We start from the raw sequence: 57,671 nt of genomic DNA on the forward strand, positions 1-57,671 counted from the left end.
TTTATCGCCATTGGTTAAGAAGAAAAAAGTATAGGTATTATCGGCTACGCAACGCACAATATCACTAACCGAAACATAGCGGATTTCGTGTTGCTGGGGCAAGGCAATTTTCGGACTGCCGGATTCACTCTTTTTAATCTGGCTCAATAGAAAATTGAGCTGTTCACCATTTATCTTATTCCTGAACCTGATTTCAGCTTTTTCTACCGCAGCTTTCAACTCTTCGGGATCAACCGGCTTGAGCAGATAATCCAATGCCGCAAATTTTACTGCCTGGATGCCATAATTATCATAGGCGGTTACAAACACCACCTCAAAAGTTTTTTCAGTAAGCAGGTTCAACAAATCAAAACCTGTTGTTTTTCCCATTTGGATGTCGAGGAAAAGCAGATCAGGATGATGCAGGTTAACCTGTGTAAAAGCCTCTTCAATATTGCTGGCATTGGCTACCACTTTAATGTTAGGGCAGTGCTTGTTCAGTAAAATCTTCAGATTTTCTAAATTGGCTGCTTCATCATCTACTAAAATTGCCCGCATTTTACAACCATTGATTAATTGTGATCTGAATTAAAGTTCCTTGCGCATCCGCTTTCATATCTAATAAAAACGGAGTTTCTTTATAAATCGAATTGAGTAAAGATATTCTGTTTTTCGTCAATGCCAGGCCTAAACCTGTATAATCTTTTGCAGTATCGAAACCATTGCCGTTATCTTTTACGCTTAATACCAGGTCTGTCTCCCCTTTTGTAAAACTGATTTCAATTTTTCCATCATTTCCTTTTTCGGCAATACCATGTTTTACCGCATTTTCTACAAAAGGCTGCAGAAGCATGGCCGGGATTTCGATATTCTCTACATCCAGATCAGGTGAAGCACAAATATGATACTGAAACCCGAAACGTAATTGCTCCATTTGCAGGTAATCATCCAGTAGGGTCTTCTCTGATATTAAACTGATGAGTTCTTTATGATCTAATACATTTCTGGTTAGACGGGCAAACTTGGTGAGGTAACGATTGGCATTATCGGTTTCGTTTTTGTTCATCAGGTTTTGAATTCCCGCCAGGGCGTTGAACAAAAAGTGCGGGTTTAACTGCGAGCGAACAGAATTTAACTGGAGTTTGGCGATTTCTTTATCTCTATATTGTAAAGCCAGTTTTTTAGCTTCTTTCTTTTTGATATAAGTTACAATAGCTCCAAAAATTGCTCCTGCTATGGCGCACAATATGAGTCCATAAATGATGAGCTGTTTTTCAGAAAAATATTTTCTTCTAACATTGTTTACATGAAAAGAATAACGGGTGGTACTTTTTTCAATGGATTTTGAATTAAAACCTTGAGAAAGTTTAGGAATAATCAATACTTCATAATCTCCGGAATTATTAAAATATTCTGCACCAATTAATAAATAAGGTACTCTAGGCGTGATGTAACCATAAATCCAATCATTTGAACGAAATACAATTTTTCTTGTCAATTTATTTCTAAGGTAAACACTATAGATAAAATCCAAGTCCGTACTTTTAATTGCTATCATTAAATTTTTGGTGGTCTCGTCAACATCTATATTTGGAGAATTTCTCTTGTTCTGCATTTCCACTACTGCTCCTTTCTTAGTGCTAACATTTAATGTAACAAATGAAATAAATGCAGGCTTAATCGCTTTATTATAGATAATTATAGTTGCTATTTCACTCCTATTGGTAATTTTATAAAGATTAATCGTCAGTTTTTTGTTTTCTACATTAAATTTTCCCAAATCTATCCGAGCCCGGTTTTTATCCAGACTTTTAATGTCCGATTGATTTGGTGTCGCATCTGAAATAATCTGTTTATTATCGTTTTCAACAATATTATATCGATAAAACGATAAGCTATCTTTATTTATAAATCCGAAAAGATTAATTTCCTTTGATCCTTCTAAATAAACAAGGTTGTTTAAAGGCTGATTGGCTATAGAATTAAAATAATCAACAGTTTGTGTAAACTCATCAACAGTAAAAAGTATGTTAAACCCAAAGTTGCCAAGGCTTCCAGGATAAAAATTTTTATAGCCAGTTTTCTGTGCATTTACTACGAAAGCGAGAACCAGAAAAAAAAGGGAAAGGATTATCTTTTTCATGCGTTTAATTTTTCATAAACATCTCGCAAAAAATCTGCTTAAGAAACATTAAAACAGGATATGATCTGGTTAATCTAGTAAAAGAAACGATTGAAGCAGTATTTGTATCTGGAGGGGTGGAATTTAAAGAAGGATGACTAAAACGATAACTTTCGAATCAGATTTCTCCATTCCGTTACACTTCAGTCGAAATGACGGGGCGCAGGAACTACTTTTCAGTTATCCCCCGGCCTTTTTTACTTTATAGCCATCTTTTTGCAGAATGCCCATTACTTTATCGCGCACATCACCCTGGATCATGATTTCGCCATCTTTAACCGAGCCGCCTACACCGCATTTAGTCTTTAGCATTTTACCCAATACCTCTAAATCTTCTGACCGGCCCCTGAAACCTGTAATTAGCGTTACGGCTTTACCGCCACGGTTCTTTTTATCGAGCATTACCCTTAAATCCTGCTGGTTGTTCGGCGAAGTAACGGTATCATCAACTTCTTCTTCGTATTCGAATTCGGGATTGGTAGAATACATAATTCCGCCAAGATCGCTTAAACTATTTTTCTTTGGTTTCATGCTAATAATGTAATATGGGAGATGGATGATGGTTTGTTGGTTAACTGGTTAATTGTGCAAATCGGTTAATTGACGCTCAACGCTAAATTGGTTAATGGTTGATAATTCATAGTTTAATAGCCGATCGTATCCGCCAACCACTTTACGCTTAGCGCTCAACGCTAAATTGTCGATGATTGATAGTTTGATGGTCAATAGCTAGATTATTTCCAAACTCAATTAAGGAACGATCACTTTTAACGATAATGGGTTCACCACCGCTGTGATCTCCGTTCCCATTTGTAAAGGTTCGCCATCAACATGCACTGCCCCCGCTTTTTCCCTTATAATTTTTATGTTTTTTCCTTTAATAATTTCAATCATATCAGAGCTTTCTGCCATGCCCCTTAACATTACATAACCCAAAACAGGCAATTTTATTATTGGGAAGGGCTTGATAATGCAAACATCCAGCAATCCATCTTTTACCGAGGCATTTGGCGAGATATAAACATCGTTTCCATACTGAGATGAATTGGCAATACTAATGGCAAAAGCTTTTTTGGTGTATTCAATCCCGTCGATATTCAATTGATAGGTTTGCGGCTTATAATTAAAAACTTCCTGAAAACCCAGTTTAACATAACCTGATAATCCGCGTTTTTTATCTTTCGAAAAAACGGAACTTAAATGGGCATCAAATCCCATCCCCGCCAGGTTAAAAAAACATTTGTTGTTAAACTCGGCGGTATCAATCTCATCAATTTTAAAATTATTGATAATTGATAGGGCATACCTTAAATTTTTAGAAATATTTAAGAACCTCGCTAAGCCGTTTCCCGATCCGAGCGGTAAAATACCTAAAACTTTATTGTGTTTAAGTACCTTGCTTGCCACTTCGTTAATGGTACCATCGCCGCCAGCAGCAATAATTACATCGAAATTTTTGGTAGCAGCTTCGTCGGCCAGTTCACCGGCATGGCCCACATATTCGCTGAAAACGAAGTTGGGACTAAACTTTTCCTTATCCAGGTATTTGTCGATAAAATCGGGAATACGCAGTTTCCCTCTCCCACCAGAAATAGGATTTATGATAAAGAGGATATTGATCTTTGTGTGCAAAGTGTAAGATTGAGTGCACAAAATAATCTATAATTTTTGAAATAAAGAAAATATGCTAATTTTGCGACAGTAAAAAGTGGATTGATTTGCTATCCCGACACCTCGGGACCGGATTGCAACCACTTAAAAAAATTGCTAATGCCTCCTTTCAATCATTTTACCACCTGTTTCCAAGGGGTTTGGCAATTATAAATTTGTTTATTTATCATTAATTATTTAATAAATGTCATATTTATTTACATCAGAATCTGTTTCTGAGGGTCACCCAGATAAAATCGCCGATCAAATTTCGGATGCGTTAATTGATAACTTTTTGGCTTTCGATCCAGAATCAAAGGTAGCTTGCGAAACTTTGGTTACCACTGGTCAGGTTATTTTGGCGGGTGAGGTAAAATCTAAAACATATTTAGATGTACAACAAATTGCACGCGATGTAATCAAGAAAATTGGTTACACTAAAAGCGAATACATGTTCGAGGCCAATTCTTGCGGTATTTTATCGGCCATACACGAGCAATCGCAGGATATAAACCAGGGTGTAGATAGAAGCAGCAAAGAAGAACAAGGTGCGGGCGATCAGGGTATGATGTTTGGCTATGCCACCAACGAAACCGAAGATTATATGCCTTTGGCATTAAATCTTTCTCATAAATTATTACAGGAACTTGCTGTTTTACGCCGCGAAAATAACGAAATCACTTATTTACGCCCTGATGCAAAAAGCCAGGTTACTTTAGAATACGATGATAACAATAAACCGGTTCGCATCGATGCCATTGTAATTTCTACACAGCACGATGATTTTGATGAAGAAGCTGCAATGTTAGCCAAAATCAAAACTGACCTGGTAAATATTCTGATTCCAAGAATCATCAAAAACAATCCGGCTTACGCACATTTATTTAACGATAAAATTGAGTACCACATTAACCCAACCGGTAAATTTGTAATCGGCGGTCCGCATGGCGATACAGGTTTAACCGGTAGAAAAATTATCGTTGATACTTACGGTGGCAAAGGCGCTCACGGTGGTGGTGCTTTCTCGGGTAAAGATCCAAGTAAAGTAGACAGAAGTGCCGCTTATGCTACACGCCACATCGCTAAAAACCTGGTAGCTGCAGGTATTGCCGACGAAATTCTGGTTCAGGTATCTTATGCAATCGGTGTTGCAAAACCAATGGGTATTTACATCAACACTTACGGAACTGGTAAAGTGGGTAAAACGGATGGCGAGATTGCAAAAATTGTTGAGTCGATTTTCGATATGCGTCCTTACTTTATTGAGCAACGTTTAAAATTAAGAAACCCGATTTATAGCGAAACTGCTGCTTACGGACACATGGGCCGTACGCCGGAAACGGTTACCAAAACTTTCAGAACACCAAACGGTGAAGAAAAAACGGTTTCAGTTGATCTGTTTACCTGGGAGAAATTAGATTACGTAGATCAGGTTAAAGCTGCTTTCGGTATTTAATTTACATAAATTTATAGAAAAGGCGTTTTGCAATGTTGCAGAACGCCTTTTTTTGGTTCAAAACCGATGATGTCGGCATGGAACTCTGCCAGACAGACTTCGAAAGTTAGTTAGTTGTTTTTGAAAAGCAGGGTTCTGTGTACATCGGTTTCGAAAGCCCCGCCATTCGCTTTACCTCACTGCGTTCGGTGCACGCTACTGTCGGGTTTATTTAACTCAGGTCAGAGGTTCTTGGGAGGCAGAAATCTCCTTAGTATCGTCATTTCGACCGCAGTGGAGAAATCTTTTAAATTAAATCCTACTGTAACTGCTTTACAAAAAATAATATAAATATTTTTCCCTACGCGAAACTTATGAAATCGGCATGGGCACATGTTTAAAAACACGAAACGTTCCTACGGAACGAAAACGCCAATCTACAATTGGCTATCCGTGAAGCGTTCCTACGGAACGCCTTATTAGGCCAAAAGATACTTCAGCTCGCGGTGGCTACCCTCTTCTATTACAACACCTTTATCAAGCACAATAATTTTATCGGCATTGTTCAGCGTGCTCGATCGGTGCGTAATTACAATTACGGTTTTCTCATCGGCTTTTAACAGTTCGATCATCCGCTGTACATGCTGCTCAGAAACCGAATCGAGCGATGAAGTGGCTTCGTCTAATATTAAAATTTCCGGATCACGGTATAAAGCCCTGGCAATGGCAATGCGCTGCCTTTGTCCCCCAGATAAAGAAGTGCCATTTTCCCCCAGATAAGTTTGAAAACCTTTTGGTAAGGCTTCAATAAAACCAATCAGCCCCAGTTTAGTAGCAATATCAATAATGCGTTGCATATCAGGTTCTTCTTCGCCAATGGCAATATTCTCGATTACATTACCGGCAAATAAATCAATTTGCTGGGGTACTACCGATATCATCTTACGGAGCGAAGAATTAGTGATGTATTTCAGGTCGTATTTACCAATGCGCACATTGCCGGATTGGATAGGATAAATGTTCTGGAGGATCGACATTAAAGTCGATTTTCCCGACCCGCTTTCGCCTACAATAGCCGTAAATTTGCCCTGCGGAATGCTTAGGTTCAGGTTTTCGAAAACAGGCAACCTTGCACCGTAGCGAAAAGAAACATTTTCGAAATAAATATCGCCAATTTTATCCGTACTCAATTCGATCTGATTTTCGTCACTTTCGCGCTCCAGGTCCATAATTTCGAACAAACGATCAGCAGCAATTACCGCATCCTGTACGGTTTTATTCATGCCAATCAGCGATGAAACCGGCCCTGTAAAATAACCAATCAAGGTATAAAACGACAATAATTCTCCTGGTGTAATCGAATTGCTCAACACATAACCTGCACCTACCCAAAGCAGAATAATGGTAATCATCCGCGAAATAAATTCGGTAGATGTTCCCGATACCACGGCATTAATATTCGATTTAAAACCAGCCTGAAGCAATTTGATAAAACGGGTTTCGGTTTTTTCGTTGGCATGATCTTCCAGGCCAAAACGTTTAATGGTTCCTACTGCATTTAAACTTTCTACCAGTTGCGATTCGAGCTCGGCAGCATCTTCCATCAGCCTGCGCTGCGTGCGTTTGTTAAACCGATCGGTAATCACATAAATTACAAAATACAGGGGAATAACAGTAAGCGTAATGAGTGCGAGTTTCCAGTAATAGGTAAACATCATGATGAACGAAAAGAAAACAATAAAAACGTTCACCACAAAATTTACACAAACATCGTTTAAGAAAGTTCTGATTTTTACCGCATCGTTAATTCTTGAAATAATTTCGCCCACCCGCATGGTATCAAAAAACTGTTGTGGCAGGCGCAGCAAGTGTTTATAATAGCCTAAAATAAGCTGTGAATCGATCAATTGACCGGTTTTTAAGGTGAAAATAGTTTTTGCTGAGCCAATAAACATTTGCACCAATAAGATCACCATCATAGCGATGCTCATCAGGTTAAGCAGGTTATGATTACCATCTACCAGCACAAAATCGACCAGCTTTTGTACAAAAACAGAAGTTGATAAACCCAATACGGTATAAACAACCGCACCAAATAAAACCTGTGTTAAAATACCTTTATGCGGTTTAATCAAACTCCAGAACCTTGCCTGAATCGATTTTTTTTCATTGCCGATCTGGAAATTCTCTGAGGGTAGCAACAATATTAAAGCACCAGTCCATTCCCTTTTAAATTCGTCATGTGTTTTACGGTGCACTTTCCCATCCATAGGATCCAGCACCTCTATAAACTTGCTGCCTACCTTATAAATCACTACATAATGCTGCAGGATCTCGTTAACAATAATGTGGGCAATGGCTGGCGTGGGAATTTTAAATAAACTATCAAAAGGTGCTTTAACGCCTTTGGCCTCAAACCCTAATTTCTGAGCGGCTTCTACAAGTCCTAAAACGGTGGTGCCTTTTTTATCGGTACCTGCCAGCTGCCTGATGCGGGCAACCGCCAAATCTAATTTATAATGGGAGGCAATTGAAGCCAGACAAGCCGCCCCACAATCTGTAATATCACGTTGCTTTACTTTTGTACTCATGGCCTGTTATGTTTTTTGAATCAGGTTTGGGTTAACCCAATCATCCACTTTATCGTAAAGTAACTGGTATAAACTGCGGTCGGTAACTTTAAAACGGGCTGTAAAGTTCATTCCTTTTTTAAGGTATCCTTTGTAACCGTTTTTTAATTTCAGGAAATTTTTATCCATTAAACATTTTACCTTAAAAGCGGGCTGATTTCCATTTAAAATGACAATATCGTCTGAAATATCAATTACTTTACCCACCGCAAGGCCCCATTGGTTGTAGTTGTAGGCATTAATCTGAAAATGAACCTCTTGCCCTTTTCTGATCAGGCCTATATCTGCCGGATTGATGTAGCAATAGGCTGCCAAACCTGCATCAGGCGAAACTTCCCCAACTTTTTGATTGGCAAACACATAAGCACCTTGTTGTAAACCAATCAGGTTCTGTACCGAACCATCAATGGGCGCCCGTAAAACATATTGTTTTTTCTGTTCGTTCAGCTCGGCCTGTTGACCGGAAAGCTGACGCAGTTCGTTTCTGAAGCCGTTTGCTTCGGTTTGCCACTGGGTTTTATATTTGGTACGCACCATTAAATAAGCAGATTCGGCCTGCTCCAGTTCGTATTTGTATTTTTCGTATTCAGATTGCGTAAGCACTTTATTCTGATAAAGTTTATTGTAACGCGCAAAGGTGCTGGTGGCCTGCCTTTTGGCAATACCGGCGTTCTTTAATTCCTGCACATATTGTTGCCATGAAGCCGCGTACTGACCGGTTTGTAAATTAGAACCGCCATTAAATGCCAGTAACGCATTAATATCTTTTAAAAATTGGGTAACCTGGTTTTTGCGGGTTTCTACCAAAGCGTCCTGCTGTTTGGGCAAACCTGCATCTATGGCCAAAAGGGTATCACCCTGTTTTAATCTTTTATTATCCGCAAGCCGGTATGCTATCAGGCGGCCATTAACAGGCACAATAAGTTCTGTTTTTTCGATAGTAGATTGTAAAATGCCGGTACCATTAATGCTGATGGGGATTTTAATAAAGGGAAGCGCCATCAAAACCGTTAATATTGCTACCACGGTAACGATGTAGATTAACTGGCTCGATTTACTGATTTGAGAGCGGTAAACAAGAGCGGTATTCGAAATTCTTTCTGTAGAGTAGCTGGTTAGCGCCATAGGGTATGTATTTTAAGGTATCCGCCATCCCGGAAAACCGGAACAGCGGATACGATAAATTGCTTATAGACTCCAAACAAGTTTCAAAACATTGGTTACTGTTTTGTTCAAAAATGTTGAAGTATCTGCGCCAACTGAGTTTAAAGTTCCTGAAAGTGAAGCTAAAAGTTCGTTTAAAGTATTGTTAACAATACCGCCACCTTCTACTTGCGACATTTCAGTTGTGTTCATTTCTTTAACACCAAGATTTTTTAATTCTAAACTTTTCATACTAGATTTTTTTTGAGTTTAAGATCCTACTCTTTTGAAGGCTTTTCGGGATGCGCCTGATGCCTGGCCAAACACTTAAACGAATGTAATCATATTAGCTATACAGACGTAGTATTAAACATCTAGCAAAAACGCTACAACTACTTGATAACCTATATAAATATGCCATAGCGCCTCAAAAACGCAATCTCTACTAAAAAACCAGTGTAATAGTTTTTATATTCAATTTATTCATTAGCGATAAAAGATTCTATATTCTTTTTATTCGCTTATTAATGAGTAAGATTGTCAGAATAAACAGTATCTAGAAGTTATTCTTCTCCATAAATGCGATCTCTTTTTCTGTAATATGATCATCGTCAATAGCATAGGATTTGATATTGGCAATTTTCATTTCATCAATTACATCAACAAAATTCTGAAACTTTGCTGTTTTGCCTGGTTTGATAATCACGATCATGTATTTAGCAGGATTATTTTGATGCGCCGCTGCAACCAGTAGCTCATTCGACTTAATTTCTTTTTGAAGATCTGCAACCGGAACCACTTTCATATTGGCCTTTTCAATCGTACCCAGGTACGAAACCGCTTTGTTATCTTTTCCCAGTACAATGGTCATGGTGCGCGATTCAGGATACTTTTCTATTACATCCGGCAGTGTCTTATCTGGCTTTGCAATATCTGCAGCATTTAATTGGCCCAAGGTTGTGGTGAGCATAAAAAATGTAGTTAATAAAAACATCAGGTCTACCATGGCGGTAAGATCTACCTTTGGGGTTGCTTTTTTGGTTCTTCCTTTTACGGCCTTGCCGCTTTGAGATTCGTTTAAAGTTGCCATAATGATTTAGATTTTTTTAATGATGATGACAACCTTGATCAAATTGCATAAAAAAAGCGGTTAAAAATTAACCGCTTTATAAAAGTTGTCATTGCAAGAAGAAATCCCGAATCTTAAAACTGTGGGTTTATAGCTACCGCATTAAGATGGCTTCCCCGAAAAGTGGGGCATGCTGTCGGCTGAAAAAGCCATCTTGCAATGACGATCAGATTAATACAAAATTATTTCACTGCCTCAATAACACCGCAGCCTACCCGTGGTCCGGAGTTGCCTGTTGGTTGTGTGGTATAATCATCAGTACCGCCATGTACAATAATTCCCCTGCCAATAATATTTTTAACATCGCCGTCTTTAATGCTCCATCGGTCGGTAGTAACCGAAAGCGTGGCGTGGCCTTTACTATCTAATTTAATATTACCAATATCGCCGCTATGGTATGCTGCCGATCCCCATTTCCCATGAGCCTCTTTAGTCGGGTTCCAGTGCCCGTGCGTATTTTCGCCCATATTGCCGCAATCGCCATGTTCGTGAAAGTGTACCGCCACATTGCTATCCGCACGGCCAGCAAAATTCATCTCGATATCCATTTTAATTTTTCCGTCGCTCAGTTCATAAAACTTTGCTGTGCCGATGGTTTTACTGTTATCGGCCGTTTCTGTTAAAGTTGCCTGGGCAATCTCTTTTTCGGTTTTGGTACAGGCACTTACTAATGCCACAGCCGCAATGGCTATGCTTAAAAGATATTTTTTCATTTTATTAAATTTAGTTTACTAACGAAACACATTGACAATCATTTAGTTTGATCTAAAATAGATGCTGGTAAAACCATTTCCAGTGCCACTTGTTTAATCAGTATAAAATCGTATAACTATGGAACAGCCAATTGCAATGAACACTTTGAGTCAAATTTTAGAGAAATTGAGGCTGAAAGGAAAAGATAATGAACTAAAAATGTCCGATCATGGTAAAATGCAGAGCAAATCGCTCGGCAAAATTTATAAACCGGAGGATTTAACCATTGTTAAAACCTATCGCTTTGAAGGCGATTCGGATCCTGCAGATAACTCTGTTTTGTATCTGTTAGAAGATCAGGATAAAAACATTGGGTATATACTAGACGCTTATGGTATCTATTCTGATAACGACGGACCATCGTTTGATGACTTTTTGAAAAAAATACCTACCGAAAACCGAGACGAGCAGGAATTATTCTGCTAACAAACGTCTGAGCATTAAAGAAGGGAGAATTGGTGTAATCTGATTCTCCCTTTTTATTTTTAAAAAAATTAGAAAACTATAATTCCGTAATTTTGCGCCTCAATTTACGGGCGCCCTGATGAAAAGCAAAATTAATATTCCACCAATTCCGGCTGTTTTACTGTCTATTATCAGTGTACAGTGTGGTGCGGCAATTGCAAAAGGGCTTTTTCCACAAATTGGTGCCGCTGCTACCGCATCCTTACGGATCGGTTTATCAGCCGTAATTTTACTCATCGCTTTCAGGCCCAACCTGTTTAAGTTAAATGCCAAACAATGGAAATATGTTATCCTTTATGGGGTGTGTTTAGGCGTAATGAACATGGTATTTTACATGGCCATTGCAAGGATCCCGATTGGTTTAGGTGTAACATTAGAGTTTGTTGGCCCATTGGTTTTAGCCATTTTTGGTTCTAAAAAAGCTATTGATTTTATCTGGGTAATATTGGCCGCAACAGGCATTATACTCATCACCCCGTGGACAGGCACCGGATTGAACATAAGCGGTGTATTACTGGCACTTTTAGCCGGTGTGTTTTGGGCAGGCTATATTATATTGGGCGGCAGGATTTCGAAAATAATGAAAGGTGGCGATGCCGTTGCCATCGGGATGTTGTTTGCTACCATTGTAATTTTACCTTTCGGCATTTTAGGTGGCGGTTTAAGCAGCTTAAATCCAAAATTACTGGGTTTGGGAGCAGCGCTTGCGCTACTGTCAAGCGCTATCCCGTTTACCCTCGAAATGAAGGCCCTTAAGCAAATCCCTGCACGCACATTCAGTATTTTGATGAGTCTCGAACCAGCAATGGCTTCGCTGGCAGCCTTGGTTTTCTTACAAGAATACCTCACGCTTAAAGAATGTTTTGCCGTAGCTTTTGTGGTTATCGCTTCAGCGGGTTCTGCCTTAACTTCGCGACGTGCAAAACTGTAATCAGGCCAGTTTTTCAGTTTTATAAATTACAATGTCATCTGTAAGAGCACCTGCCTGTTCTACAAAAGCCAGAATATATGGCTGTTGATTATGCAGATCCAAACCCGATTGGTTTTTCCATTCTTCCTGGAAGATAAAAGTTAAATCGCCGGCAGCTTCGTGCAGATCGTATTGGATACAGGCTTCTTCCTTGCGCGAATTAGCAACCATATTCAATAAAACAGTTCTTAGCGGATTTACGGTATCCGGTTTACCCTTAACTATTGCTGTCAGATAAATGCTCATATACTTCGGTATTTAAAAAATTTTGGGTTAAATGTTCCTCGTGTTGTTGCAGTGCACTATTGATATCGGCATTTTTTTCTACATCATGAAAATGGATGCCATCTATCCGTTGCATCCCTGTAAAAGCATTCATCCTATGGAAGCCGAACAGCACGCCATCATCTACACTGGTTTCCATAAAAAACTCTTCTGGCAAGATAAATGCTTCTTTTGGTGCATTCCATGAGGAGGTTACCATGTATTTACGGCCATGTAACATGCCGCCCGTACCATAATTTCGGGTTGGATTATCAGCCTTGCGGCCATCGCTTACATAAATTCCTTTTTTATGTCCCTCGGTAAAAACCACATCAATATATTTCTTAAATCCATGAGGCAACTGGAACCACCAGATTGGTGTATGGTAAATTACTACGTCGGCCCAAACATATTTTTCTACTTCCTCTTTGGGATCGTAATCATGGTTAATATTGGTGGTTTTTACCTCGAAACCATCCTTTGATGAAAAAAAATCGGCTGTTGCATTAGCTATAGTTTCATTAAATCTTCCGCCGGAGTGTCCAAACTTTTGTCCTCCGTTGATGATGAATATTTTTGTCATTTCGTTTTTTCTATTTTGATAAGACAAAATTACCGCACTTAAAGCTATTATTAAAACAAGTTAATTCATAGCTTTGTATCAGAATTATAATAGTAGATTATGGTTAATTTAGAATGGTACAGAAGTTTCAAGGCCATTTATAAAACAGGGACTTTAACCGGTGCAGCCGAAAGCCTGTTTATTTCGCAACCCGGGGTAAGTTTGCACTTAAGCTCTTTGGAAAGTTATGTAGGGTACAAACTCTTTGAACGTACCGGCCGGAAAATGATCCCGACTGAAAAAGGAAAGGTGCTTTATAATTTTATCGTAGAGCCACTGGCCAAACTTGAAGATGCTGAAAAACACTTTCAGAAAAGTACCGAGAAGCATACACCAACCATTAGTGTGGGCATGTGCTTTGAAACTTTTCAGATTACCCTCGAACAGTATATCTCTACCCTGCCCTTTAATGTGATTATCCGCTTTGGCGAATATCCTGAAATGCTCGATCAACTGGATAAGGGAATTTTAGACCTGATTATTACGCCACAAAAAGGAAATTCGCCCAATATAGAACATGAAGCCTTTTCTTCTGAAACGATTGTTTTGGTAGGCGGAATAGAAACTGACGGACAGGCTTTTGCAACGCTGGCAAAGAAAAATGATTTGTCGGCGATGGAAGAATGGTTAAAACAGCAGAAATGGTATGGCACGGCAGGCGATATGGAGCACCTTTTACGTTTTTGGCAGCTTAATTTCAGTAAACGGGCCGATTTCAGGCCAAATTATATTGTACCCAATCTCAACTCCATTGTCAGATGTCTTTCTGGTGGAAAAGGCCTGGCCATTATCCCGGACTTCCTGTGCAAAAAAGAAGTGGAAGAAGAAAAAATCAAGGTGATTTGGCAAGGTACTACTCCCCTAAAAAATATATTATATTTTGGTTGTAGGAAAAACACGCAATACGCATCAGAAATTCATGTAATTAAAAACCTTTTTAAGGAGGTTATGGTTAGTATATAGTTTATATCAAAAAAATATTGATACGCAGGTTTATGATTTAAATTTATTTTGAAACTTAGATAAATATTTATTTTAGATTAGCCCCTTAAAGTCCCGTAATGAGTCAGTCAAGTCATTTTTTAAGTAACGATAAATTAATAGAAGTTTTTAACCTAACCTATACAGCAACAGCTGTTCATGTTGGAGAAACGGCAATAATTCAGGCTGCAAATGATGCCATGCTCAGGATCTGGGGGAAAGACAGGAGCATTATCGGAAAATCGTTAGAAGATGCTTTACCCGAATTAAAAGGCCAGCCTTTTATCGAAATGTTCAGAAAAGTATGGCTGGAGGGATTGGTTATTTCCGGGAAAGATACGGCTGCTGATATCATGATTGAAGGCGAGCTCAAAACTTTTTATTTTGACTTTGAGTACCGCGCAATTAAAGATAATGACGGGAAAACCATTTGCATTTTACACACTGCAATTGATGTAACCGAACGGGTACTCAGAGAGGAAGCACTGGAAAGAGAACGTGAAAAAGCCGAAGCACTTGAACGTGAGCAAGCTTTAAATGAGGAACTTGCGGCAACTGTAGAAGAACTTGCAGCAACGAATGAAGAACTGGTGGCCACAAATGAAGAGCTCCAGGAAACACAAGAAACATTACACGTTTTAAATAATGAACTGGAATTAAGGGTTTTAGAACGCTTTAACCAGCTTTCGGAAAGTGAAAAACGCTTTAAAACCATGGCAGAAGGCACAGATATTTTTATTGCCGTTGGCGATGAAAATGGAAATGCCATATATTTTAATAAACCCTGGACAGATTTAACAGGCCGGTCGGCAAATGAACTGCTGGCTTTCGACTGGACGAGTTTAATCCACCCGGAAGACCGTGAACAGTACAAACAAGCTTATTTATCTGCACTTGCTGAGAAAAAATCATTTGTGGGCGAATTCAGGATCCTGAGCAAAAAAGGCGATTACAGGTGGTTGCTGGCCAGTGCGCCGCCGCGTTTTCATGCCGATGGATCTTTTGCCGGCTACATCAGTTCGTGCGTTGACATTACCGAACGAAAACTGATTGAACTGGAAAGGTTAAACCTGAGCAAGCTAATTGAGGCCAGCTCAGAATTTATAGGCCTGGTAGAGTTGGATATGTCCATCCAGTACCTCAACCCTGCTGCAATAAAGAAGCTGGGATGGAAAAGCATTACCAACAGGACAATTTTAGATTGTGTTTTTCCTGATGACCGGTCAGCTGCAGAGCAACTTTTACCGGGGATTCTGCATAATCAGAATTTCAGGGAAGAAATCCGTTTCTGGAATGAGGAAACAGGAAAACCTTTTTGGATTGAATGGAATGGTTTCGCAATTAAAAATGAAGAAAACAATGAAGTGATTGCCATGGCTACGGTAAGCCCTGATATTACAGAGCGAAAACTTCACCAGGAAGAACTTCAGGACATTAACATGGAAATGGCCGCTGCAAATGAGGAACTGGCCACCACAAATGAAGAACTGGCCCAAACACATGAAGACCTGATCCAGTATGTAAATAAACTGGCTGATAGCGAAGAAAAACTTCGCCAGGCAATAGAAACCGGTAGAATGGGCACCTGGAGCATAAATCCAAAAACGCTTGAGATAAGTATGTCGGGATTTGTTAAGGAATTATTAGGCTTACCTATTGATCAACCTGCAGAAATGGAGGCTATTATGCAGGCCGTTAATCCTGATTATCATAATATGCTCAATATAGCTCTGGAGAGTGCCTTAAAAAACCATTCATCAAGCGATACCGAGTATCCGATCAATAATTTAATTACAGGTGAAGAAAAATGGGTGAGGGCCACCGGAAGGGTATTTGTAGATCAACATGGAAATGCAACCGAATATTCGGGGTTATTTATCGATATTACGGAGCAAAAATTAGATGAACTCCGTAAAAATGATTTCATCGGAATGGTGAGTCATGAATTAAAAACGCCTTTAACCGCTATAAATGGTTTTGTGCAGGTTTTGCAGCGTAAAGCCAAGAAAGACGAAGATAATTATGCGATTGTTGCTTTAGATAAAGCACACAGCCAGATCAGAAAAATGACGACGATGATTAACGGTTTCTTAAATGTATCACGATTGGAATCTGGTAAATTATTAATCGAAAAAACCGATTTTAGCTTAGATGAATTATTGAAAGAAACCATTGAGGAAACTTACATTTCACAATCTTCACATCAGATTATATTAAATCCAACCTGTGAGGTAACGATACATGCCGACCGCGATAAAATCGGGAATGTAATTTCGAACCTGATCAGTAATGGCTTAAAATATTCAGATAACGGTACCCGTATCGAAGTTACCTGCAAATTGCGCGATACCGAGGTCGAAATCCAGATTAAAGATGAAGGTATAGGCATAAAACCCGATGATATCGATAAACTTTTTGAGCGTTATTACCGCGTAAAGGGTAACCATACCATTTCAGGGTTCGGAATCGGACTTTATTTAAGCGCCGAAATTATCGAAAGGCATCATGGTAAAATATGGGCAGAAAGCGAAGAAGGCAAAGGTTCTGTTTTTCATTTCACACTGCCATTAGGGTAAATTTATTGCATTTTTTTCGTCATTGCGAGAAGGCTTTTTCAGCCGACGAAGCAATCTTTCCTGCTAGCGATCCTTGTTAGAAAGATTGCTTCGTCGTTCCTCCTCGCAATGACGACTTTTCTATAGGAATCTATCATGGTAGTGAAACGAAGAATCTTTTTTAAACCCCAAGATTCTTCACTACGTTCAGCATGACAACAAAGGTATTTCTCTATAGTAGAAATCTACCTTATCCCCAATCCATTCAACACTCCATCATCAACCAAATTTGGAAGCGTAATTTTCAACGTTCCGGTGCGCTCCATTTCGCGTTCTATAGCAAAGCGGGCTTCTTGATTACGGGCCCAGCTTCTTCTGGCAATTCCATTATTTACATCATAAAAAAGCATGTTCTGTAATTTTTCTGCAGCTTGTTCAGTTCCGTCCAGTACCATTCCGAAACCACCGTTAATTACTTCACCCCAGCCTACACCACCACCATTATGAATTGAAACCCAGGTTGCGCCTCTGAAACTATCACCAATCACATTGTGGATGGCCATATCTGCAGTAAACCTGCTTCCATCGTAAATATTGCTCGTTTCCCTAAAAGGCGAATCCGTTCCACTTACATCGTGATGATCCCTGCCTAAAATAACCGGTGCCGATAATTCGCCCGTTTTAATGGCCTCATTAAATCGCAAAGCAATTTTTGCACGGCCTTCAGCATCAGCATATAAAATACGTGCCTTAGAGCCTACTACCAATCTGTTTTCTTTTGCTGCAGTAATCCAGTTGATGTTATCCTGTAATTGCTGTTGTATTTCTGGCGGAGCAGTTTGCTTAATTTCTTCCAGCACTTCTTTTGCCATGCGATCGGTTAAATCGAGGTCTGCCTCATTGCCCGAAGCACAAACCCACCTAAAGGGACCGAAACCGTAATCGAAACACAATGGCCCTAAAATATCTTCTACATAAGATGGATACCTGAAATCAACTCCATTGCCCGCCATTACATCAGCACCTGCCCTGCTGCATTCCAGCAAAAAGGCATTTCCATAATCGAAAAAGTAGGTTCCTTTTGCAGTATGTTTATTAACGCTGTTCGCCTGTCTTTTTAATGAATTCTGAACGTTAAGTTTAAACTGATCCGCTGCATTGGCCATCATTTCGTTAGATTCTTCGAAACTTAAACCTGCTGGATAATATCCGCCAGAATATGGGTTATGAAGCGAAGTTTGGTCAGAACCGATGGTAATTTCGATATTTTCCTGATCAAAACGTTCCCAAACATCCACCACATTACCAATATAGGCCAATGAAACTGTTTGTTTTTCATGTTGAGCCCATAAAACCCTTTTTACCAGCTTATCTAAATGATCAATCAGCTCGTCTACCCAACCTTGCTGGTGTCTTTTGGTTGCAGCTTTCGGATTAACTTCTGCACAAACCGTAATGCAGCCAACAATATTGCCGGCTTTGGTTTGGGCACCGCTCATACCACCTAAACCTGCTGTAAGAAAAATTTTTCCGGCCACATCTTTTCCGTAAAAACCCTTTTTACGAAAAGCATTCATTAAAGTAATTGCCGTACCATGAACAATGCCCTGTGGCCCGATGTACATATACGAGCCGGCGGTCATCTGCCCGTATTGAGTTACTCCTAAAGCGTTAAATTTTTCAAGATCTTCTGGCGAAGAATAGTTCGGCACCATCATACCATTGGTTACCACCACACGCGGTGCCGCAGCATTTGAAGGGAATAATCCCTGTGGGTGCCCGCTGTAAATGTTCAGCGTTTGCTGATCCGTCATGGTGGCGAGGTATTGCATGGTGATTAAATATTGTGCCCAATTCTGGAATACACTTCCATTCCCACCATAGGTAATCAGTTCTTCAGGATGCTGTGCGATGGCCGGATCTAAATTATTCTGGATCATGAGCATAATAGCGGCAGCATGCTGTGTATGGCATGGGTATTCTGTTATCGGCCTGGCATAAATGGCGTAATCAGGCATAAAACGGTACATGTAAATGTGCCCGTAGTTATCAAGCTCTTGTAAAAATTCTTGTGCAAGTTCCTGATGCCAGGCTTCAGGAAAATAACGTAAGGCATTTCTGATACTTAATTTTTTCTCTTCTGCATTTAAAACCGTTCTCCTCACCGGCGCATGGCTTAATTGTGCATTTCTTATTTTTTTTGCTGGTAAAACCGAAGGAATACCTGCCAATAACTGTGCTTTAAAATCCATTTTTCTGCGATTTTAAATCTTAATTTAAATCCTGTTCTGCTTTGGCTACTGCAGTAACAATTTCTCCCCGTTGTACCATGTTGATGGCATTTTCCATCCTGTTATACATGATCTGATCTTCTTCAAAATGATCAATTTCGGTGCGGACAAAATCATGAACCGCAGCCAATATTTTTCCAGGTTTTAATGGATGGTGATAATCAACCGCCTGAGCAGCACAAAAAAGCTCGATGCCCAGTATTTTTTCTACATTTTCGATTACCTGTAATGCTTTTCTGCCACTGATGGAGCCCATGCTTACATGATCTTCCTGCCCCAGGGAGGTTGGAATACTGTCGGCACTGGCTGGGAAACAAAGCCCTTTATTTTCGCTGGCCAAAGCCGCCGAAGTGTATTGAACAATCATAAATCCTGAATTTAATCCGGTTTCTTTCATCAGCAATTTCGGCACACCAGGGGTATTTCCTTCTAAAGAGAGGTAAATCCGTCTATCGCTGATATTCCCGATTTCTGAGGCGGCTAAACAGGCATAATCAAGTGGTAAAGCCAATGGCTGCCCATGGAAATTCCCTCCGCTAATGGTTAAATCATCATTAAATATGACCGGATTATCGGTTACGGAATTGAGTTCGATTTCTAAAGCTTCTTTTAAATGCAACCATGCCGTTCGGGATGCACCATGTACTTGCGGAATGCACCTCAAAGAATAAGGATCCTGCACTTTAGCACAACCGGCATGCGATTTCATAATTTCAGAGCCCTGCAGTAGTTTCCGCATTTGTTCTGCGACCGAAATATTTGCGGGGTATGGCCTTAACTGATGAAGTTGTGCATGAAAAGGCTTTTCTGATCCTTGCAAACCTTCGACCATCAAGGCAGCGATAATATTGGCAGAATCCAGCACATTTTCCAGACGTTGTACCACTTTAACGGCGTGTGCGGCGATAAACTGCGTGCCGTTAATTAAAGCCAGGCCTTCTTTTGGTCCCAATTGCAGCGGACTCATCTGGTATTCTTGTAAAAGTTGAGCTGTAGCAATAATTTCGCCTTTGTAATGAACCTTACCCAAGCCGATTAAAGGCAAAAACAAGTGTGATAGCGGCGCAAGATCGCCTGAAGCGCCAACAGAACCTTGTTTAGGCACAACCGGCGTAGCACCGGTTTCTAAAAACCAGATCATCCGGTCGAGGGTTTCTACATTAATGCCTGAATATCCCTGAGCTAAAGCCTGTAGTTTTAAAACCAGCATCAGTCCTGATATTTCAGTATCTATAGGTTCGCCAACGCCAACAGCATGGCTTTTCAAAATATTTTCCTGCAATTTACGGGTATCAACAGCCGAAATCATGGAAGTACATAAGGGTCCGAAACCAGTATTGATGCCATAAACGGCCTTGCCAGAAACCGCAATCCGCTCTACCACCTTACTGCTTTCAATTACTTTTTCGCGTGTGCTTTCGCTTAAAACGCCCTTTATTTCACCATTGCTGATGGCTAAAGCCAGTTTAGCAGTTAAATGGTCTGTTCCGTAATTAAAAATCTGTTGCCCGCTCATATTATAAAGGTTTTAAACAAAAATAAGCCCTATATTTGATACCTATAAATACCAATTACATCATCATGTAATAACCATGAGTTATCAGATAGAACTTAGGCACCTAAAATATTTTCAGGTTTTGGCAGAGGAACTGAAGTTTAGAAAGGCTGCTGAACGCTTATTTATTTCTCAACCAGGATTAAGCCGGCAGATTAAACAGATGGAAGAAATTTTTAACGCCCCACTGTTCGATCGGAACAAGAAAAAGGTAACCCTAACCGCAGCCGGCCTTTACCTGAAAGAAGAAGTTGATTTTCTGTTCAGCCACATCGAAAACATTAAAAAACAGTTAACCAACATTACGGAGGGCAAACAAGGTGAACTACGGATCGGTTTTTTAGGCTCGGCGGCACAGAAAATTGTACCTGAGATAATTTTTAAACTGAACAAAGATTTTCCGGAAATCCGGACCAATCTGGATGAAATGCCCAATAAACTACAGATCGAATTATTGGAAAAGGATATGCTTGATATGGGTTTTGTAAGGATGCAACAGTTTAAGCCCGGTATTTCTAAACACATGATCCACCAGGATACTTTCTCGCTGGTATTACCCAAAAGCCACCCCATGAAGAAGGCAAGTTTTGAAGCGGTGAAAAAACTGGGTGATGAACCTTTTATATTCTTCTCTAGCGACGACAGTCCATTTTATTACGACCTGATGATGAGCATTTGTGAAGACCATGGTTTTAAACCCAAAACCTACCATAAATCTGTTAATGCTTTAACCATTTACAAACTGGTAGAGGAAGGTTTAGGCATTGCCATTGTACCCACGGGCCTTCAATATGGCTATCAGGAAAATGTGAAGTTTGTAGAGCTCACCCATATTCCGCAAAGAACAGAGCTATATATGATCTGGAAAGAATCGAACCGGAATCCGGCGTTAAAGAATGTGATTAAGCTATTGTTAGAGGATAATACTTGAAAGAAGGCTTACCGTATTCTTTCCAAATTGCTTTAGATATATCATCTTCAACCCGTGGTTTGATGTTATTTAAGCTTTTTTCTTCATCCATTATTGAATAACGGACATCATTGTAAAATTTATGATCAAATGTGATGTTATTCATTAATTTTTAATATCCAATTCCTTTAAATATATCTTCAATGTTTTCAACAATTTTCACTCGGGGAAACAGGCAAACTTCCGTTAAAATAAAAAAAGCGACCAATAAAGCCGCTTTTTAATCAATTTTTATTCCAATCTGTTGGTAACCAAGGGTTATCTGGGTCATCACCGGGATTAATGGAGTTATCCTCTGGATTTTCCTCCCTTGTGCCTTTTTTACTATCAGAGATCATTTTATCTATAAAATCATCAAACTCATTTCTTGTAGGATTAATTTCTAAATGATCTATACTAAAATTTATTTTTAAATATTTTAAAAATCTATCCGACATAAACAATGTGTATTCTTTTAAAAAAACATCATCTATATCTTCTTTGCCATTAACTTTCATCCAATAAAACTTAGGAAATGGTTTATTAAGATGGTAATTATCATCGAAATAGACATCCTTAGTAACTTCAATTTCATCAAAAGTAAAACCAGTATATTTTTCGTGTTCTAATGCATTTTTTAATCTCTCTGTTACAATTGTTTCAGGTAAATTCCATAGTAAGTCATCACCCAGCCAATTTTCTAAGTTGATGTGAAGATGTATAATCTTTTGGTGTACAGAATGGGGATTGTCAAAAACTGTATTTTCGCCCAAATCCATCATTATTTCGGGTACTGTTTTTTGATATTTCATCTTATTTATTATTTTGGTGGATTAAATAAATGTCCAAAAGTATCATCTATTTTTTTTACCATTGCCTCAACTTGGCTTTTTGTAGGTTTTAGCCCAGCTTTTTCAAAAGCAGCATAAACTTATTCCATTCTTTGTGTATTGCTCCTTGATGCAATGCAAAAGCGCCATCTTTAGGAATTCCTCTTAAATTTTCTAAACTATTTTTTATTGCTTTATCAAATAATTCTGGCCATTTTTTAAATACTTTTTGAGGTATTGCATGATGTACTTGCGAAACTATTCCTTTTAAATGAGGGAAAGCTTCAAAAAAAACTTTTATGTGACAGGCATTTAAAACTAAAACACCTGCTTCTCCTACAAAATAACAATGATGTTCATCTACTTCAAATGTATAAACTTTTGTGATTTCGACTACATAATTTATAGAAATTACTTGTGCGCTTTTCCCATTCTTCAAGAACAATGATTCCCCTATTGCTATTTGTTCAGCATCTTTATATTCGCCATTTACATAAAAAGGATGTGTTCTTGTAGTCCTAATCTTTTCTGCAGAGGTTTCTAATTCCAAAATTTCTTCCACCTCATTACTAAACAAAGCTGTAACCTTACGCAATGTTATGATATTCTTATCTTCATTATAGCTATATACATTATCTCCAATTTTTACATCCATAATTGGGATTTTGCCTTTATCAGTATGAACAAGTGTTTCGCCAGTAAAATACGCTGTAACACACTTGCCGACTATTGCAGCAATATCATCTACATGTTTGGCTGCTGCCTTTGCCAATGCTTTGGCTCCCTGTTTGGTCAGTGCTTTTCCGGCTGCCTCTAATGCGGCTTTACCGGCAACTTTCAGGCCTGCTTTTAAACCTCCTTTTGCCGCGGTAGAAGCGGCAGTAGTTGCGCCAAAACTAACCACACCAGCAATATCGAGCGCTAAGAAACCAACATTGGCGGCTACCATCCACCAGTTGCCTTTTGCGGCTGAGCGTACAATGCCAATTACACTGCCCACCACGGGGATTAACTCGGCAGTATCCCACCAGCCCATCCCTCATCTTCTTCTTTTTCGCTGTGCTCATCCGTCATTTTAGCCAGCTCCTCTTCGCTGATGGGAATTTGTCCACTCGTGATGAATTCGATTTTACCGCCTACGCTACAGGGAAGTTTGGATTTGAAAAGCAAAGTTTCTTTCCCTTTTATTTTTACCTTATAGGTATCTGTCCAATCTACCGGGGCTGGCGCACAAGCCGACCCTGTAACGCTGCATACCCCAAAAGATGGTATGTTGGCCATGGGAATTTTATCAGCCTTGGTGCAGGCCATACAACCGTTTATTTTAACATTCTGATTGGCAAGTCCCTTAAAAAAATTAGGAGCTGCACCTTTATCACAATGGCATACGGCTTTATCTATCTTTTATGAAACAAAAAATCCACTATAAGTGGATTTTTTGTTTTACACTAGTAAGATAAATCACATTTAACTATACTAAATTGTTTGAATCAAATCTTCAAACTAATCATTCTTTCCAGTGAACCATATCGTAAGGGTAGTATATATTATCTTTAAAACGGCTATCATCTAACCCCATCACCTTAACAAATGCTCCTACCTCCCAGGCCCAATAACCGCTATAGCCTTTATCACGTAGGTGAGTGTTGTACCAAGGATCGTCCTTGTGCATACCGTACCATTTATCTAAATATTTTTCTATGGCACTTTCTGCTTCTGGTTTGGAAAGTTTGCTTATCTCATAAAGTTTCTGATAAGGGGTATCGCCGGTTCTTTCTGTATTTTCTCCTATTAAAAAATAGACCAACGAATCTGGTTTCCATATCTCCTCAATCGAACTTTCCTCTGCTTTTTTTAAAAAATCTTTAATTTTTTTCATCTCCCCGTCTTCAACATCCAATAATATTGCAAATGAAACCATTTGTAACAGTAAGGGATATCCCTGGTAATGTTCGGACCAGCCTTTGGAGAAAAAGTTCGTCGCTTCTTTAAATATTATTACTAATTTATTTATATCCTCACCTCTGCTGTATATATTTTCTATTTTTTTAAGTCTAATGGTTACACTACTTAAATAATGAAAACTATTTAGTCTATCATGACTCTTTAAATATTCAATTTCATTTTGTTTATCCGATTCTATAAAACGATCACATCGCTCAATTTGACTCATAAAATATTTTGCATCTTTATATTGAGCCCTGATTTTTTTTTCCTCAGTTCTAGCACCAAATATTTTATCGAATAATCTCATTTTTTTGTTTTAAACTCATTAAGCTACAAAGAAATTTAAGGACAATTTTCTTCTATAATTTTCAACTTACATTGCCTTTCCAATGAACCATATCATAAGGTTAATATATATTATCTTTAAAACTGCTATCATTTAAACCCATTACCTTTACCACAGCTGCCACTTCCCAGGCCCAGTAACCACAATAACCCCTATCCCTCTCATGGGTATTGTACCAGGGATCACCTTTGTGCAAGTTATACCATTTTTCCAAATATTTTTCTAAGGCACTTTCTGCCTCTGGTTTGGAAAGTTTGGTTATCTCATAAAGTGACCCATAAATACGTGGAAATAATATTTCAGTTGCTTTACTTTGATGAGATGATCTTGAATTCAAAAGGAACCAGATTAATCCATCCGGATGCCAGTTATCCAATTTTTTATTGGCGTCGGTTTTTCTAACATATTCAACAAGTTGTTCAAAATCTCCATCAGAAACCTGGAAGAGAATACCCAATGAAATCATAAGAAGCATATCTGCATAAGTTGCCTCTTTTTCGTCCCAACCCTTTATATAATAATTTAGGGCTGAAGAATAATCTTCCACAATTTGGAAAACTGGTATCCCTAATGAAAATTTTAGAGAAATAATCTGTTGATATTTAGCTGAAATAGCCCAATAATTAAATGCATTTAAATTGGTCTCCTGTATTGTTTCTTTAATTATATCAGAAAATCGAACAATTTCTTTATTAAAATATTTTTCACCTTTATGGTGATCTCTAATGTTCGTTTTTTCAATTTTTTCTCTGTTTCCAAATATTTTATCAAATAGTCCCATTATTCTTTTTTAGTTTTAAAATCATATTAAAATAATCAACCAAATCAGAACCTACTGAACTGCTACCAGCCCACCTATTACACCGCTTAATTAAACTAATCATTCTTTCCGGTGAACCATATCGTAAGGGTAGTATATATTATCTTTAAAACGGCTATCATCTAACCCCATCACCTTAACAAATGCTCCTACCTCCCAGGCCCAATAACCGCTATAGCCTTTATCAGGTAGGTGAGTGTTGTACCAAGGGTCGTCCTTGTGCATACCGTACCATTTATCTAAATATTTTTCTATGGCACTTTCTGCTTCTGGTTTGGAAAGTTTGCTTATCTCATAAAGTTTCTGATAAGGGGTATCGCCGGTTCTTTCTGTATTTTCTCCTATTAAAAAATAGATCAACGAATCTGGTTTCCATATCTCCTCGATCGAACTTTCCTCTGCCTTTTTTAAAAAATCCTTAATTTTCTTCATCTCCCCATCTTCAACATCCAATAATATTGCAAATGAAACCATTTGTAACAGTAAGGGATATCCCTGATAATGTTCGGACCAGCCTTTAGAAAAAAAGGAAACCGCTTCTTTAAAATCATGCTCAACATTATCTTTTCCTAAGCTATACTCACATTCTATCACTTTTAAAAATTTCCTGCAATAACTCAAATAATTTTGACCTGAGATAGTACCCCCATTTTGCAATTTTTTCCTATCATCTTCCTCATAAATTTTTATCATTTTGCGGAAAAACCTAATTTCTTCTAAAAAATGTTTTTCATTTTTAAATTGAGTCCTAAGTTTTTTAGGCTCAACTGTACCCCCAAAAATTTTATTAAAAAATCCCATTGTTTTAATAATTAAATCTAATTAATTGCAACTAAAACTGCCACCATTTCTTTTTGGGTGGTGGGTTTGGAGAAACCTCACTTTTATGTTCATCCTCATCGGGCAGCAGAGGCATTACAGGGCTAAAAGATGGTTGCAGAGGCTCGTCATGCAACATATCATAAGGGTAGTACGGGCTATACTTAAAACCATCATCGCTTAGCCCCATTATCTTAACTATGGCAGCCGACTCAAAACTCCAATAGCCTTTATAAGTAGTATCTGTTCTTTTATGACTATTATACTCATCTTCAAAATTGGCCTTTGTATAATAGTATTTTTCTAGATACGCCTTCATCTCCTTTTCAGCATCGATTTTGTTTGCCTGTATAATCGTTCTAAGCTGTTTGCAAGCCACATCATCTGGCCACATCATTTTATCTGTTAAAACTAGGTCTGGTCTGCTAAATTTCAACAGAAAATCTATTAGGTAATCTCTATAGTTCACTTTTTCTAGGGTTAGCGATAGTTTGTATAGTTCTTCTTTGGCATCAAGCAGCACGCCCATAGCAACCATCCCGAGTAGTTCTGTATAAGCTATATCTCCACCATCACTATAATCTTCGTTAAGATGTATAGAATCTATATTATAAATCAGCATTTCTTTACAGGGGTCTATTAAATTTTTTACAGGATCCCCTAAAGAGTATGCCCTGAATACATATATATATAACCCGTTGGCCAAAACGTAATTTTCTATATTGCTTAAAGGTTTGTCGTTTAAACCATTGTTTTTCTTGGCTTCAAGATTGTTTAAAATCCTTGCTGTGGTTTTTTTAAAATATTCTTCACTTTTAAATTTGTCTCTGAACATCGTTTTATCTTAATTTACTAAAACCAATCACCTATGGCCTTGCCAAGGCTACTGCCGGCAATGCCACCAATTATTCCGCCAACCACACCGCCTATAACTACCCCAACAGGGCCACCAACCACTCCTATCATTGCTCCCAATTCTGCCCCTGCAACTGCACCACCAAGTGCACCGATTGCACCTCCGGTGGCTTCTTTTGTTTTTTCTCCAAAATGCCCTTCTTCCTGGTAGGCCGTATATACATTATAGCCTTCCATGGCAATGCCTATAACTATTGCCCCACGGCCAACTACTTTGCCAACTTTGCTTATAGTGCCCGCATTGCTTACCAAGAATTTATTTGCAGCGCTAATAGCTTTTGTACCTTGTATGCTATTTGAAATGCTATTTATGGCATTGGCAGCTTTACTAGTTCCTTTCATTACATTAGCGGGTGCAAGTTCTACTACAGTACCTACTTTTCCCATATCATCAACATTGTAATAAGTAACCTTGCCGTTGGGTTCTACCGCACCGGCCAAACGTTTTAAGGATGGGTCGTTTTTGCTAATTTTGTCCAACACCCTGTTTGCGTCTTCTGGTGGCAACGATTGCTGAACTCTACTATTCCCTTCTATCTCCCCATCGCTTAGCCACCTTTTGCTTAATTGCTTACCTGTTTTTTTAGTGGTTTCCATCCTAGGTTTTTTACCCCTACTGCTAAATTTGCCATCTGCAACAATATCAGTTGTCCCTTTTGCATCTTTTGCGCCAATATCAAGCCCATTTTGACCTGTGCCCATCTCTTTTGCATTTAGCTGATAGCCTTTTGCTTTTAAATCTTGCTTTATGTTTTCTTCTCCATATAAACGTTTAAAATCTCCTTTGCTCTGTGCAATTTCGTCAATAGTTTTACCTTTCAAAAACTCTTTATCTGTAGCTTTTAACAAGCTAGATCTTTCTGCGAAGTTTTCTTTTAGATAGTTATATCCATTTTGGGCACCAATACCCAAAGATAGCACATCAGCCCCACAACCCTGAGGCACGTTAAACGTTACACTAATCCTGCCTCCTTTTTTACAGAGCAGATTTGCATCTTCAAATAATAGTTTATAACCGTTAACTTTTACCCCTTTATTGGTTTTATCCCAGTAAATGGGGTCTGGCGCACAGGTACTGCCAGTAACCGAGCAGGTACCCATTGGTAAAATATTCTCGCCAGGGATCATATCCATTTCGCTGGCCAAAAATTCACCATAAATTTTGGCGTTGTTATGGTGTGTAACTTTCAACCTGCAAGGCGCCGAACCTTTATCGCACATTAAACAGCTGTTATCTGGAATGTATTTTTTCGACATCGTATTCCCTTTCTAATTACCATGATGGATAGGCAAAGTCCATCTGTTTATTTTATCCGTTTCTACTTCCTTTTTTTCAGGTAAAATTATTTTTAGCTGATGTGCGGTAATAACCTGATAAAAATCGGGCACATAGGCTTCTAAAAAAAGATCTGACTGGTGTAACAACCCATTTTTAATAATATATTCTTCTTCAAGATCAACTGCCAAATCAACTTTAATGTTATAAGTGTTTGTAATAGCTTTAAGCATTCTTACCAAGGGCTTGCGATTAAATTTTTGATGGTTAAGTATGCCTTTATTTTTAATAGTAATATTTTGCTTGCCTTCTGCCTCTTTTTGAATGATGATGGGTAAATCAGCTGTTCCAAAATATTGCGACAGAATTAGTTCCAGTTCTTCAGTTGGAAGTTGTGGTTTATAAAATGGCTGAAACAAGGCCCTAAAATGGTTATAACCTATAAAGCTACTAACCAATCGCTTATCATCTTTTAAAATTGCTTCTGTTTCTGCAATCATTTGCTTAATGCCTGGTTTAGCACCATATTTTTTCGAAAGCTTCGATTTAAATGTTGTTTCCCAGCGCTCATGAAGCTGGTTCAAAAATTTCATACCTATAAATTTGCCTTCAAAATCGAGCATAAAATATAAGGGACTTTGAAACCATTCTAAATCTTCTGCCCATTGATGAATTAAAGCAGTACCCTCCATTTTTTGATCTAAGAGCTTATACTCAAACAAAAAGTAATTATCCTTTTGATCAATGAATTTAACCTCAACCCATCTATCATGGATAAATTCACTTTGTTTAGTTCCAATCCTAACTTTATTGGCCGAAGTGATTTGATAGAATACTGTATCTTTTAAATTTATCATGACTGGTTAATTTCTACATCTGTGGCTCCAATTTTCGCCAACGTTCCTCCGTCAAGATTCATTTCATCTGTTGAACTTAACGCTGCTTTTTTAGAAGAAGTTTTTAAAGTTCCATTGTCTGCATTAATCGCAATATCCTTGGCCGATGAAGTAAGTTTTATATTTTCAGTATGGCTTGTAAAGGAAATATCTTTTTTGGCACTTGTGGTTATATTCTCGTCTTGGGCTACGGTTGTTATCGATTTTTTGGCATTGATATTAATGGTTCCTTCTCCGCCACCTTCTTCGCCGGGCTGGGCATTAATGGCAATGCTGTTGCTGGCATTTATAATAAAATCTTTGGTATTAATGGTAAAGGTATTGGGCGCGGTTAAGGTTATGGTGCCATCTCCATGCATTACCAGTATGTTACCACTCGGATCTTTCACGGTTGCACTTCCTTTACTATCATCTAATATCACCGAGCAACCGCTCCTGGTGGTTAAGCTTTTCGTTTTGTTGGTTTCGCCGCCACCGGCACCAATTTTACCGTGGTACATGCTGCCCATTACAAATGGCCGGTTGGCATCGTTATACCTGAAACCAATTAACACCTGATCGCCGGTTTCGGGTACAAATGCAAATCCCCTGTTCTTGCTTACCTTGTCGCTGCTTCCGGCATCGGGCGTAAGTACCCTGATCCACTCTGTTTTGTCGGCACCGGTTTGCCAAAGCATCTGTACTTTTACGCGGCCCATGCCTTTGGGGTCGTTATTATCAACCACTTTGGCTATCTGGCTTTCAGCTATCGGAATCTTAATATTGTACACAGGGATTACATCGGCTCCGGCATCTATTCCGTAAAAATGGTTTTTATATTCATTATTCGATTGGATCTCGTGGGTAACCGAGAGTACCAGGTAACTTCCTTCATCCTGTTCTACAAAATTCAGTTCTTCGCGCTGCGAGTTGATGATTTTAACAATTTTGCCAAGGGCAACTGCAGGATTATCGCCCACAGCATTAATACCTACGAGATCATTTGAAACAGCAGCTTTTTTTACCTTTAGGATATCATCCAGTTCCTTTTGCGAAGTAATGCGGTTACGCAGTGGAGTATTGTTTTCTTCATTAAAAGTTTCCTGTGATTGCTGGATGGCAAAAAGGCTGTGCTCAGATAAGCCACCTGTATCTGGTTTTGCGGTAGCACTTAATACCTGATCGTTTTCGGAGTTATAGGAATAATTGGAAAAATTAAGGTGGGCAACCCTCATAGAAAAATCCATCTGCTCAATATCGCGGCCATAAACCAGCTGGATTTCTTCCAGTTTATCGGGCATTCCAAAGCACAGTTGCTCGCCATTGTAGAAAAACCATTCGCCATATAATGCCGAAATCCGGTTTATAAAATCGAAGTTACTTTCTTTATACTGTGTAAAATATCCGAGCGTTGCATTACGGTTTACATTAATCTGTACCTCAACACCGCCGGCCTTTAATACCTTAGCAGTTATTGCCTCCAGATTAAGCTGGTTAAATGAACGCATAATGGCTCCGCCATCAAGCTTTATAGTAGGGCTATAACCACTCAGTACGTATCCTCCGCTCTGTCCGTGTGCTTTTATCACACTTATTTTAGTAACCAGCCCCTTAAACTTGTTTGCAGATTGACCAAGTGCAGAAAAAAGTTCTATAGTAATATCCTTGCCAATCCAATTTCTCGACTGGTAAACATCAAATGTTCCGGCAAAACCAAGATCGAACAAACTGAGGTGCAATTCGAATTCATGGTGGTTGTTAAATGACTGTGACAGCTTAAGATAGGTGAAGTGGCTGATTTTTCCACCATCTACAAATATTTCTGCCCGTACTTTATTTGCTGTAGACATGTTTTTCGGTTTAGAATTGATTATTGAGGGTTAATTAGCATTTTAATATAAAACCCAATTGGCCGGTATAACTGCCTTTACCAAACGATTTGGGTAAGACCTGCTTTTTTAAATAGATTTCTATCGCATCATGAAGTGCTGTAATATCATTGCTGCTCAGCTTTTTGCACTGTATGGTTTCAGACTCCCGCCTTACGTTTATCACTTCTCCATTTTCATTTGAAGTAAGGGTATAGCTAAAAGAAATCTTATCGCAATCGCTACAGTTAGTTGTAACTTTTCTGGCCTTTAAAAAAGGATTCAGGCATTCGCTGATAAACTTCAATTTGATATCAGCCCAATCCAAATCCTTTTTTACTTTTTCCATATCTACCGTTGTTGTATCCAACTGCGGGGCTTTTGTTTTATTGGCCATATTTGTGTCGGTTAAGTCTTCAGATTTTTTTTTCACCTGCTCTCTCTCATTATTTCCGTCTGATTTACAGGATGATGCCATTATAAAACAGCAGCACAGTATTCCTATATTTTTTAATATTTTCATTTTAATCGGAGAAGTATATATTGTTGCTATTATTATCCGGAGAAAATAATTTTTCATACGCCTGCATAGTTTTTACAATATCGTCCATGCTTTTACCGGCCAGAATCTGTTTTAAAATAGGTGTTGCATCAGATCTAACAGATTGTTTAGTGCCAAAAATAACTAAATTAGCCTTCGATTTGATTTTCCCTGTTTCGGTACGTACGAGGCCAAATTTTTGCATTTTATCCTTTACCGACCATTTCCCCCTGATCTCGTCCAGGTAATCGATAGAGGAGCAAGCATTAAAAAACCAGACCTGGTATAAGTTTTCGCTAAAAAGATTCTTTTTGGTAATACTTTCTAAATCGTTATCCTTTCGGGAGTGCATCCCTTTTACATATTTTATTCGCAGGGCTTTATCGTGGGGAGAATTTTGAAGTTTAAGCTGATTATTTGCATGGGCAACCGTATTCAAGCCAACAATGAAATTTTCTTTACTGCTTTTCTCATCGTCAAAATCGGGTCCTATACCTATACGCCCATGGCCGCTATAAATTACAATCTCTTTGGTTGCTAAAAATGAGGCAAAGGTGCTTGCCGGACTTTTCTTTTTTGAACTGGTGATGTAAACATAAATATCAACATCAACCAGCTGTTTGGTGGCGGTTAAATAGTACCTTTTACGTAAATAGTAAGTATCGTAATATAAATCTGATGATGATTTTGCTGTTTTGCGGAAGCCATTGCCGAGCAATACTGTTATGATATCATTCAGTTCATTAGAGAAATCGGGCTTTTCACCAGCAAATTCATAGCCCACTCCAATAGCAATATCCAACCGCTTATCGCGGAAGAGCTTTGCATAATCAATATTTCCCATAACTTAAATGTTTATGAGGTAGAAATGTATTTCAATTTCTACCTCATTTATAGAAAATTTAAGCTTTTGGCCAGTCGTTTTCGTGTTCTGCATTGCCCACCTTTAATTTACGGGCAGATACCACAAAACTTAAAGTCATAGGTGTATTGTCGTTTACCGCAATACCCTCGTTATACTGGATGATGTAGGCATCTTCAAAAGTTAGTTCTTTCATCTTTGCATCTTCTTCACCTTTTTTAAAGATAATGCTACCAGCCTGTGGCTTATATTGGTTGTTAACCATTGATTCGATTACCGAGGTATCTTCGGTTGATTCGATTTCGATGTTAATGGTACCACCATAAACACCTGACGATGGACGGCCTTTTGCGTCAACATCTCTGTTTAATGAAAAGCTGCACTGTAGTACATCAAATTCTTTTGATCCTAAATTTAAACGGGTTTTGAATGCCATTGTAGTAAGTTTTAATGTTTTTAAATGAATGAATTGCGGTGAGCGGTTGCGATAAGCACATGGGTTTGGTGTAAGGCGTTCTATTGCCTTGTACCCTAAACCTTATGCCTTAGACCTCTCTTTAGGCTTTTGGCCAATCGTTAATGTGCTCGGCGTTGCCTAATTTAAGCTTGCGCGCTGAAATCTGGAATTTGAGCGTCATCGGGTGATCGCCAACAATGTTAATCCCTTCGGAATATTTAACAATGTAGCCGTCTTCGAAGTTAACTTCTTTCATTTTGGCATCTTCCTCCGATTTTTTGATCAGCAGGGTTCCGGTAATGGGTTTGTACTGGTTGTTTACCATCGCCTCGATAATTGAGGTGTCTTCGGTTGATTCGATCTCAATGTCGATGGTACCGCCGTAAACTCCGGAAGAGGGTCTTCCTTTAGCATCTACATCACGGTTTAACGCATAGGCACAATGAAGCACATCGTACTCCTTGCCTGAAAAATTTAATCTAGCTTTGAAAGCCATAGTTTTAAAATTTAAAGGTTAAAAAAATTGAATTTTATGTAGCGTCCACTACTGTATATCATTAACCAAATATTAGGCCAAATATTGTGTATCTGCCTCATATATAACCAGTAACAACCCCGAAATAATTCAGAAATCCTAACTCACGCTATAAAAAATGCAGATTATTGCACAGAAAAAAATTGTATTTTTTTTCAAATTATTTAATGTCTTATTTTTATTACATGCAATAGCTTAAAACATTGTAGCATTTTAGGGCAAAGTGTTGCTTTTTGCAACAGCAATTTATTAAAAGCAACATCTTTTAAAATACTCCTTTAGAACCCTTTTGCTTAAAGGATTACCGATATTTTATGATAACACAGTGTGAGGTTGGATTTTACTGCAGGTAGCATTAAATGTTTTGTGTTAAAGATTATTTAACCACCTTTAAAATGTTCTTTCTGATAGAATAGAAAATTGATATTTCTTGCCAATGATATTTTCATTTTATCATCCAGCAATGCTTTGTTAAAAACAGTTAACTTCACGTGGCAGGTTTTCTTATCAACCCATTTACCATTAACACTGGTACTCTCAACTTCCTGTTTCGTATCTCTTTCAAGCTGTACAATAACATCATTAAGAAACCATTGATAAACGATGGCTCCGTCTACCAGTTTTCCAATTTTTGGATTACTGCTTTTAAATTTATTTTTGAGCTGATTAACAAAGGCATCAATTTGCGACATTGGCTGATCATAAAAATTAAAGGCAGCAAATGCAATGATCTTGCTTTTATCATTGCTCAGGATTCTGACATTATTGAATGTAAACCAGTTCTGGTAGGTAATGATTTCAGGATTTTTACCCTTATCATCCTTAAAAAGGAAAAATGTTTCGTAAAGTTTGGTCTGATTATTTTGCTGCTGCCCTGAAAGTACAGTTTTGCTTTTATTCTGAGCGGCTAAAACATTAATATCTTCACTGAAATTTATTTTGGCTAAATCAAAACGGCCACAAGTGATGCAAATGGATTTTGGATTTTGAGCATTTAGTACACCGTGTATGAAAAAGCTACTGACAATGGTTAAAATAACAACAATTCTTTTCATATAAATTTTATCTGATGATTTCTGAATTAGATCCGGGGGGAGTATTACACCACTTATTAATCCATTTTCTTTTCACGGCTGATCGAAGAAAAATTTATTGCTGGTCCGGTCCATTCTATGGGTGTTCGGTTAATTTAACTTCCTTCTTCCCCTATAGCCCATAACCTGGAGAAAAAGAAATGAAATATTGAATGCCAGGCAGATAATGATCAATGCATCTGCTTTCAGCTGTAATACAACAGTAATCAGATACAGCACAACAGCAATGGGAACTGCCAGCATAAATGAATATAAAACCCTGATAAACTCAATTTTTGCATGACCGAAAGCATTTTTAAAATCGTAGTAAAAGCCCAGCATATTAAGGCCTAAAAAAATCATAGCCATTATGAGTAAGCCTGTATGTTCAACGATATACTGGTTGGCTCCGGTAAGGATATCAAAAACACCTGCCAAAGCACTCTTAAATATCATGAACGGAATTCCAAAAACAACAAGCAGCACTCCAAAATATACGGTCCAAAAAAAAGCCTTTTTTGAAAGTTTTTTAGGTTCATCCACACGGTAACTTTTAATAATTGTTTTATTAAAACGCGATGGCCGGAAACCGTAAATAACGATCAGGAAAAAATAAAACTCTAACTGGAAAATGGTGAGCTGAAAACCATCGTTTGTTTTTCTGATCAGGTTTTCGTTAGATGCCTGAATGATGAAGGAATAAAATAAAGCACATACAGCATAGAGCCTAAAAAAAAGGAAATAGCAAAATAGTGCAATTGAAATTCTTTTGGCTATCATAGCTTGTTCATAAAAAAGAACTACCTGTGCAGTTCTTTTTTAATTAACATAAATTTAGATGTAATATTTACTACCAAACCTGCAGTCCTTCAGCATTCTTTGGCAGGTACAGAAAAATCGGATCTCCAGCTTCAAATGACTTCGCTTCTGAGCCTTCTTTAGAGGAAGCAACTTCACCTTTTAAATGTAAAACAGGGTGATGGTTTTTTTGCCATAAAGCTACTATTTTTCCGTTTGCATAATACTGAACCGAATAGTTCTGAATAGGCGTAAACGATCTTTTCTTTACCTGCGGATCAACAAGGGCAAGCAAATCACCAGAACTTTCCTTTTCTTCGATCTGCTCCTTACTGGTGTATGTTGTATTGTAAACTAAGGCTGAAGAGTGTACCAAATATTTATTGTACGCCAATGAATCAAAGTTTTCGCAGGCATTGCGTATCTCATTATATTTTTGTACTACTTTTTGTTCAATGTTGGGAACAGTTTTTAGGTCTTTTGCTTCGGCCAGTTCTTTACTGTAATCAAAAGGTACCGTGGCCGCAAACTGGATCCTGGTTTCGTAATACGGAAGTTTTTTTTCCTCCAATCCAGAAGGAAGTTCAAATTCTGTTATTTTTTTATACTCAGACAACCTGCTGTTTTTATTGGGTGCGTGATAAAAAGTTAGTGTAACGTGTGCATATTTAGATATAAATTCGTCCCCATCTTTTGGATAAATTTTAACAATAGCCGTTTGTGGACCGCTCTTGGTAATCATCGCATTAAGAGGCAACATCATACTTTCGCCATTGTTCTCCACCATCCTGTAATCTACGTTATCCTGCATTTCCAACACCATTTTGCAACCCTGTTTATTCATCTGAACAGTATAAACAGGTGTTTCGCTATATGTTTTTACCTGGGATTTGATATCGTTAATAATTTGTTCCATTGTTTTTTTATCATTTTGTGCCTGACATCCAATATTCAAGAATTGAATTAAAATGGAGATGCCGAGTATAATTTTTTTGCCCATTTATTTGTTTTTAATATAGTAATAACGTCCTTTAAGCATATCTGGTTTAGGCTCTACCAATTCGTGGGCTTCATTGTCGACCCCAACCTTTGCCCGCCATATTTTTGCCTTTGCAGTTACATAAACCAATAGACCTCCAAATCCTATGCCAGCTTCAACATACATGCCTTCGTTGCTTGCACCGGTTTTACCAGAAAAGATAAGTGAAGTCTCTCCTCTTGCAGAGGCTTCGAATTCGACTCCAAAACCTTCACCCGAAGGACGTGAGTTAAAACTGATCTTTGGGACATCAGCTGCCGCTTTGATCCCCAATTCAGCCCCGATACCTACCGTAGTACTGGCCTCTAAAGGTTCCATACCATACTCTTGTCCCAATGTAATATTTGCCTTTAAATCTATCTGTCCGAACGCAAGGAGGTTAAACCAGATTTCTATTCCTGCAACATCGGCAGCGGTACGTATTGCTTTGATAACCTGCCCTGCAGCAGGGATAAATTCGGCACAGGCGATTAGATCGAGTTTACCTGTTCCTTTTATCAGTGGTGTAAAACCAAGGGATATGGTCCCTGTTCTCCTTACATTATATATTTTTTCCTTGTCCGGTTCAAGTTTCCAGGTTCCCGCAATCGATATTACGGGGTAATCCATCTGGAAAGTAATGGGCAGCATTTTTATCGGCAGTTTTGAAGCCAGTTTTGCCGCCATTCCATTTTTGGCTTTGGTGACACCGGTTATATCATCCAATGTTTCTTTTACCTTAATTAAAGCCCTTAAAAAAGGTTCTATTTTTGCCGCATACCCGCCTGATATCTCCCTGGTAAAATCACCTGATTTTGCCTTAATAGCCAGATCGAATGATACTTCACCATTTAAAAACCTGCGGTTGTTGGAAGCAGCCAAAGTTTTTATCCTGTTCTGCCTTGAAGTAACACCGGCAGGCATATTTGTGTGCGAATAAACCTCTGGTGTATCGGAAGATAGCTTTAAACTAAACTCCCATTCCATATCCGGATACACGTTTATTTTTGCAATCTGGTTGGGGTATCTACAAGTGCTCACCGGGAGATAATAACTTTGCGCCAACGAATCGCTCAACCAGAAATAGTTGAACATCCACATAAATTCAGAAGCTGCATTATCCCCTAAACTCCTTTCCAGCCAAACTTTATTATAAATATAATTGAGCTTTAAAACAATCTGGTTTTCACCTTTAAATTCACTTTGTAAAACCTGTACTTCCGATACGTCCTCAGAAGGCGCCTTGTTTTTATCCGGAATTACATCGGTATCATTCTCTTGTGTAGGATCTTTAGTAGTAGTATAGCCTTTATCTGTTTTTTCTGCCGCGATGGCCCTATCCAATAAGAAAACATGGTCAGGGGAATCATGCTTTTGTCCGCTTGGAAGTAGCAGGCCGTTACACGGTACATTTTTATTATGCAGGTTTTCTACCGTAATGGATACATCTTTTCTCTTTTCTCCGGCAATGATGGAAAACGGCTGACCGGTTTTGTCGCCCCCTGTGGTTAAAAGGTCTTCATCAAAGCAGGTAAAAGCACTTCTTTCTTTATCTCCATCATCTTTGATCACGATTTTTGAATAACCGCAGGGATCGAATTCTTTTCTGGTGTACCTGATATCACCAATGTACTGGATCTGATTTACTTTTTTTGCTTCAATCCTGTCTAAAAAGTCAGTCATCAATTCTTCAGATACGATAAAGCGGCTTGAAATAGACGATTTATTGTCGATATCCTTTAGCCCTAATACTTTAGCATCATATGTAACCAGATCAGTGGTAGGCTCATCGGCAAAGTTCCTGAAGACTACCCGTTCTTCTTTTTCATTTGTACCGTATATTAATCCGGGTTCGGTATGATATTTATATATTTCGAGTACTACGGTAAAATTTTTCTTTGCTTTTTGGTCCTTTTTCCAGGCAATTTCTATCGGAAAAGAAGTTTTATAATAGCTGTTGCAATTGCTTGAACTTCCAGCATCCTGAGATATGGCAAAAACCTTTGGTTCTTTCCACAGGTTATTTTTTTTAAAATCATCTGTACCGGTTAAACCTTTCGCTTTATCTTCTTCCAATAGATATACTTTTCCGCGATATTTGTTTTTCTTATCCAGGTTATAGCCGTGCAGCATGATTTCGAGGTTTGCAAAATCGCCATAACGCTTTACGTCTTCACTTTTATTAAAGTAGGCATAACAGATGTTTGATTTGGTTACCGGTATTACATAAAAATAAAAGCCGGTACCCGGACTTTCGCTAAAAAGCTCTACTCTTTGTTTAAAGCCGTAATAATAGCTATAACCCGAAGGATTAAATAAAAAAGTGCTGCCAACTTTATATTTAAGACCCAATCCGTATTTACTTACCGGAATTTTTCCGCCGCTTAATGGCCCCCAGAGGTTATCGGTAATTTCGCCGGATTTTGCTTTTTCCAGGCTTTGAAAAAACACATCATATATGAACGCCCATCGGGCATTTTCGATGGTGTGTTTAGGATTGGTGGTTTTTCCGCCTACACACCTTTCATCAACTACAAATTCATTTTTATTTTCGGTATTCAGGTAAATTCCCATCCCTTTAGTAAGCGAATAAAGTTTGCCGTTTTCCCTCCAATAACAATGCTGCAATCCTCTTGTATCTTCTATTTTATCTGGCATGACTATTCAGCGTTTAAAAATTCGTATAAACCGGCCTTATCCAGCTCCTTCATATTCACCAATGGATTAATCTGCGATTGTTGTTCCTCATCAGCATTATCGATATTCTGCTGCGAAGGCTGTCCTTTTTGTCCTGTTTTAGCAAAAAAGATACAGGGTGAACCGCTAATGGTGCAAACTCCTTTACTGTCTTCTACCAGCACCTGCCCGTTGTTGATCAAAACCATATCCTTGTACATGCCTTTCCATTCGGTTAGGGCGGGCATACAGGGTTTAAAACCGCCTGGCGTGGGTTGTAGCTTACATTGTCCGAAGGTATTTTTTTCAAAAGTCATCCCGATATCTACATGAGAGGCAATTAATTTTTGCGCGCCATCTTTATCGTTCACATAATGCTTTTGCTGGGTAAGTACCTTCAATTTATCGGTTGTGGTACCAAACTGGCATTGGCAGGTGGCACCTTGTACAATGATTTCTTTCTGTGACATTTCTCTTCTCCTTTATTTAACCCAATACCCTTGCCCAAAATCCCTTTTTCTTTTCAACAGGAAAACCGTTATTTCCCTCCTGAATTAACAAATGCTGATCTGTTGCCGGAATGCTGCTTTCAATTTCATAAGCAGAGAAAGCAATGCGTTTAATGCTTATTTCTTCTCCCTTTTCCTTTTTATATAAATTCCAGTTTACATGCGCATGTTTAAGCAAACCTCCATCCTGATCTAAATCAAAGTCGGCATTTAATTTCATTTTTAAAGCCCCTTTTTGCCCCATCTGTATTTTTTGCTCTTCGGTAATCTCACCTTCTGAAGAAAAATTCACTTTGAATGTCCCATAACCGGTATAGTTGGGCTCGACAGATTGAACACCTTCGAAAGCCATGTTTTTATAAGCGATAACGGGAAAAAATAATGTGCTTTGCCGGGATAATGAACCATTATATTTTAGGTACTGGGGATGAAAAAACACATTCCAGAACATATCTGCTCTTAATGCATATTCAAGCTCAAACCTATCTGATATCTTTTTCTCCATCTTTTCTAAATATAGCTCCGCATAGCTGCCTTCATATTTATCAGAGATTTTTTCGGCTACCTGTTTCCAGCGGTTTAGGATTTCTCCGTGATTAATAATTCCTCTGAATATTTCGTTCCTGGAATTCACATCAACCTTTAGGGGATATATTGCACCCATGCCCATGCTGGCCAGTTGTTCGCCAATAAAATCAGGCTCATGCCTGTCTATAAAAAGATCCGTTTTATCAAAGCATAACTGCCAGACTTTATTTTCATCTCTAAATTGGTTCACTTTGAGGTGGATCTGGTAATCTAATCTTTTTGCCACTTCCGCTTTTCCATCGTTATAGTATTTAATGGTAATGCCATAATTCCTAGTAGAACGGGGTTTGGGTGCAAAATCAATCGCATGGTCGATATTGAGCTTAATTTTGCCCTGAGCTGCAGAATTTGAAAGGCTACTTACTTTTTCCATAACCGAGCGTATTAATAAGTAACCCTTTTGCCATCGGCATTTGGCGTCATAGGCTGTATGATACCGTAAGAACTTTTTCTATCTGCCGACCAATGCAAATACTGGTTTCTCAATTTGCGAAGGTCTTCCTGCTGTTGCCGCTGCGCAGGATCTTTGGGTAATTCTGCAGAAAAAACATATTGTGATCCGTTAGCCATTACATAATCTCTAAGCCTGGCTTTAACCCTGAGTAGCAAAGGATTGCCGTTGATGGTGTATTTTGTTTCAGTTTTACTTTTAGCAAGTGGCAAACCATGATTCTGACTATGCTCTGCCATATACTGTAAGGGGATATAACTGTATTCTTTGTAAATAAACCTTCTTCCCTCAAGGGCCCAGTACATATTGCCACCGGTAACTTTCAATTGATTTTCCTTATACCAGGCTTCTTTTATAAGTTTTGCTTTAAAAGCATCAAGATTGCCTTTAAGGGTCCACGAGGTAGCCAATTCGGATACTACTTCTGTATCTGTTTCGTAACTTCCTCCAATATCACTGTGTACACCCGGAAAAACCCGTTCTCTCCCAACATTTGTATGTGTTAAGGAGAAATTCTTACGGTGCTCATTTTCAGCTACAAAATGGACAACATTTTGCGCACGACCAATCTGGTTGAGATGTAATTCTTCAACATCGTTGAAATTAGGAGATACACTAAAATATTTTGAGTACGACGATACGGTATCAAAAATGCCCAAAAACCTTACCTTAATTTGGTTAGGAGTTATTTTAAGTCCGGCAGCGCTAAACATTTCGCCTAAACGGCCGCAGGCTGGCATTACTTCTAAACTTGTTGCTTCCCCATCCGAATCATATCTCGATACGATTCCGGTATGTGGGTCTGCAGTCATCCTAGACCGGTATTCATTTTTACCGATCTCATAAACAAAATTTCTTGCTGCCGCAGCTCCCCGGCTAAAACCAAATACGTCGAAAGTAATGCTTCTTAATTTCTTTTTTCCGCTGCTCTTTATCGCACTTTTCAGTTTATCTGTAAAAATTTTTTCGCAGGCCTTTCTCACTTTTCCCCTTATTCCTGTGCTTCCGGTACCGAAGGCATAACCCATTTGACTATCTTTTTGCCCATCTTCAGTACCAATACCCTCTAAATAAATACTTTTACTCTTATCGTAAATATCCCAAAGTCTGGCAACGTTCGACCAATCGTTCTGGTAACTGCTGTCGCTGTCTGTTCCGTTACGTTGGTAGGTAGGTGTATTGGCTCTACGCTCTTCAGAGTTATTCATATTGTTTTTTGTTCCATCAAAAAACACACCTACTAAAAGATCTAAATACTCTACTTTATCGTTTGGCGGTACATAACTGCCCAATTTAACGCTCGTCATACTAATCCACTTTACTGATATCAATTTTCGCCCTGTTGAGCTGAATTTCTTCTGTACTATTTTTTAGCGATATTTTTGCTCCTTTTCCGTCCGCATTTAGCGATACAACCAGGTTTATCTCACCTGATGTTCCAAGTTTCTCAAAAGCAGCCATTGTTTCCTTTTCGTCAAAAGGTTTTATTTCAAGCCCGTATTTCGTTCCGTTTTCCTTTTTCCAAACCAAAGTGATGTATTTGGGCACGGCCCTGGAAACGTATGGATTAGCTGTAAGATCTGCTCCAAACCGATTTTCTTCTTCGCCGTTAAGGAAGTTGTAGTAGCATAATATCAACTGATCTCCAACTGGTAAATGAACTTCCGGATGCCAGGGATATTTTTTGCGGTAAAGTTCATAAACAGCCGGGTCTGGCATGCCTTCAGCTTTAATGCGTTCTAAAATTTCCGGCTTCATAATCATTTTATCTTCCAGTGTAAGTGTGATAAAATTCGGCTCCAGCATATACTTTGCATTGGGATAAGCCTGTTCTTTTGAAATAGTTGTTTCATTGGCCTCAAAAGCACCCACTTCCGTCTGGAAACCTGGGCCGCTAAGCCAAACCACTACTTTACCTTTTGGCGCAAGACCAATTTTGATCAACGTGTAGTTATCTTTTTTATTGGTCAGGTTATCCTTAAATCCGTCATGGAATAACTGGGCAATGCGGGCCTTATTTAATTTCCATTTACCGGTATAAAATTTCTTTTCCATTAGCGATAGCCAGGTAAAACTTAACGAATCCGGTGCTTCCATCTGCTTGGTCGTTACGCTCATCACGCCGCCGTCGTTTCCCCATCCAGTATTCTGCGTTCCCCAGATGGCATCAAAACTATAGGTAAAATCATTAGCAATTAAAGCCCCCTTGTATATTTCCATCGGATATTCTTCGGGAGCCGAAACCGTACCTGTCCACTCAAATTTTTCTTCCATTTTTTGTCCTTTGCAACTTGTTATCGCCAGTAAAACGAACGCCAGCAATAAATACCTGTTTTTTCTAAAACTCATGATTTGTTACCGCTTGATACAATTTTTTTGCTACTGGCCAATGACAGGTTCTGTGAAGTAGCCTCAACATTCATTACCTGGGCAACTTTTTCCAATTTAACACCAACACGTAGTTCATATTTTTGGATTACCTCAATGCTGATATTTTTAGCTTGTTTTATAATTGCCATTGTTAGAAAAGGTTAGATTTTTCGGCGCTATTAAGCTCCACAATTTTACCACTCTGCATCGTCATGTTCTCTTTTGCACTGAACATGCTTATTTCTGAAGCAATTTCGTTTGAAGTATCAGCCGTTCTTTTAAAATCTTTCATTGCCAGTTCTGTACGGTTGTTGGATGTTTCGGAAACATCGCCAACAGCACTTAACGAATAATTATTACCCGCTGTAGTGACAATATCCTTACCTGCATTGGTAGATTGGTTTTGCCCCACCTGCACATCCATATTCTCCTGTACGTTAATCTGCATGTTCTTACAGTTCAAACTCATGTTTTCAAGGGCGGTAATGGTAATATTATTACCTTTGGTATCGATGTGGATGATATTGTTATGGATATCGGTAATTTTTATCCCCTGACTGTTGGCATCATCGTCAAATTCGACCAGATGCCCGCTCCGGGTAATGATGCTTTTAAGGTGATTTTTAATCAACGGACTGCTATCAACATTGGCGCTGTGGTAAACGCTTCCCATCACCACCGGGCGCGCAATATTTCCTTCTTCAAAGGCGATCATTACCTGATCATCAATCTCTGGAATAGCGAAATAACCGCGGTTATTACCCCTTTCGCCAATACCGGCACTTGGTGTTACCACACGTAACCATTCGGTAACATCGTTGGTTAAACATTCCCACTTAAATTTTACCTTAATACGTCCCTGCCCCTGCGGATCGTTGTTATCGACTACATCGGCCAGTTGCATATCAGGCTGTGGCTTTTGGAAGTTTTTTACCAAAATGCGTTCGGTAGTAGCTATTTTCCCCTCGAAAGTATTGTGGTATTTACCATTCTCATCGATATGATGTTTAATCCCGGTGATGAGGAATTTGCCAAGGCTTTCGGTTGTAAAAGCCAGTTCTTTTCTCAGGCTCATGGTAATTTCGGCAATACTTCCTATACTTAAACCTGCGTTATCGCCCCTTGCTGTTACTTTTAAAAGTTCGCTGGTATTGGCTTTTTCTTCATTTTCGACCAGATTTTTAATATCGTTGTTATTATCTACCCGGATTAAAGATGGTTGATTGAAAGTTTTGCTAAAAGTAAGGTTTGAAGCTTTAACAGCATGCGATAAATCGGGTGTTCCATCTACGTTCCCGCTGCTTTCGCTCAACAACATTTCGTCCTGTTTTGGATTATAAGAGAAACGTTTGTTTTTAATCGGGGCAATTTCCATAGCATACTGCATTTCCTGTACATCCCTGCCATAAAACAGCGATATATCTTTTTGCGTATTGGGCTTACCGAAATTAAGCTGCTTGCCATCATAGAAGAACCATTCGTGGTACTCAGCCGAAAGACGGTTCAAAAAAGCAAAATCGCTCTCCCTGTATTGGATAATATAATCAATGGGATTGGTTCTGGCTGCATTGGCAACAACTTTAAGGTCGTTTGCAGGTGTATCTTTGGTTGCCAGTTTTACAATCTCATTCAGGTCCTTATCTAAATAAGAACCCAGATCAGGGCCGCGGTCTATTAAAATTGTTGGGCTATAGCCACTTACAATCAAAACACCATGGTAGCCATGACTTTGCGATAGTTCGACTTTTGAAACCAGACCTACAAAATTCTGCATACCTTCTGATGAATGCCCGAAAGAAGCAGTTAGAGTTTTACCTACAAAATCGCGGCTATCGTCCAGGCTGATTAAACCAGGTGCACCCATCTGGTCGTGGTTAAAACGCAGCTCGAAATAGTGATGCTCGTTAAAAGCCTGATGTAAGCTGAAGGAAGCAAAATGCGTAATTTCTTTCCCTTCTATATTGATCTCTGTAATGAGTTTCTTTTCCATATTGATTTAATCTTATTCACAACAAATTACCCCAGGTTAAATGCCGGGTATGCACATGCGCTTATATTAAAAATGGATCCATTTTCAGCAAACCGTATGTCCGGATGATTATTGTGTATTGATGCCGAACCAAACGTTTTACCAGAATAGTAATGATTTTTTACTGCAATATGTTTGGAATGGCTGGACATAATTGAGCATTAATTTTTGAGGTAGCTTTTTAAATTAATATACACATCAAAAAGCAATATTAATTTTGGGATGATAAGGTAGATGCGGGATAATAAAATAACAAATAATTAAAAGCGCTCCGATAAATCGGCGCGCTTTAATTACTATATGTTTAGTGATGACTAAGCTTTTGGCCAATCGTTTTCGTGTTCTGCATTGCCCAGCTTTAGCTTACGGGCCGATACTACGAAACTTAAAGTCATTGGTGTATTGTCGTTTACTGCAATACCCTCGTTATACTGGATAATGTAACCATCTTCGAAAGACAGTTCTTTCATTTTAGCATCTTCTTCGCCTTTTTTGAAAACAATTGTTCCGGAAAGCGGCTTGTACTGGTTGTTAACCATTGATTCGATTACTGAAGTATCTTCAGTTGATTCGATTTCGATGTGGATGGTACCACCATAAACACCTGACGATGGACGGCCTTTTGCGTCAACATCTCTGTTTAATGAAAAGCTGCACTGTAGTACATCAAATTCTTTTGATCCTAAGTTTAAACGGGTTTTGAATGCCATTGTAGTAATTTTTAATGTTTTTAAATGAATGAATTGCGGTGAGCGGTTGGCGATAAGCGTGTGGAGTTTGGCGTTTTATTGCCTTGTACCCTAAACCTTTGCCTTAACCTCTCTTTAGGCTTTTGGCCAATCGTTAAGGTGCTCTGCGTTACCTAATTTAAGCTTGCGGGCTGAAATCTGGAACTTAAGCGTCATCGGGTGATCGCCAACAATGTTAATCCCTTCGGAATATTTAACAATGTAGCCGTCTTCGAAGTTAACTTCTTTCATTTTGGCATCTTCCTCTGTTTTCTTGATCAGCAGGGTTCCTGTAATGGGTTTGTACTGGTTGTTTACCATCGCCTCGATGATTGAGGTGTCTTCGGTTGATTCGATCTCAATGTCGATGGTACCGCCGTAAACTCCGGAAGAGGGTCTTCCTTTAGCATCTACATCACGGTTTAACGCATAGGCACAATGAAGTACATCGTACTCCTTGCCTGAAAAATTTAATCTAGCTTTGAAAGCCATAGTTTTAAAATTTAAAGGTTAAAAAATTGGTTTAATTGTAGCGTCCGCTACTTCAGCAATGTAACCAAATATCAGGCCAAACGTGATGCATATTCCTCACTGATAAGTGATAACCAGATTTTAAAAAAATGACAATTTAAGGCATATCGCCTAAAAACGAAGTTATGCAATATGTTTTTGTGGAAAAGATGTGGAAAAATCCGAATCTATCTTTAGTGTTACAAATACATTAGAACAGCCATCACCACTACGATACTGTAGCAATTGTACCCAGAGTGTAGCGTTTTAGGACAAATTGATGCTTTAAATAGGGATGGTCTGTGGAGACACAGAACATGGCGGGCAATAAGCAATATAAAACTGTAGAACCCAAGGTTTAACGTTATAGGACAAAATAATACTAATACGTATGGTCTGTGCAGACACAGACCATGGCTAAGATACAGACCATGGCGGGGGACAGAGACCATGGCAATTTTAAATCAGCTGTGAGCCAAACTTTTCCATTTTTGCCAGCCATTTCTGACTGTAGTGGTTTTCAAGGGAATGAAGTTCGCCAATGGTATTGGTAAGTACTGGGCTCATTCTACATTTTTCGAACACTACTTTTTTGATAGAAAGATAAGTGGTTTTTTTATTTGCCTTCCATTCTTTGAATGTTGCTTCGTCTAAAATAGACACAATCCTTGCCGAACGACCGCCAAAATTGTTGTTTACGTTTTGCAATTGAGTAGTAAAAATCTGATCGGGCATAAAAAGGCGGTCGAAAAAGCCTTTAATTTTTGCCGGGATATGGTCTACATATACAGGGCAAAAAAGCACCACATGGCTACTCTGCCTAATGGCCGTTAAGGCTTTCTGCAAATCGGGCTCTAATTCAGCAATCTGCCTGTTATTAAACAGCTTGTTTGAATTAAATATCAGATCGATAATGGCCAGCTCCCTTACGGTAGCGCCAACACTTTCAGCACCTTGCTTATAGGCGTTAATCAGGAAATTTGTAGATGCGTTTTTTTCAATATCCCCATTCAGGATAAGTACTTGCTTCATTTTTTTTGATTAATCTGATCTGGCCGATGCATTACAAAATTATAAAGAATTTGTTAAGTGTTATGCATAACCATAAAAAAACCCAACGCTAAGGTTGGGTTTTTATTTTCATCAATCAAAAACTATTGTTGATTGTACTCTGTATTCCAGGTTGTATTTTCATCTTCTCCTTTATGTCCATCCAGTTTTACCACAAAACTTTTTGCAGGAAAATATGGTGTAATGTGGATATCAAGGTGGATTCTGTCTTTTTGTTGTTCGTCTCTTTCGAAGCGCATAATCTTAAATCTTTCGATCAAACGGTCTGCACCCTGGATGCCATCCAAAAACTTAACAATCTGCCCGCGAAGGTCTTGTTCTGTTTTAGAAGTCCAGTTTTCGAAAGCCCTTCTGTTTAAGAAATCGAACAATACTTTGGTTACGTAATCGAATACACGCACAACAGAATAAGTTTGTAAACCAATGTTATCGCCATTAAACAAAGTTTTAGCAGAGAAAGCCATCACTTTACCATATTCGTTAACCATTGGCACTAAACCAACACGCTCTAAATGAGATATTTCACTTTTCTTCAGATCGAATTTTACGCCGTCTACCTCGTTGATAGCACCATGTTTTTTACCGGCAGTAACCTGCGACATCAGGGTATAATACATTTTACCAGCAAGTGCAGCAGATCCCGGCACGGTTAAATCATCTTCTTCACCAACTTCAGCAACTTTACCACGGCCAACCAACCAGTTACAGGTCATGATTACGTTCGATCTGAATGCATCAGCGCCGGTAAGGTTAGCAGCTGTAAATAAATCAAGTACATCATCAGGCTGATCAAGATCGGCAAAATCGGTTACCAGCATGGCTTTGTTGTTGTGGGCTATTTTACCCCATCTTTCTACCACTTTATTAGAACCCATGTAACCTGGCACTACCATTAAAGAATAGTTTTTACGCAGGTCTAAACGGTCGTAATTTTGTTTTAACTCATCATCTACATATTCGATAAAACGTGGGTTATCCAAATCTTTAATCTGATCCATTGATGCATTTAACAACACCACGTTTTTAAGCTTGTCAGATTCGGTATTTTTATAGAATAAATGAACTGAACGGTAGGCCTGCTCTAATTCTCTGGTACTTTCTAAAGCTGTACCGATATTTTTGCTCAGGTTTTGTTCTGCTGCATTCAGCTTTTCGGTACTTTTTTCTACCATATCGGCAACAGAGTTTGAAGATTCGAGCACATCAATCCAAAGCTGGATTTTCTTTTTCAGTTCTTCGCGTTCTTTTTTCTTTTCATCACCGGTTAAAAAGATTTGCTTACGGGCTTTACGTTCAGGGTTTAAATTCTGAAGGCCATCAACCGTAGCTTCTAACAAATCGAAACCGCCAACACGGGCCAGTTTTTCTAAGTTATCTTTAAGGGATGTTTTTTCTATGGTTTTAACTTCGGCCGGTTTAAAACCTGCTTCAGATGTATTTTGGTCTGCTTTTAACTCTTGAGGATTTGACATGTTTTTTCGGCGTTAAGATTATTTATTTTGCTCCAATTCGTCAACAAAATTCTTTAAAGCACTAATGAAGGCCGATTTTGTTTCTTCGTCATCAAGTGTAGCTTTTAAAGTTTTGTTTGATTTTAACTGTTTGATTACGTTAAGCGACATTTCTCTCTCGATGTTTACATTGGTGAGGTAGTTGCTTTGATTGATGATGTTTTTTACACCAAAATCGCTTAAATCGGTAAAGTTGATGGTTTCGGCAACGGTAGACCCATCTTCTTTTTCGAAGGCTACCCTCACATTTGGTTTATAATGTTCAAATACCTCTTTTACCGTTTTTAAGCCCTCTACCTTTTCTGGTTTAATGGGTTCGTTATCGGTTAGTTTTTGTACAAAAAGTGTTTTGTTGTGGGCAATTTCAGCGAAAGCTTCTGAGGTGTCAATTTTTCGCTCGTTACCGCCAATTTCATAATTAAACATAGTATGTAGATTTAGGTTTACGATTAATTTTTTCTAATAATATAATAGTTAACGTTTTAACTCAATTTTTGTTCCAATGTAACAACTTCTGGCTGAATAATGTTCCATTCTAGTTTATCTTCTTCGGGATGTTTGCTAACAACGATCTTCGATCCTTTTTTTAGTTCTCCGGAAATGATGTATTTGGAGATCGGCCTGCGTAAAAGGTTACGGATAACTGCCGATAACTGCCTTGCTCCATATTTTGGTGTAAAACCATCTAAAGCAATCATTTTCTTGGCGTCATCTGCAATTTCGAATTCGATTCCCATCTTGTTTAACGATTGTACCAGACTGCTTAACTGGATTTCGAAAATGCGTACCACATTACTTTCGTTAATTGGTGCAAAAGGAACGATTTCTGAAATCCTGGCTAAAAATTCGGGACGGAAATGCCCGGCCATCACTTCCATAAGCTGGTTGGAAGCCGGAATTACGCCTTTACCAATTTGTTCTGCAATCCATTCGCTACCGATGTTGGAAGTAAAGAGGATTAATGAATTGCTAAAATCGCCTTCTTTGCCCAAACGATCGTGCATGTGGCCTTCGTCCAGAATCTGTAAAAAGGTATCGAAAACGGAAGGGTGCGCTTTTTCAATCTCATCAAAAAGCAATACGGAATAAGGTTGTTGCCTGATTTTATTCACCAGCAAGCCCCCTTCTTCGTAACCCACGTAGCCCGGAGGCGCGCCATAAAGTAGTGCAGCACTGTGCTCCTCTTTAAATTCGGACATATCGAATCGGATCATCGCTTTTTCATCGTTAAATAAAAATTCGGCGATTGATTTGGCGAGTTCGGTTTTACCGGTTCCGGTTGGGCCCAGTAAAAAGAATGATCCAATGGGCTGTCCTTTTTTGTTTAAACCGCTACGCGATTCGAGTATGGCATCAGAAACAGCTTTTAAAGCCTGATCCTGTCCTACCACACGCTTTTTAAGGTACTGCTCCATATTAAGCAGTTTTTCTTTTTCGCCTGCTTGCAGTTTCCCCATTGGGATGCCTGTTTTATAGGCTACAATTGAGGCAATATCCTGTTTGGTAATGCGGTCGCTTTTTTCTGCAGCGTATTTTTTTAACTCCTGCAAGCTGCTGTTGATGTATCCCTGATATTCATCAGCAGTTTCGAAAGCATCCGTTTGTGTTTCATCGGTTAAGCGGCCTAACAAAACCGGACTTAATTTATTCTGCAGTAAAGAGAAAAGCCATTTATAATCGGCAAATTTATCTGCTTCTGATTGTTCAGAATTACTGTTTAAAACTTGTAAATCGGCTTCCAAACTTTCAATAACCTGATCGGAGGTGTCGTTCATCATTTTCATGGCGGCCATCGTCCGGTCCAATAAATCGAAGGCAGAATCAGGAAGGCGTCTGTCTTTCATGTAACGTTTGGCCAGGCGCACACATTCGCCTAAAGCATCAGGTTCGATGGTTAAAGTATGGTGCTCTTCGTACTTTACGGCCAGTTTCTGCAACATTTTGATGGTACTTTCTTCATTTGGCTCGTTAACCTGCAATACTTCGAAACGCCTGCTAAAAGCCTGCTCGGGCTCGATAATTTTGCGGTACTCATCAATGGTTGTAGCACCAATTACCGTAATTTCGCCACGGGCGAGTTCTGGTTTTAATAAATTACCAATCCCTGCACCCAGCGGGCCTTTGCTATCTAGTAAAGTATGGATTTCATCAATAAAAAGTACCGCTTTTTCAAACTGCTTGATTTCTTTGATGATGTTTTTTAAACGGTCTTCGATTTCACCTTTGTAAGATGCGCCTGCAATTAATGAACCTAAATCGAGCTCAAAAAGCTGAACAGGTTTTAAACTTTCGGGCACATTCTGGTTTACAATGTCAATGGCGAAACCATCAACCAGGGCAGTTTTACCTACGCCGGCATCACCTGTTAAAATTACATTTGGTTTGGTGCGGCGACAAAGAATTTCCATCATCTGGCGGGTTTCTCTATCGCGACCAATGATTTCGTCTGTTTTACCATCACGAACGGTTTGCAAGCGGTCGATACAATATTTATACAAGGCATTGCCTGTACTTTTATTTTCGGTACCAGCGCTTGCTTTATCAGGAGAAACCACCCTCGAAATTTCTTCGTCTTTAACATAAAGGTCTAAAATTTCGCGTTCTTTAATCGGGAAAGATTTTAACTGATCGGGCTGAAAACCAATACCCGGCTTTGCCAATGCGGTTAAAACACATACCGGAGTAATTAAATCCAGTCCGAGTTTAATGCGCACATTATCTGCTTCTTCAAATATCACGGCAATTTCTGGTGCTCCGCTTACGGTATCGGTAAAACTTGCCGATTTAGGCAGTTCATCAATCCGCACTTCTGCCCATTCGCTAATGTATTCTTCATCCTTACCAATGGAGGTAATGAACGACCTCAGGCCAACATCTTTATGCATTAAGCCTTTTAGCAGGTGAGCCGCAGTAAAAACTTCGTTTCTGTACTCTTTGGCTAAAGATTGTGCAATGTGGAGCGCTGTTTTTACCGATTCGCTTAAATTTGTAACTGCCATATGCCTTAGTTGGTTGTAGGCAATACTGCCGGGTTAAAATTATTTTCGGTGATGTAGTAATATATTTTGCCGTTGGAAATAAACTGCTGCTCAATTTGCGTGGCCCTTTTAATTTGCTGTACCGATTGGCTTAACAGTTTAATATAGTTTTCAAACTGATCTAAAGGCATTTTTGAAGTGCTTTTTAAATCGTTTACGGTGTATTTAGCAAGGAATTCGTTAGTTAAAGGCAAACCGGTTACCAGTTTGATATAATTATCCAAAGTCATTTTCTTAATATCGCCTGATGATATTTTTATGCCGAGCATCTGTTTTGGCATCCTTACATAATTTTTAACCAGCTTGCTTCTGAAAGAAGATTGATCGGCCTGAAGGTTTTGCCCTAACATGATCGAAAACACATCTACAATCTGTTTGTACTCCATATTATTTAAGACAATGGCATATTGCAAGGTAGAGCGGTTATTTTTTACAGCATCGGCTGATAAGTTTGCGGTACTGTAATATTTAAAGGCATTGTGTGGCATGCGGTCTGCAACTTCTGCACCAACCGGCTCTGGCAACAAGCTTTCTACCTCAGGTGACAGGTTTTTACGTGAAATACCCGTTAAACGGAACGCACTATCTAATGAACTGATCTGGTTATAGATATCTGAACTGGTTTCTTTTACGAAACGGCGCAAGGCAATCGTCATACTCTGGTTGGAATTTACCGATCCTTTGGTCGGGAAAACCACCCCACCCTGGATTAAACTGTTTTTAGGATAATCTAAATAGTAAGAAATAGAATCCTGCAAACTGGTATTATAAGGCTGGAAGCTTTTTAAGCCTTCGCCTTTTACCATGGTATTTTTTCTGTACTCAGCAGAACGGATAGCCGACTCTGAAACGAGTTTACGCGATTGGATTACAAAATCGTTAAACGACTGGTTAAAATCGCTGTACACCTGCAAGGCTAAAATACGTGCATCTGCTTGTGCAACCTGCTCGCTCAATTCGTTAATCAGATAATTGTTGGTTCCGCCGGTGTTTCCGGTGCTACCTACGAGAATAATTAAATTGGTTTCGTTCTTTTTTGCTTTAAACAAACCCAAACCTGTTCTGATGGCCTGAAAAACAGGCTCTTCACTTACCTCTCCATTACATCTAACCGTATTTTTGGCTTGATTTGAAAGGAAAGTCATCAACTGCCTGTAATCATTTTGGATCGGGCTCACAAAAATTCCTTTCAATGCACAACCACTTTCACCGCGATACACCACACCTCCATAGTTCACTTTTGTTCCTTTTCCAAAATCGCCCATTATATTTTCGAAAGAAGCAATGGTGTTGGTCATTCCGGAAAAATACTTGGTCATTGGGCTACCGCCGTCTACCACAAAAACTACGTTTACCTTGGTTTTATTTTTACGTAGTTTCAGGTAGTCCTGATAAGAAAGCGCTGAACCATTAATGGTTAATATTTTATTGTCTTTTTTATTGTAAACATCAGCAGCAATACCTACCACATTTGTACCTTCATCATTCGAAACCACTGGTACACTTCTTAAAATCAGGTTTTCTCCCGGCAATAATGGGTCTATTACAAAAGCAGTTCCTTTATCAATTCCATTTTTGATTGATGTTGCGGTAGAATCATCATTGTCGTAATTTCCCGGCTTAACCGAGGTGATGTACAAACGGTCGCCCCAGCTGTGTACGGCTTCGGCAGAAACCCAACCATATATGCTCTTTAAAGCAGTATCGGCAACCAGCTGATCATCAGAACCGATCAGGTATTTTTTGCCATCTTCTGATTTTTTATAGATATAGGTAATTTCGTGTAACCTCACTTTAGTGCGCCTGTCTTTAAGTTCAGGTGTATTGTAAACTAAAATAGAATCGGTAGTATCGAAATAGAATTTTGGTTCGGTTAACGCATTTTTTCCGTTAACAATGCCGATGGCTTTTTCTGCATAACCTGTTTTCTGGTTAGAGAAAGCGCGTTGCCATAAAAGCAATTTCGATTTTGCGATCCAGCCATAGCTGATGGCACTTTTTTTATCGTTAATTTTTCTCCCCCTGATCATTCCGGCTTTATATTTAACCAGTTTCAAGTAGCCGTTTTCCTCTTTAGAAACATAAAAAGGTTCCATAAAGCTGATTTTTTTCATAATCAGGCTTCCGCCGGGCGCTGTGGTGGTATAATTATCTTCGCGGTCGGAAAAAACAATCCATGGCAAACTGCTGCTGCTGGTATTGTCGTTAACGTTTATGGTTTCAGAAGGCCTTTCATACGATTTAGGCATGTATTTTACTTTTTTGCCAAAGGATGCCGGCGACTGTGCGTAGGCAAACGATATTCCTAAAAACAGGATGGTTAAGGCATAATATTTTTTCATAATCTGTGGATGAGCTTAAAATTAGGAGATGTTAATCTATTTTGTTTTGGCCGGGGCATCAGCATTTGTTGCCGTTGGCTGGGCCGTTCCCGAATGTTGTTTAATGTTTACTAAACTGGCACAGGTAGAATTTGGCTTGATGGTGAGCTGCGCTTCATCAACGGCTATTTCGCCTCCAAAAGTGAGTCCCATACAATACGAATAAATATCAGTCTGTTTTTTCTTCCCGTTCATTTCTACATTAACCGTTACTTTTTCGTTGCCGCACATGTACTTGTTAACGAGGTAGTAATAATTGGAGTTAAAATCGGCACCGTTGGCAATGGCCTGTAAGCGTGCCCTGATATCATCGATGGTTTTACGTTCACCATCGCCGGGCGCAACAAGATCTTCTACAATTTCTGCGTTAGGATCGGTAATCAAAATATTTAAAAATGCAGGTTTGCGGCTTTTATCAGAACGTAAACGAACCACATATTTTCCTGGTGCACGGTAGGTGTATAAGGCCGTTTTTCCCTTAACATCTACACGGCCGGTTTCGCCGAAAGACCATTCGAAATCTTTCCCCTCGCCATCGCCTTCCAGCCTGATTTCTTCGTTAACCAAACCAGCAGTTGGCCCGCTAATGGTTAATACACTGTCTATAACCGGTGTATGTACGGTATCTCTTACCGTTACCGGAAACTCCTGGCGGAGTTCGCCATCAACAGTCAGGCGCACAATGTAGGTATCGGGTTTTGTGTAATGGTAAGCACCGGTTTTGGTCGTGGCTTTTTCGCCATTTCCGAACTCCCATAACCATTTTGAGGCTTTAGGTGTATTATCGGTGAAAACTAAATCTTCGTTTAAATAAATTTCATCTTTTAAAATCCGCGCATCAATTGCTCTTTTTTCGAATAATGAGCTTTTAAATAAGAAAATGAGGCCTGTTAAGAGCAGTACAGCTAATAGGATGTAGAGAATAACATAGCCTTGCGAATTTGAATTAACTTGCTTGGTGTTTGTGTCAGACATAGGTAGCGTTTTTTTATAGGTTGTTTTTGGGATATTTATCGTGCAGACATGGTTTGCTGCAACTGGCGCCTGTTGGTAATACAATCATCCAGTTGTCTTTTGTGCAATTCAATATCTGTAATGTTTCTGTTCTGTTCTTGCCTATCGTAAAATAATCTGTCGTACAGCTGGGCGGTTTGAACAAAGATTTTATAGCGTGAGTCTGATGCCTTACGGTCAAACGCAGCCCTGATAGAGCCTAATGAGTTTTGTATATCATTTTTTAAGAAAACCGCCTGTACATTTGGATTATAACGGGTAATCTGTTTATAAGTGGTATCGATGGTAGGCGAAGTTTCCTTCACCATGCTTTCGAATGCTTCGTTCTCATTAATCTTAACCTCAAGCTCTTCTTTCGAAATTTCGTATCGTGAGGTATTGCTATAAAAAATACCAAAGCTTAAAAGCCCAACGGTAAAAACAAACAGCGCCACAAAAAACAAGAATTGTTCGCGCCTTTCTTTTATGCTTAATTTTATCATAATTTTTTAATTACCGGCCGAATCTTCCGTTTTTAATTTTGTTTGCTGCAGCCTGGTTTGCGCGGTGGCAATCGTTGATCTGCTCTTTGTAGCGTTGAATGTCGCCCCTGGTATTGATCAGCGAATCTTGCAGATCGGCCATTGCACCAACATTCTTGTTTAGTTTTTCGTAAAGATCGAAACTCGGACTGGTTTGTGTTTTTTTGGATACAAGATCTTTTATCCTGTTATTGGCACTCTGGATATCGCCAAGCAAAATACTCTGTTTGCTCATTTCGTTAGCGTTATAATCGCGGTATTGGGCAAGTTCTTTAAAGCGGAGCAGGATAAGGTCGAAATTGGTATTGATATCTTTTCTTAGATAAGACAGCTTTTCGGTCTCTTTTACCTTTTTATCGAGCAGGGTGTACTCATAATCGGATGCTGCAAAAAAGAGATAAATAGCAAGGATGGAGAAAAGCGTCAGAAATACAAAGTTTAAAATAAACCTGGTATAAGCAGTTCTAATTTCGATGGCGTTAATGGGTTTCATAGAGCATTAATAATTTCACATAGCATTAGTTATCATATTAATCCGACATCAACCTCACACAAAATCACACAAACCTTTTCAAATTAACATTGTACTATAACAATTTTTAATATTTGTTGTTTGGTTATTAAAACGATTTTATTTCTTTTACTTTTAACAAACTTTAAGCCAAACCATCTATGTCTGAAAATTTTTACAACAAACCCTTCAGATTTAAGTCTGTTTTCTCAGGCACTGGCCTTCAGCCTGCTGACCTTGGGAGATCGATTTCAAACCACATAGAACTGATCATTTTTACCCGCTTTGGTGAGCACCGGTACCACAATGATTTCGGGTGCGAGATATGGGACCTTGATTTTGAATTAATCGTGAGTGAAAGCATCTGGGAGGAAAAATTCCGCAAATCGCTGCTAAAATCGATCACCGATTATGAGTTCAGAATCTATAATACCGCGGTAGAAGTGCGCATTACCGAAGTAGAGAATGTTTATCCGCTGCGTAAGATCACGGAGATCAAAAAAAAGGTAGATATTAGTGTACGGGCGCTCATAAAAACCACAGGTGAAAAATATTTTTTTAATACCGCCTTATTCCTCAGCCCGCTATCAACCTAATCTAAAACGCCCAAAATATCCTACACATGAAACCAGTTTTTTATTCATCCAAAGACGAAATCCGCAATAGAATTGTAAAAAATGCCGAAGATTTCTGGAATGTTAAAGACAGTAACGACTTCGATCCATTAGTAAGGCTGATTATTGAAGCCCTGAGCAACGAGCTTTTTAACGTTGCGAATGATGTAAAAAACCTGGAGAACCGAATCTTTGATAAGATTAGCCGCATTTTAGCTCCTGATCATTTAACATCATCCTTACCTGCACATGCCATTATGCATGCGAGGCCCATTGAACAGGAAGATTACCTATCGCCATACAGCCAGTTTGCCTTCAAGAAAAACATCCAGCAGGAAAATGATAAACCAAAGAAAACCGATATTTTTTTTAGTCCGCTGCACAATGTAAAGGTTAACAATGCTGCTATAAGATATATTGCTACCGGAAATACCCTTTTTGATGTAGAACAAATGGGCAAGCAACCGGCTTATAACACGCTTCCGGGTACTTTGATGGAGAAAAACACCCTTTATATTGGCTTTAGCGGCTTAAATAACTGGATGGATTTTAATAAACTGAATTTATTTTTCGACTGGAAAAATTATTCGGTGCCCGAAAACACTTACGACCTGCT

Annotated in this window: 55 protein-coding genes (2 of these 55 cut by a window edge); 8 read left to right on the forward strand and 47 right to left on the reverse strand. The window is 38.9% G+C overall.

Features of this window, described 5'->3' with window-relative positions; all coding sequences use genetic code 11:
- From ABD769_RS15740 to ABD769_RS15755, 4 genes are all read right to left on the reverse strand, one after another.
- Positions 1–537, reverse strand: partial view of a LytR/AlgR family response regulator transcription factor gene (locus ABD769_RS15740; RefSeq protein WP_344852352.1) — the 5' portion only. The gene continues 207 nt to the left of window position 1, outside the view; the window shows 537 of its 744 coding nt (coding positions 1–537); its start codon is at positions 535–537; its stop codon lies off the left edge, out of view.
- Position 538: 1 nt separating this feature from the next.
- Positions 539–2,122: a sensor histidine kinase gene (locus ABD769_RS15745; RefSeq protein ID WP_344852353.1), complete on the reverse strand. Its 1,584-nt coding sequence runs from the start codon at positions 2,120–2,122 to the stop codon at positions 539–541.
- Between the two features lie 219 nt (positions 2,123–2,341).
- The gene (locus tag ABD769_RS15750) at positions 2,342–2,692 is read right to left on the reverse strand and encodes a translation initiation factor (RefSeq protein WP_090504011.1); all 351 of its coding nucleotides are present in this window, start codon (positions 2,690–2,692) and stop codon (positions 2,342–2,344) included.
- Between the two features lie 219 nt (positions 2,693–2,911).
- Positions 2,912–3,793, reverse strand: a complete 882-nt coding sequence (locus ABD769_RS15755; RefSeq protein ID WP_344852354.1) for a diacylglycerol/lipid kinase family protein — start codon at positions 3,791–3,793, stop codon at positions 2,912–2,914.
- 223 nt (positions 3,794–4,016) lie between these two features.
- On the opposite strand from ABD769_RS15755, the gene metK reads away from it, so the two are divergent.
- Complete coding sequence (gene metK, locus ABD769_RS15760) at positions 4,017–5,267, forward strand: methionine adenosyltransferase (protein WP_344852355.1); 1,251 nt, start codon at positions 4,017–4,019, stop codon at positions 5,265–5,267.
- A gap of 458 nt (positions 5,268–5,725) precedes the next feature.
- Here metK and ABD769_RS15765 read toward each other — a convergent pair whose 3' ends face one another.
- The 5 genes from ABD769_RS15765 to ABD769_RS15785 all read right to left on the reverse strand — a co-directional run bounded on the left by ABD769_RS15765 (position 5,726) and on the right by ABD769_RS15785 (position 10,861).
- Positions 5,726–7,837 carry a peptidase domain-containing ABC transporter gene (locus tag ABD769_RS15765; protein WP_344852356.1) on the reverse strand — a complete coding sequence of 704 codons (2,112 nt, stop codon included), beginning with the start codon at positions 7,835–7,837 and terminating at the stop codon, positions 5,726–5,728.
- Positions 7,838–7,843: 6 nt separating this feature from the next.
- Positions 7,844–9,001, reverse strand: coding sequence for an HlyD family secretion protein (locus tag ABD769_RS15770; protein ID WP_344852357.1), 1,158 nt, complete (start codon positions 8,999–9,001; stop codon positions 7,844–7,846).
- A 63-nt stretch (positions 9,002–9,064) separates the two neighbouring features.
- The gene (locus ABD769_RS15775; RefSeq protein ID WP_344852358.1) at positions 9,065–9,271 is read right to left on the reverse strand and encodes a bacteriocin; all 207 of its coding nucleotides are present in this window, start codon (positions 9,269–9,271) and stop codon (positions 9,065–9,067) included.
- 304 nt (positions 9,272–9,575) lie between these two features.
- Positions 9,576–10,109, reverse strand: coding sequence for a biopolymer transporter ExbD (locus ABD769_RS15780; RefSeq protein ID WP_344852359.1), 534 nt, complete (start codon positions 10,107–10,109; stop codon positions 9,576–9,578).
- A 221-nt stretch (positions 10,110–10,330) separates the two neighbouring features.
- Entirely contained in the window at positions 10,331–10,861 is a 531-nt protein-coding gene (locus ABD769_RS15785) for a superoxide dismutase family protein (protein WP_344852360.1), read from the reverse strand.
- Positions 10,862–10,979: 118 nt separating this feature from the next.
- Between ABD769_RS15785 and ABD769_RS15790 the strand changes: the two genes are divergently transcribed.
- Positions 10,980–11,327 (forward strand): hypothetical protein, encoded by a 348-nt coding sequence (locus tag ABD769_RS15790; protein ID WP_025141885.1) that lies wholly within the window; start codon positions 10,980–10,982, stop codon positions 11,325–11,327.
- A 118-nt stretch (positions 11,328–11,445) separates the two neighbouring features.
- Positions 11,446–12,297 carry an EamA family transporter gene (locus tag ABD769_RS15795; protein ID WP_344852361.1) on the forward strand — a complete coding sequence of 284 codons (852 nt, stop codon included), beginning with the start codon at positions 11,446–11,448 and terminating at the stop codon, positions 12,295–12,297.
- Here ABD769_RS15795 and ABD769_RS15800 read toward each other — a convergent pair whose 3' ends face one another.
- Positions 12,298–12,582, reverse strand: coding sequence for a putative quinol monooxygenase (locus ABD769_RS15800; RefSeq protein ID WP_344852362.1), 285 nt, complete (start codon positions 12,580–12,582; stop codon positions 12,298–12,300). It lies immediately after the preceding gene.
- Positions 12,554–13,183 carry an NAD(P)H-dependent oxidoreductase gene (locus tag ABD769_RS15805; protein WP_344852363.1) on the reverse strand — a complete coding sequence of 210 codons (630 nt, stop codon included), beginning with the start codon at positions 13,181–13,183 and terminating at the stop codon, positions 12,554–12,556. Before ABD769_RS15805 ends, ABD769_RS15800 begins: the two co-directional genes overlap by 29 nt.
- Before the next feature lie 99 nt (positions 13,184–13,282).
- Here ABD769_RS15805 and ABD769_RS15810 point away from each other — a divergent pair, with 99 nt between their 5' ends.
- Positions 13,283–14,185, forward strand: a complete 903-nt coding sequence (locus ABD769_RS15810; RefSeq protein ID WP_344852364.1) for a LysR family transcriptional regulator — start codon at positions 13,283–13,285, stop codon at positions 14,183–14,185.
- Between the two features lie 98 nt (positions 14,186–14,283).
- Complete coding sequence (locus ABD769_RS15815; RefSeq protein ID WP_344852365.1) at positions 14,284–16,779, forward strand: PAS domain S-box protein; 2,496 nt, start codon at positions 14,284–14,286, stop codon at positions 16,777–16,779.
- 224 nt (positions 16,780–17,003) lie between these two features.
- On the opposite strand, the gene ABD769_RS15820 is transcribed toward ABD769_RS15815, so the two are convergent.
- Both ABD769_RS15820 and hutH read right to left on the reverse strand, forming a co-directional pair.
- The gene (locus ABD769_RS15820) at positions 17,004–19,010 is read right to left on the reverse strand and encodes a urocanate hydratase (protein WP_344852366.1); all 2,007 of its coding nucleotides are present in this window, start codon (positions 19,008–19,010) and stop codon (positions 17,004–17,006) included.
- 19 nt (positions 19,011–19,029) lie between these two features.
- Entirely contained in the window at positions 19,030–20,565 is a 1,536-nt protein-coding gene (gene hutH, locus ABD769_RS15825; RefSeq protein ID WP_344852367.1) for a histidine ammonia-lyase, read from the reverse strand.
- 76 nt (positions 20,566–20,641) lie between these two features.
- Between hutH and ABD769_RS15830 the strand changes: the two genes are divergently transcribed.
- Entirely contained in the window at positions 20,642–21,535 is an 894-nt protein-coding gene (locus ABD769_RS15830) for a LysR family transcriptional regulator (RefSeq protein WP_344852368.1), read from the forward strand.
- Positions 21,536–21,798: 263 nt separating this feature from the next.
- Here the strand turns inward: ABD769_RS15830 and ABD769_RS15835 are convergent, their stop codons facing one another.
- The 34 genes from ABD769_RS15835 to ABD769_RS16000 all read right to left on the reverse strand — a co-directional run bounded on the left by ABD769_RS15835 (position 21,799) and on the right by ABD769_RS16000 (position 56,423).
- Entirely contained in the window at positions 21,799–22,365 is a 567-nt protein-coding gene (locus tag ABD769_RS15835) for a hypothetical protein (RefSeq protein WP_344852369.1), read from the reverse strand.
- A gap of 88 nt (positions 22,366–22,453) precedes the next feature.
- The gene (locus tag ABD769_RS15840; protein WP_344852370.1) at positions 22,454–23,419 is read right to left on the reverse strand and encodes a polymorphic toxin-type HINT domain-containing protein; all 966 of its coding nucleotides are present in this window, start codon (positions 23,417–23,419) and stop codon (positions 22,454–22,456) included.
- Positions 23,392–23,784, reverse strand: a complete 393-nt coding sequence (locus ABD769_RS15845; RefSeq protein ID WP_344852421.1) for a DUF4280 domain-containing protein — start codon at positions 23,782–23,784, stop codon at positions 23,392–23,394. Before ABD769_RS15845 ends, ABD769_RS15840 begins: the two co-directional genes overlap by 28 nt.
- A gap of 106 nt (positions 23,785–23,890) precedes the next feature.
- Positions 23,891–24,637: a PoNe immunity protein domain-containing protein gene (locus ABD769_RS15850; RefSeq protein ID WP_344852371.1), complete on the reverse strand. Its 747-nt coding sequence runs from the start codon at positions 24,635–24,637 to the stop codon at positions 23,891–23,893.
- 100 nt (positions 24,638–24,737) lie between these two features.
- The gene (locus ABD769_RS15855; protein WP_344852372.1) at positions 24,738–25,457 is read right to left on the reverse strand and encodes a PoNe immunity protein domain-containing protein; all 720 of its coding nucleotides are present in this window, start codon (positions 25,455–25,457) and stop codon (positions 24,738–24,740) included.
- Positions 25,458–25,556: 99 nt separating this feature from the next.
- Positions 25,557–26,297: a PoNe immunity protein domain-containing protein gene (locus ABD769_RS15860; protein WP_344852373.1), complete on the reverse strand. Its 741-nt coding sequence runs from the start codon at positions 26,295–26,297 to the stop codon at positions 25,557–25,559.
- A gap of 31 nt (positions 26,298–26,328) precedes the next feature.
- Positions 26,329–27,150 (reverse strand): PoNe immunity protein domain-containing protein, encoded by an 822-nt coding sequence (locus ABD769_RS15865; RefSeq protein WP_344852374.1) that lies wholly within the window; start codon positions 27,148–27,150, stop codon positions 26,329–26,331.
- Between the two features lie 17 nt (positions 27,151–27,167).
- The gene (locus ABD769_RS15870; RefSeq protein ID WP_344852375.1) at positions 27,168–28,487 is read right to left on the reverse strand and encodes a PAAR-like protein; all 1,320 of its coding nucleotides are present in this window, start codon (positions 28,485–28,487) and stop codon (positions 27,168–27,170) included.
- Between the two features lie 12 nt (positions 28,488–28,499).
- Positions 28,500–29,363: a hypothetical protein gene (locus ABD769_RS15875; RefSeq protein WP_344852376.1), complete on the reverse strand. Its 864-nt coding sequence runs from the start codon at positions 29,361–29,363 to the stop codon at positions 28,500–28,502.
- A complete protein-coding gene (locus ABD769_RS15880; RefSeq protein ID WP_344852377.1) occupies positions 29,360–31,231 on the reverse strand; it encodes a type VI secretion system Vgr family protein in 1,872 nt (623 codons plus the stop codon). Before ABD769_RS15880 ends, ABD769_RS15875 begins: the two co-directional genes overlap by 4 nt.
- A 34-nt stretch (positions 31,232–31,265) precedes the next feature.
- Positions 31,266–31,727, reverse strand: a complete 462-nt coding sequence (locus ABD769_RS15885; RefSeq protein ID WP_344852379.1) for a hypothetical protein — start codon at positions 31,725–31,727, stop codon at positions 31,266–31,268.
- A gap of 46 nt (positions 31,728–31,773) precedes the next feature.
- Positions 31,774–32,634: a hypothetical protein gene (locus ABD769_RS15890; protein ID WP_344852380.1), complete on the reverse strand. Its 861-nt coding sequence runs from the start codon at positions 32,632–32,634 to the stop codon at positions 31,774–31,776.
- A 58-nt stretch (positions 32,635–32,692) separates the two neighbouring features.
- Positions 32,693–33,088: a type VI secretion system tube protein TssD gene (tssD, locus tag ABD769_RS15895; RefSeq protein WP_344852381.1), complete on the reverse strand. Its 396-nt coding sequence runs from the start codon at positions 33,086–33,088 to the stop codon at positions 32,693–32,695.
- A 121-nt stretch (positions 33,089–33,209) separates the two neighbouring features.
- Complete coding sequence (gene tssD / locus ABD769_RS15900) at positions 33,210–33,605, reverse strand: type VI secretion system tube protein TssD (RefSeq protein WP_344852382.1); 396 nt, start codon at positions 33,603–33,605, stop codon at positions 33,210–33,212.
- 419 nt (positions 33,606–34,024) lie between these two features.
- Entirely contained in the window at positions 34,025–34,699 is a 675-nt protein-coding gene (locus ABD769_RS15905) for a hypothetical protein (protein WP_344852383.1), read from the reverse strand.
- A gap of 129 nt (positions 34,700–34,828) precedes the next feature.
- The gene (locus tag ABD769_RS15910; protein WP_344852384.1) at positions 34,829–35,497 is read right to left on the reverse strand and encodes a hypothetical protein; all 669 of its coding nucleotides are present in this window, start codon (positions 35,495–35,497) and stop codon (positions 34,829–34,831) included.
- Positions 35,498–35,567: 70 nt separating this feature from the next.
- Positions 35,568–36,431 (reverse strand): hypothetical protein, encoded by an 864-nt coding sequence (locus ABD769_RS15915; RefSeq protein ID WP_344852385.1) that lies wholly within the window; start codon positions 36,429–36,431, stop codon positions 35,568–35,570.
- A gap of 84 nt (positions 36,432–36,515) precedes the next feature.
- Positions 36,516–39,191, reverse strand: a complete 2,676-nt coding sequence (locus ABD769_RS15920; RefSeq protein ID WP_344852386.1) for a hypothetical protein — start codon at positions 39,189–39,191, stop codon at positions 36,516–36,518.
- A 2-nt stretch (positions 39,192–39,193) separates the two neighbouring features.
- Positions 39,194–39,679: a DUF4280 domain-containing protein gene (locus ABD769_RS15925; protein ID WP_344852387.1), complete on the reverse strand. Its 486-nt coding sequence runs from the start codon at positions 39,677–39,679 to the stop codon at positions 39,194–39,196.
- Positions 39,680–39,695: 16 nt separating this feature from the next.
- A complete protein-coding gene (locus ABD769_RS15930) occupies positions 39,696–40,679 on the reverse strand; it encodes a hypothetical protein (RefSeq protein ID WP_344852388.1) in 984 nt (327 codons plus the stop codon).
- A gap of 11 nt (positions 40,680–40,690) precedes the next feature.
- Positions 40,691–42,064 (reverse strand): T6SS phospholipase effector Tle1-like catalytic domain-containing protein, encoded by a 1,374-nt coding sequence (locus ABD769_RS15935; RefSeq protein ID WP_344852389.1) that lies wholly within the window; start codon positions 42,062–42,064, stop codon positions 40,691–40,693.
- 1 nt (position 42,065) lies between these two features.
- On the reverse strand, positions 42,066–43,106 hold the full coding sequence (locus ABD769_RS15940) for a DUF2931 family protein (protein ID WP_344852390.1): 1,041 nt from the start codon (positions 43,104–43,106) through the stop codon (positions 42,066–42,068).
- Positions 43,103–43,276, reverse strand: coding sequence for a hypothetical protein (locus ABD769_RS15945; RefSeq protein ID WP_187592523.1), 174 nt, complete (start codon positions 43,274–43,276; stop codon positions 43,103–43,105). Before ABD769_RS15945 ends, ABD769_RS15940 begins: the two co-directional genes overlap by 4 nt.
- A 2-nt stretch (positions 43,277–43,278) precedes the next feature.
- Complete coding sequence (locus ABD769_RS15950) at positions 43,279–45,117, reverse strand: type VI secretion system Vgr family protein (protein WP_344852391.1); 1,839 nt, start codon at positions 45,115–45,117, stop codon at positions 43,279–43,281.
- Between the two features lie 353 nt (positions 45,118–45,470).
- Complete coding sequence (gene tssD / locus ABD769_RS15955) at positions 45,471–45,866, reverse strand: type VI secretion system tube protein TssD (RefSeq protein ID WP_344852392.1); 396 nt, start codon at positions 45,864–45,866, stop codon at positions 45,471–45,473.
- A gap of 114 nt (positions 45,867–45,980) precedes the next feature.
- Complete coding sequence (gene tssD / locus ABD769_RS15960) at positions 45,981–46,376, reverse strand: type VI secretion system tube protein TssD (RefSeq protein ID WP_025141859.1); 396 nt, start codon at positions 46,374–46,376, stop codon at positions 45,981–45,983.
- A 477-nt stretch (positions 46,377–46,853) separates the two neighbouring features.
- Positions 46,854–47,426, reverse strand: coding sequence for an NAD(P)H-dependent oxidoreductase (locus ABD769_RS15965; RefSeq protein ID WP_344852393.1), 573 nt, complete (start codon positions 47,424–47,426; stop codon positions 46,854–46,856).
- Between the two features lie 122 nt (positions 47,427–47,548).
- Positions 47,549–48,937 carry a DUF5458 family protein gene (locus ABD769_RS15970; RefSeq protein ID WP_344852394.1) on the reverse strand — a complete coding sequence of 463 codons (1,389 nt, stop codon included), beginning with the start codon at positions 48,935–48,937 and terminating at the stop codon, positions 47,549–47,551.
- Positions 48,938–48,955: 18 nt separating this feature from the next.
- Positions 48,956–49,402 carry a hypothetical protein gene (locus ABD769_RS15975; RefSeq protein WP_344852395.1) on the reverse strand — a complete coding sequence of 149 codons (447 nt, stop codon included), beginning with the start codon at positions 49,400–49,402 and terminating at the stop codon, positions 48,956–48,958.
- 56 nt (positions 49,403–49,458) lie between these two features.
- Entirely contained in the window at positions 49,459–51,975 is a 2,517-nt protein-coding gene (locus ABD769_RS15980; protein WP_344852396.1) for an ATP-dependent Clp protease ATP-binding subunit, read from the reverse strand.
- A 5-nt stretch (positions 51,976–51,980) separates the two neighbouring features.
- Positions 51,981–54,356 carry a type VI secretion system protein TssR domain-containing protein gene (gene tssR, locus ABD769_RS15985; RefSeq protein ID WP_344852397.1) on the reverse strand — a complete coding sequence of 792 codons (2,376 nt, stop codon included), beginning with the start codon at positions 54,354–54,356 and terminating at the stop codon, positions 51,981–51,983.
- A gap of 36 nt (positions 54,357–54,392) precedes the next feature.
- Positions 54,393–55,370, reverse strand: coding sequence for a PKD domain-containing protein (locus ABD769_RS15990; protein WP_344852398.1), 978 nt, complete (start codon positions 55,368–55,370; stop codon positions 54,393–54,395).
- A 35-nt stretch (positions 55,371–55,405) separates the two neighbouring features.
- Positions 55,406–55,891: a type VI secretion system TssO gene (gene tssO, locus ABD769_RS15995; RefSeq protein WP_025141852.1), complete on the reverse strand. Its 486-nt coding sequence runs from the start codon at positions 55,889–55,891 to the stop codon at positions 55,406–55,408.
- A 10-nt stretch (positions 55,892–55,901) separates the two neighbouring features.
- Positions 55,902–56,423 (reverse strand): type VI secretion system TssO, encoded by a 522-nt coding sequence (locus tag ABD769_RS16000; RefSeq protein ID WP_344852399.1) that lies wholly within the window; start codon positions 56,421–56,423, stop codon positions 55,902–55,904.
- Positions 56,424–56,602: 179 nt separating this feature from the next.
- Here ABD769_RS16000 and ABD769_RS16005 point away from each other — a divergent pair, with 179 nt between their 5' ends.
- Both ABD769_RS16005 and ABD769_RS16010 read left to right on the forward strand, forming a co-directional pair.
- Complete coding sequence (locus ABD769_RS16005; protein ID WP_025141850.1) at positions 56,603–57,037, forward strand: GPW/gp25 family protein; 435 nt, start codon at positions 56,603–56,605, stop codon at positions 57,035–57,037.
- A 26-nt stretch (positions 57,038–57,063) separates the two neighbouring features.
- Positions 57,064–57,671, forward strand: the beginning of a protein-coding gene (locus ABD769_RS16010) for a hypothetical protein (protein WP_344852400.1). 1,258 nt of this gene lie beyond the right edge of the window; only the first 608 of its 1,866 coding nucleotides appear in the window; its start codon is at positions 57,064–57,066; its stop codon lies beyond the right edge, outside the window.

Origin of the sequence: Pedobacter jeongneungensis, assembly GCF_039538295.1 — a bacterium.
In the GTDB taxonomy this organism is placed as follows: domain Bacteria; phylum Bacteroidota; class Bacteroidia; order Sphingobacteriales; family Sphingobacteriaceae; genus Pedobacter; species Pedobacter jeongneungensis.

Bases quoted from the DNA above. Each gene is read 5' to 3' on its own strand.
- ABD769_RS15910 (WP_344852384.1), bottom strand. From the start codon at position 35,497: ATGATAGCCAAAAGAATTTCAATTGCACTATTTTGCTATTTCCTTTTT.
- ABD769_RS15850 (WP_344852371.1), bottom strand. From the start codon at position 24,637: ATGAGATTATTCGATAAAATATTTGGTGCTAGAACTGAGGAAAAAAAA.
- ABD769_RS15795 (WP_344852361.1), top strand. From the start codon at position 11,446: ATGAAAAGCAAAATTAATATTCCACCAATTCCGGCTGTTTTACTGTCT.
- ABD769_RS15750 (WP_090504011.1), bottom strand. From the start codon at position 2,692: ATGAAACCAAAGAAAAATAGTTTAAGCGATCTTGGCGGAATTATGTAT.
- ABD769_RS15780 (WP_344852359.1), bottom strand. From the start codon at position 10,109: ATGGCAACTTTAAACGAATCTCAAAGCGGCAAGGCCGTAAAAGGAAGA.
- ABD769_RS15770 (WP_344852357.1), bottom strand. From the start codon at position 9,001: ATGGCGCTAACCAGCTACTCTACAGAAAGAATTTCGAATACCGCTCTT.
- ABD769_RS15975 (WP_344852395.1), bottom strand. From the start codon at position 49,402: ATGTTTAATTATGAAATTGGCGGTAACGAGCGAAAAATTGACACCTCA.
- ABD769_RS16000 (WP_344852399.1), bottom strand. From the start codon at position 56,423: ATGAAACCCATTAACGCCATCGAAATTAGAACTGCTTATACCAGGTTT.
- ABD769_RS15970 (WP_344852394.1), bottom strand. From the start codon at position 48,937: ATGTCAAATCCTCAAGAGTTAAAAGCAGACCAAAATACATCTGAAGCA.
- ABD769_RS15915 (WP_344852385.1), bottom strand. From the start codon at position 36,431: ATGGAACAAATTATTAACGATATCAAATCCCAGGTAAAAACATATAGC.
- tssD (WP_344852382.1), bottom strand. From the start codon at position 33,605: ATGGCTTTCAAAGCTAGATTAAATTTTTCAGGCAAGGAGTACGATGTG.
- ABD769_RS15800 (WP_344852362.1), bottom strand. From the start codon at position 12,582: ATGAGCATTTATCTGACAGCAATAGTTAAGGGTAAACCGGATACCGTA.
- ABD769_RS15965 (WP_344852393.1), bottom strand. From the start codon at position 47,426: ATGAAGCAAGTACTTATCCTGAATGGGGATATTGAAAAAAACGCATCT.
- ABD769_RS15890 (WP_344852380.1), bottom strand. From the start codon at position 32,634: ATGGGAAATATTGATTATGCAAAGCTCTTCCGCGATAAGCGGTTGGAT.
- ABD769_RS15820 (WP_344852366.1), bottom strand. From the start codon at position 19,010: ATGGATTTTAAAGCACAGTTATTGGCAGGTATTCCTTCGGTTTTACCA.
- ABD769_RS15870 (WP_344852375.1), bottom strand. From the start codon at position 28,487: ATGTCGAAAAAATACATTCCAGATAACAGCTGTTTAATGTGCGATAAA.
- tssD (WP_025141859.1), bottom strand. From the start codon at position 46,376: ATGGCTTTCAAAGCTAGATTAAATTTTTCAGGCAAGGAGTACGATGTA.
- ABD769_RS15925 (WP_344852387.1), bottom strand. From the start codon at position 39,679: ATGTCACAGAAAGAAATCATTGTACAAGGTGCCACCTGCCAATGCCAG.
- ABD769_RS15855 (WP_344852372.1), bottom strand. From the start codon at position 25,457: ATGGGACTATTTGATAAAATATTTGGAAACAGAGAAAAAATTGAAAAA.
- hutH (WP_344852367.1), bottom strand. From the start codon at position 20,565: ATGAGCGGGCAACAGATTTTTAATTACGGAACAGACCATTTAACTGCT.
- ABD769_RS15875 (WP_344852376.1), bottom strand. From the start codon at position 29,363: ATGATAAATTTAAAAGATACAGTATTCTATCAAATCACTTCGGCCAAT.
- ABD769_RS15840 (WP_344852370.1), bottom strand. From the start codon at position 23,419: ATGGGCTGGTGGGATACTGCCGAGTTAATCCCCGTGGTGGGCAGTGTA.
- ABD769_RS15940 (WP_344852390.1), bottom strand. From the start codon at position 43,106: ATGAGTTTTAGAAAAAACAGGTATTTATTGCTGGCGTTCGTTTTACTG.
- ABD769_RS15865 (WP_344852374.1), bottom strand. From the start codon at position 27,150: ATGTTCAGAGACAAATTTAAAAGTGAAGAATATTTTAAAAAAACCACA.
- ABD769_RS15990 (WP_344852398.1), bottom strand. From the start codon at position 55,370: ATGTCTGACACAAACACCAAGCAAGTTAATTCAAATTCGCAAGGCTAT.
- ABD769_RS15980 (WP_344852396.1), bottom strand. From the start codon at position 51,975: ATGGCAGTTACAAATTTAAGCGAATCGGTAAAAACAGCGCTCCACATT.
- ABD769_RS15860 (WP_344852373.1), bottom strand. From the start codon at position 26,297: ATGGGATTTTTTAATAAAATTTTTGGGGGTACAGTTGAGCCTAAAAAA.
- tssO (WP_025141852.1), bottom strand. From the start codon at position 55,891: ATGATAAAATTAAGCATAAAAGAAAGGCGCGAACAATTCTTGTTTTTT.
- metK (WP_344852355.1), top strand. From the start codon at position 4,017: ATGTCATATTTATTTACATCAGAATCTGTTTCTGAGGGTCACCCAGAT.
- tssR (WP_344852397.1), bottom strand. From the start codon at position 54,356: ATGAAAAAATATTATGCCTTAACCATCCTGTTTTTAGGAATATCGTTT.
- ABD769_RS15950 (WP_344852391.1), bottom strand. From the start codon at position 45,117: ATGGAAAAGAAACTCATTACAGAGATCAATATAGAAGGGAAAGAAATT.
- ABD769_RS15880 (WP_344852377.1), bottom strand. From the start codon at position 31,231: ATGTCTACAGCAAATAAAGTACGGGCAGAAATATTTGTAGATGGTGGA.
- ABD769_RS15745 (WP_344852353.1), bottom strand. From the start codon at position 2,122: ATGAAAAAGATAATCCTTTCCCTTTTTTTTCTGGTTCTCGCTTTCGTA.
- ABD769_RS15930 (WP_344852388.1), bottom strand. From the start codon at position 40,679: ATGGAAAAAGTAAGTAGCCTTTCAAATTCTGCAGCTCAGGGCAAAATT.
- ABD769_RS15835 (WP_344852369.1), bottom strand. From the start codon at position 22,365: ATGAAATATCAAAAAACAGTACCCGAAATAATGATGGATTTGGGCGAA.
- ABD769_RS15905 (WP_344852383.1), bottom strand. From the start codon at position 34,699: ATGAAAAGAATTGTTGTTATTTTAACCATTGTCAGTAGCTTTTTCATA.
- ABD769_RS15815 (WP_344852365.1), top strand. From the start codon at position 14,284: ATGAGTCAGTCAAGTCATTTTTTAAGTAACGATAAATTAATAGAAGTT.
- ABD769_RS15945 (WP_187592523.1), bottom strand. From the start codon at position 43,276: ATGGCAATTATAAAACAAGCTAAAAATATCAGCATTGAGGTAATCCAA.
- ABD769_RS15935 (WP_344852389.1), bottom strand. From the start codon at position 42,064: ATGACGAGCGTTAAATTGGGCAGTTATGTACCGCCAAACGATAAAGTA.
- tssD (WP_344852392.1), bottom strand. From the start codon at position 45,866: ATGGCATTCAAAACCCGTTTAAACTTAGGATCAAAAGAATTTGATGTA.
- ABD769_RS15785 (WP_344852360.1), bottom strand. From the start codon at position 10,861: ATGAAAAAATATCTTTTAAGCATAGCCATTGCGGCTGTGGCATTAGTA.
- ABD769_RS15775 (WP_344852358.1), bottom strand. From the start codon at position 9,271: ATGAAAAGTTTAGAATTAAAAAATCTTGGTGTTAAAGAAATGAACACA.
- ABD769_RS15885 (WP_344852379.1), bottom strand. From the start codon at position 31,727: ATGGCATCATCCTGTAAATCAGACGGAAATAATGAGAGAGAGCAGGTG.
- tssD (WP_344852381.1), bottom strand. From the start codon at position 33,088: ATGGCATTCAAAACCCGTTTAAATTTAGGATCAAAAGAATTTGATGTA.
- ABD769_RS15805 (WP_344852363.1), bottom strand. From the start codon at position 13,183: ATGACAAAAATATTCATCATCAACGGAGGACAAAAGTTTGGACACTCC.
- ABD769_RS15920 (WP_344852386.1), bottom strand. From the start codon at position 39,191: ATGCCAGATAAAATAGAAGATACAAGAGGATTGCAGCATTGTTATTGG.
- ABD769_RS15810 (WP_344852364.1), top strand. From the start codon at position 13,283: ATGGTTAATTTAGAATGGTACAGAAGTTTCAAGGCCATTTATAAAACA.
- ABD769_RS15830 (WP_344852368.1), top strand. From the start codon at position 20,642: ATGAGTTATCAGATAGAACTTAGGCACCTAAAATATTTTCAGGTTTTG.
- ABD769_RS15765 (WP_344852356.1), bottom strand. From the start codon at position 7,837: ATGAGTACAAAAGTAAAGCAACGTGATATTACAGATTGTGGGGCGGCT.
- ABD769_RS15790 (WP_025141885.1), top strand. From the start codon at position 10,980: ATGGAACAGCCAATTGCAATGAACACTTTGAGTCAAATTTTAGAGAAA.
- ABD769_RS16005 (WP_025141850.1), top strand. From the start codon at position 56,603: ATGTCTGAAAATTTTTACAACAAACCCTTCAGATTTAAGTCTGTTTTC.